Origin of the sequence: Christiangramia sp., assembly GCF_029937855.1 — a bacterium.
GTDB lineage: Bacteria > Bacteroidota > Bacteroidia > Flavobacteriales > Flavobacteriaceae > Christiangramia.
Genome location: NZ_JAPYPC010000007.1, coordinates 70,017 through 127,687 on the forward strand (window position 1 = coordinate 70,017; position 57,671 = coordinate 127,687).

General features: G+C 38.1%; 46 protein-coding genes and 1 tRNA gene (1 of these 47 only partly in view). 25 read left to right on the forward strand and 22 right to left on the reverse strand.

Translation table 11 applies throughout. The annotated features are described in order from the left end of the window. Positions 1-380 precede the first annotated feature (380 nt). The 4 genes from Q1K34_RS05810 to Q1K34_RS05825 all read right to left on the reverse strand — a co-directional run bounded on the left by Q1K34_RS05810 (position 381) and on the right by Q1K34_RS05825 (position 6,767). Positions 381-1,355 carry an acyl transferase gene (locus Q1K34_RS05810; protein ID WP_300435727.1) on the reverse strand — a complete coding sequence of 325 codons (975 nt, stop codon included), beginning with the start codon at positions 1,353-1,355 and terminating at the stop codon, positions 381-383. 83 nt (positions 1,356-1,438) lie between these two features. Further along, positions 1,439-1,777 (reverse strand): T9SS type A sorting domain-containing protein, encoded by a 339-nt coding sequence (locus tag Q1K34_RS05815; RefSeq protein ID WP_300435730.1) that lies wholly within the window; start codon positions 1,775-1,777, stop codon positions 1,439-1,441. Between the two features lie 162 nt (positions 1,778-1,939). After that, the gene (locus Q1K34_RS05820; RefSeq protein WP_300435733.1) at positions 1,940-3,922 is read right to left on the reverse strand and encodes a hypothetical protein; all 1,983 of its coding nucleotides are present in this window, start codon (positions 3,920-3,922) and stop codon (positions 1,940-1,942) included. A 43-nt stretch (positions 3,923-3,965) separates the two neighbouring features. Next, on the reverse strand, positions 3,966-6,767 hold the full coding sequence (locus tag Q1K34_RS05825; RefSeq protein WP_300435736.1) for a TonB-dependent receptor: 2,802 nt from the start codon (positions 6,765-6,767) through the stop codon (positions 3,966-3,968). Between the two features lie 177 nt (positions 6,768-6,944). Between Q1K34_RS05825 and Q1K34_RS05830 the strand changes: the two genes are divergently transcribed. Next, positions 6,945-7,628: a response regulator transcription factor gene (locus Q1K34_RS05830; RefSeq protein WP_300435739.1), complete on the forward strand. Its 684-nt coding sequence runs from the start codon at positions 6,945-6,947 to the stop codon at positions 7,626-7,628. Further along, positions 7,628-8,707, forward strand: coding sequence for an ATP-binding protein (locus Q1K34_RS05835; RefSeq protein ID WP_300435742.1), 1,080 nt, complete (start codon positions 7,628-7,630; stop codon positions 8,705-8,707). The genes Q1K34_RS05830 and Q1K34_RS05835 overlap by 1 nt, the downstream gene beginning before the upstream one ends. On the opposite strand, the gene Q1K34_RS05840 is transcribed toward Q1K34_RS05835, so the two are convergent. Further along, positions 8,645-9,706 carry a glycosyltransferase gene (locus Q1K34_RS05840; RefSeq protein WP_300435745.1) on the reverse strand — a complete coding sequence of 354 codons (1,062 nt, stop codon included), beginning with the start codon at positions 9,704-9,706 and terminating at the stop codon, positions 8,645-8,647. The genes Q1K34_RS05835 and Q1K34_RS05840 overlap by 63 nt on opposite strands. Before the next feature lie 66 nt (positions 9,707-9,772). Between Q1K34_RS05840 and trmB the strand changes: the two genes are divergently transcribed. The 7 genes from trmB (at position 9,773) to Q1K34_RS05875 (ending at position 14,425) form a co-directional block, all read left to right on the forward strand. Beyond that, positions 9,773-10,447: a tRNA (guanosine(46)-N7)-methyltransferase TrmB gene (trmB, locus tag Q1K34_RS05845; protein WP_300435747.1), complete on the forward strand. Its 675-nt coding sequence runs from the start codon at positions 9,773-9,775 to the stop codon at positions 10,445-10,447. 6 nt (positions 10,448-10,453) lie between these two features. Further along, positions 10,454-11,080, forward strand: coding sequence for a LysE family transporter (locus Q1K34_RS05850; RefSeq protein ID WP_300435750.1), 627 nt, complete (start codon positions 10,454-10,456; stop codon positions 11,078-11,080). 5 nt (positions 11,081-11,085) lie between these two features. Beyond that, entirely contained in the window at positions 11,086-11,418 is a 333-nt protein-coding gene (locus Q1K34_RS05855; protein WP_300435752.1) for an MGMT family protein, read from the forward strand. A 148-nt stretch (positions 11,419-11,566) separates the two neighbouring features. Continuing rightward, positions 11,567-12,703 (forward strand): Mrp/NBP35 family ATP-binding protein, encoded by a 1,137-nt coding sequence (locus Q1K34_RS05860; RefSeq protein ID WP_300435755.1) that lies wholly within the window; start codon positions 11,567-11,569, stop codon positions 12,701-12,703. Continuing rightward, positions 12,704-12,946: a NifU family protein gene (locus tag Q1K34_RS05865; RefSeq protein ID WP_229341851.1), complete on the forward strand. Its 243-nt coding sequence runs from the start codon at positions 12,704-12,706 to the stop codon at positions 12,944-12,946. It begins immediately after the preceding gene. A 27-nt stretch (positions 12,947-12,973) separates the two neighbouring features. Then, complete coding sequence (locus tag Q1K34_RS05870; RefSeq protein ID WP_300435762.1) at positions 12,974-14,035, forward strand: NAD(P)/FAD-dependent oxidoreductase; 1,062 nt, start codon at positions 12,974-12,976, stop codon at positions 14,033-14,035. 54 nt (positions 14,036-14,089) lie between these two features. Beyond that, positions 14,090-14,425 carry a 2Fe-2S iron-sulfur cluster-binding protein gene (locus Q1K34_RS05875; RefSeq protein WP_300435765.1) on the forward strand — a complete coding sequence of 112 codons (336 nt, stop codon included), beginning with the start codon at positions 14,090-14,092 and terminating at the stop codon, positions 14,423-14,425. A gap of 216 nt (positions 14,426-14,641) precedes the next feature. On the opposite strand, the gene Q1K34_RS05880 is transcribed toward Q1K34_RS05875, so the two are convergent. The 7 genes from Q1K34_RS05880 to rplM all read right to left on the reverse strand — a co-directional run bounded on the left by Q1K34_RS05880 (position 14,642) and on the right by rplM (position 21,418). Continuing rightward, on the reverse strand, positions 14,642-15,427 hold the full coding sequence (locus Q1K34_RS05880; RefSeq protein WP_300435768.1) for a DUF3050 domain-containing protein: 786 nt from the start codon (positions 15,425-15,427) through the stop codon (positions 14,642-14,644). Between the two features lie 361 nt (positions 15,428-15,788). Beyond that, positions 15,789-16,964: an acyl-CoA dehydrogenase family protein gene (locus tag Q1K34_RS05885; protein ID WP_300435771.1), complete on the reverse strand. Its 1,176-nt coding sequence runs from the start codon at positions 16,962-16,964 to the stop codon at positions 15,789-15,791. A 496-nt stretch (positions 16,965-17,460) separates the two neighbouring features. After that, the gene (locus Q1K34_RS05890) at positions 17,461-18,183 is read right to left on the reverse strand and encodes a methyltransferase (RefSeq protein WP_300435774.1); all 723 of its coding nucleotides are present in this window, start codon (positions 18,181-18,183) and stop codon (positions 17,461-17,463) included. Between the two features lie 412 nt (positions 18,184-18,595). Further along, the gene (gene tsf / locus Q1K34_RS05895) at positions 18,596-19,420 is read right to left on the reverse strand and encodes a translation elongation factor Ts (RefSeq protein WP_300435777.1); all 825 of its coding nucleotides are present in this window, start codon (positions 19,418-19,420) and stop codon (positions 18,596-18,598) included. A 90-nt stretch (positions 19,421-19,510) separates the two neighbouring features. Continuing rightward, positions 19,511-20,410, reverse strand: a complete 900-nt coding sequence (rpsB, locus tag Q1K34_RS05900; RefSeq protein WP_300435780.1) for a 30S ribosomal protein S2 — start codon at positions 20,408-20,410, stop codon at positions 19,511-19,513. 166 nt (positions 20,411-20,576) lie between these two features. Next, positions 20,577-20,963, reverse strand: coding sequence for a 30S ribosomal protein S9 (gene rpsI / locus Q1K34_RS05905; RefSeq protein WP_011708062.1), 387 nt, complete (start codon positions 20,961-20,963; stop codon positions 20,577-20,579). Next, positions 20,963-21,418, reverse strand: a complete 456-nt coding sequence (gene rplM, locus Q1K34_RS05910) for a 50S ribosomal protein L13 (RefSeq protein WP_300435790.1) — start codon at positions 21,416-21,418, stop codon at positions 20,963-20,965. Before rplM ends, rpsI begins: the two co-directional genes overlap by 1 nt. Before the next feature lie 351 nt (positions 21,419-21,769). Here rplM and Q1K34_RS05915 point away from each other — a divergent pair, with 351 nt between their 5' ends. Then, on the forward strand, positions 21,770-22,345 hold the full coding sequence (locus Q1K34_RS05915; RefSeq protein ID WP_300435792.1) for a DUF5004 domain-containing protein: 576 nt from the start codon (positions 21,770-21,772) through the stop codon (positions 22,343-22,345). Positions 22,346-22,499: 154 nt separating this feature from the next. After that, positions 22,500-25,139 (forward strand): DUF5916 domain-containing protein, encoded by a 2,640-nt coding sequence (locus Q1K34_RS05920; RefSeq protein ID WP_300435795.1) that lies wholly within the window; start codon positions 22,500-22,502, stop codon positions 25,137-25,139. 299 nt (positions 25,140-25,438) lie between these two features. Here the strand turns inward: Q1K34_RS05920 and polA are convergent, their stop codons facing one another. From polA to Q1K34_RS05935, 3 genes are all read right to left on the reverse strand, one after another. Continuing rightward, positions 25,439-28,267 (reverse strand): DNA polymerase I, encoded by a 2,829-nt coding sequence (gene polA, locus Q1K34_RS05925; RefSeq protein WP_300435797.1) that lies wholly within the window; start codon positions 28,265-28,267, stop codon positions 25,439-25,441. A gap of 129 nt (positions 28,268-28,396) precedes the next feature. After that, the gene (locus Q1K34_RS05930; protein ID WP_300435800.1) at positions 28,397-28,942 is read right to left on the reverse strand and encodes a hypothetical protein; all 546 of its coding nucleotides are present in this window, start codon (positions 28,940-28,942) and stop codon (positions 28,397-28,399) included. A gap of 89 nt (positions 28,943-29,031) precedes the next feature. Continuing rightward, positions 29,032-30,009 (reverse strand): N(4)-(beta-N-acetylglucosaminyl)-L-asparaginase, encoded by a 978-nt coding sequence (locus Q1K34_RS05935; protein WP_300435802.1) that lies wholly within the window; start codon positions 30,007-30,009, stop codon positions 29,032-29,034. Positions 30,010-30,164: 155 nt separating this feature from the next. Between Q1K34_RS05935 and Q1K34_RS05940 the strand changes: the two genes are divergently transcribed. Beyond that, a complete protein-coding gene (locus tag Q1K34_RS05940; protein WP_300435805.1) occupies positions 30,165-31,391 on the forward strand; it encodes a metallophosphoesterase in 1,227 nt (408 codons plus the stop codon). Between the two features lie 74 nt (positions 31,392-31,465). Continuing rightward, positions 31,466-31,762, forward strand: coding sequence for a thioredoxin family protein (locus Q1K34_RS05945; protein WP_300435807.1), 297 nt, complete (start codon positions 31,466-31,468; stop codon positions 31,760-31,762). On the opposite strand, the gene Q1K34_RS05950 is transcribed toward Q1K34_RS05945, so the two are convergent. Further along, complete coding sequence (locus tag Q1K34_RS05950; protein ID WP_300435809.1) at positions 31,746-32,444, reverse strand: polysaccharide deacetylase family protein; 699 nt, start codon at positions 32,442-32,444, stop codon at positions 31,746-31,748. The genes Q1K34_RS05945 and Q1K34_RS05950 overlap by 17 nt on opposite strands. A gap of 237 nt (positions 32,445-32,681) precedes the next feature. Beyond that, on the reverse strand, positions 32,682-35,990 hold the full coding sequence (locus Q1K34_RS05955; protein ID WP_300435811.1) for a DUF2723 domain-containing protein: 3,309 nt from the start codon (positions 35,988-35,990) through the stop codon (positions 32,682-32,684). Between the two features lie 281 nt (positions 35,991-36,271). Here Q1K34_RS05955 and Q1K34_RS05960 point away from each other — a divergent pair. The 4 genes from Q1K34_RS05960 to Q1K34_RS05975 all read left to right on the forward strand — a co-directional run bounded on the left by Q1K34_RS05960 (position 36,272) and on the right by Q1K34_RS05975 (position 40,938). After that, a tRNA-Gln gene (locus Q1K34_RS05960) sits at positions 36,272-36,344 on the forward strand. 369 nt (positions 36,345-36,713) lie between these two features. Next, on the forward strand, positions 36,714-37,727 hold the full coding sequence (locus Q1K34_RS05965) for an NAD-dependent epimerase/dehydratase family protein (protein ID WP_300435813.1): 1,014 nt from the start codon (positions 36,714-36,716) through the stop codon (positions 37,725-37,727). A gap of 476 nt (positions 37,728-38,203) precedes the next feature. Then, positions 38,204-40,555, forward strand: a complete 2,352-nt coding sequence (locus tag Q1K34_RS05970; RefSeq protein WP_300435817.1) for a PAS domain S-box protein — start codon at positions 38,204-38,206, stop codon at positions 40,553-40,555. Beyond that, positions 40,552-40,938: a response regulator gene (locus Q1K34_RS05975; RefSeq protein WP_300435819.1), complete on the forward strand. Its 387-nt coding sequence runs from the start codon at positions 40,552-40,554 to the stop codon at positions 40,936-40,938. The genes Q1K34_RS05970 and Q1K34_RS05975 overlap by 4 nt, the downstream gene beginning before the upstream one ends. A gap of 56 nt (positions 40,939-40,994) precedes the next feature. On the opposite strand, the gene Q1K34_RS05980 is transcribed toward Q1K34_RS05975, so the two are convergent. The 3 genes from Q1K34_RS05980 to Q1K34_RS05990 form a co-directional block, all read right to left on the reverse strand. Beyond that, entirely contained in the window at positions 40,995-41,324 is a 330-nt protein-coding gene (locus tag Q1K34_RS05980; RefSeq protein WP_300435822.1) for a hypothetical protein, read from the reverse strand. A 133-nt stretch (positions 41,325-41,457) separates the two neighbouring features. Next, complete coding sequence (locus Q1K34_RS05985) at positions 41,458-42,075, reverse strand: metallophosphatase domain-containing protein (RefSeq protein ID WP_300435825.1); 618 nt, start codon at positions 42,073-42,075, stop codon at positions 41,458-41,460. Positions 42,076-42,395: 320 nt separating this feature from the next. Further along, a complete protein-coding gene (locus tag Q1K34_RS05990) occupies positions 42,396-42,608 on the reverse strand; it encodes a hypothetical protein (protein WP_300435827.1) in 213 nt (70 codons plus the stop codon). 183 nt (positions 42,609-42,791) lie between these two features. On the opposite strand from Q1K34_RS05990, the gene Q1K34_RS05995 reads away from it, so the two are divergent. After that, on the forward strand, positions 42,792-44,315 hold the full coding sequence (locus tag Q1K34_RS05995; protein ID WP_300435830.1) for a hypothetical protein: 1,524 nt from the start codon (positions 42,792-42,794) through the stop codon (positions 44,313-44,315). Here Q1K34_RS05995 and Q1K34_RS06000 read toward each other — a convergent pair. After that, on the reverse strand, positions 44,312-45,139 hold the full coding sequence (locus tag Q1K34_RS06000; protein ID WP_300435832.1) for a universal stress protein: 828 nt from the start codon (positions 45,137-45,139) through the stop codon (positions 44,312-44,314). The genes Q1K34_RS05995 and Q1K34_RS06000 overlap by 4 nt on opposite strands. A 236-nt stretch (positions 45,140-45,375) precedes the next feature. Here Q1K34_RS06000 and rimP point away from each other — a divergent pair, with 236 nt between their 5' ends. Genes rimP through infB form a run of 3 tightly spaced genes read left to right on the forward strand, consistent with a single transcriptional unit; the run spans position 45,376 to position 49,902 of the window. Next, positions 45,376-45,837 (forward strand): ribosome assembly cofactor RimP, encoded by a 462-nt coding sequence (gene rimP / locus Q1K34_RS06005; protein WP_300435835.1) that lies wholly within the window; start codon positions 45,376-45,378, stop codon positions 45,835-45,837. Positions 45,838-45,849: 12 nt separating this feature from the next. Next, the gene (nusA, locus tag Q1K34_RS06010) at positions 45,850-47,082 is read left to right on the forward strand and encodes a transcription termination factor NusA (RefSeq protein ID WP_300435838.1); all 1,233 of its coding nucleotides are present in this window, start codon (positions 45,850-45,852) and stop codon (positions 47,080-47,082) included. A gap of 51 nt (positions 47,083-47,133) precedes the next feature. Beyond that, the gene (infB, locus tag Q1K34_RS06015; RefSeq protein ID WP_300435841.1) at positions 47,134-49,902 is read left to right on the forward strand and encodes a translation initiation factor IF-2; all 2,769 of its coding nucleotides are present in this window, start codon (positions 47,134-47,136) and stop codon (positions 49,900-49,902) included. Positions 49,903-50,200: 298 nt separating this feature from the next. Here the strand turns inward: infB and Q1K34_RS06020 are convergent, their stop codons facing one another. Further along, the gene (locus Q1K34_RS06020; protein WP_300435843.1) at positions 50,201-50,590 is read right to left on the reverse strand and encodes an SPOR domain-containing protein; all 390 of its coding nucleotides are present in this window, start codon (positions 50,588-50,590) and stop codon (positions 50,201-50,203) included. Between the two features lie 225 nt (positions 50,591-50,815). Between Q1K34_RS06020 and Q1K34_RS06025 the strand changes: the two genes are divergently transcribed. The 4 genes in view from Q1K34_RS06025 to Q1K34_RS06040 are tightly spaced (at most 48 nt apart) and all read left to right on the forward strand, a layout consistent with a single transcriptional unit that may run on beyond the window. Beyond that, positions 50,816-52,177, forward strand: coding sequence for a c-type cytochrome (locus tag Q1K34_RS06025; protein WP_300435845.1), 1,362 nt, complete (start codon positions 50,816-50,818; stop codon positions 52,175-52,177). Positions 52,178-52,225: 48 nt separating this feature from the next. After that, a complete protein-coding gene (locus Q1K34_RS06030) occupies positions 52,226-55,303 on the forward strand; it encodes a TAT-variant-translocated molybdopterin oxidoreductase (RefSeq protein WP_300435848.1) in 3,078 nt (1,025 codons plus the stop codon). A gap of 36 nt (positions 55,304-55,339) precedes the next feature. Beyond that, positions 55,340-57,154 (forward strand): NrfD/PsrC family molybdoenzyme membrane anchor subunit, encoded by a 1,815-nt coding sequence (gene nrfD, locus Q1K34_RS06035; RefSeq protein ID WP_300435850.1) that lies wholly within the window; start codon positions 55,340-55,342, stop codon positions 57,152-57,154. Between the two features lie 5 nt (positions 57,155-57,159). Further along, positions 57,160-57,671, forward strand: partial view of a DUF3341 domain-containing protein gene (locus Q1K34_RS06040; RefSeq protein WP_300435852.1) — the 5' portion only. 10 nt of this gene lie beyond the right edge of the window; 512 of the gene's 522 nt are visible here — the first part of the coding sequence; the start codon lies at positions 57,160-57,162; the stop codon falls past the right edge of the window.

Genomic DNA, 57,671 nt, shown 5'->3' on the forward strand with positions numbered 1-57,671 from the left:
CTTTTAGATATGAGAAATTAGACCTGGACTTAACTAACTGATAAACAAAGTAAATTTAAAATTGTGTTTTCAAAGAATGCCACAATTTAAAAATATTTATAAGCAGGGGAGGGTATATAAATAATAGTAAAAAGTTTTGAACTATTAAAGATAGTGGGCTTAGGTTCGTTCTTAAAATCGTTACCAGACACCACTGATAATTTAATAAATAAATAAAACGAAAGCCTTCAGAAATTATCTGAAGGCTTCGCAACTAACTAACCAATCTAATATGAAAAATTTCACTTAGCCTGCAGAAATCCAATGATTTAGTGTCATTTGCATCCTGCACTAAGTGTGTCGTAAAACTTTCTAAAACTTTACAGGTAAAAAATAAATTTTTATAATAAAAGTAAGTTGCAGCCTCTTACATCACTGTTATCAAACCTTCCCAAAATTTCAACTTTATTATTTTTTACTCTCCCCAGATCCTGAGTGGCAATAAAAGAGCATGAATTTAAATTGGCAAGGTCAATTACATTAATTCCACCCGTTTTACCTTCAGGTAATAAGGATAGTGCATCTTCAGGATCGCGGATTAATATTCTCATCCATGCCGGACAATCAAAAATACCTTCCCCTTTTGAATAAGCCTGGGAAAGTAATTCGGTCATTCCATATTCGCTATGAATTTTTCTAACTCCAAATCCAGTTTTTAGATGCTGGTGCAGTTCTTCCCTGATCATTTCTTTGCGCCTGCCTTTCATTCCACCAGTTTCCATTACAATTGTATTTTTCAAATTGAAATGTTTTTTTTCTATGAGGTCAAGAAGTGCGAAAGAAACGCCTATTAGAAACACCTTTTTTCCTGCGGTGTCCAGATTTATCAATTTTTCAGACAGTTCCTCCATGTTATTCAGGTAAAATCCACTTTCTTTATTTCCTGATCTTTTAATGAGATGATCTGCCATATAGATTAATGATGATCCTTTTCTTTCCAGATAAGAAGGTAACAAAGCGAGAAAAATATAATCTGAAGGGTTCCCGTAAAATTCAGTAAAAGTTTTTAAGAAACTTTCTTCATAAATAGCCAGGTTGGTTACATGGTGTTTACTAGTGGTAGTTCCGGTGGTGCCACTGCTGGTAAAAGTAATTTCCGGAGTTATCGTATCACTGACTATATCTTTTGTTTTAAAGAATTCTATAGGAAGAAAGGGAATCTCTTTTATAGTATTTACAAGCTTTGGAGTTTTTTTTAGAAACTTACAAAACTCTCTGTAGACTTTATTATTGCTGAATTGATGTTGAAAAACCTCCAATGCAACAACCTCAAATTCATCTTTATTTGAGATTTCAAAAATTCTTTTGTGGAGCATACAGACTGGATGAGTTTTCTCAAAATTAAGGAATAAAAAAAGCCTCTGAAACAGAAGCCGTCTAATTTATTCTAAGAAAGATATTATTTCACTACCAGTTTTCTGGTTGCTTTAGCTTTACCTTCCTGGATTTTTAAGATATAAATTCCGGGCGTTAAAGAAGAAACATCCATTTCACGACCTCTAAGCCGGGTCTTTTGAACCGGTTTTCCCAAAACGTTATAAATTTCAATCATTTTCTCCTGATTTTTGGTAGAAGAGATATAGACTTTTCCTCCTGTTACCGGATTGGGATAAATGGAAAGACCATCAATAGGTATTTCAGTTCGCTGAGGAGCACGATCAGATTCCTGAGCGATTGCTGGAGTGGCAACTATCAGGAAACAAAAAAGAGAAAAGATAAATAAGTACTTTTGCTTCATTCTTTTGATCTGGATTTAAACAAACTTACAAATAAAATTTCAAAAACCCTGCCATTAAAAATAACTAAATCTAAAATTTTAAAATAAAAAAAGGGACTGCACGTTGCAATCCCTTTCTTTTGGCTAATAATTGATATTCAAATTATTACAGACGTAACGTTTTTAGTCTACCCAGTCAAACATTGCGACATCTACAGTTGCTTCAGCATCATATGCAGCAGTTAAATCTACTACAACACCATCTACAGTTATACCAGTTAGATCTGTTCTGTTATCGTCGGTAATGTCTATGATAGTTTCATAACCACTTAAGGAAAGTCCTTCGATTACCGCTCCTGAAGTAGCTTTGAACTGCAGTGCAGTTCCACCGGTAGTAGATACCGCTGTAAAGTTAATTACCTTCGGGTTGGCGTTTCTCTTGTCGGCTTCAATAGCTGTAGAAAAATTGTTTATAGTATGGTTCACGTAGGTATTTTCAATAGTACCGTTCCAACCTTCTGTCCAGTCCACGGCATCATCTTCATTGTTTTCAAGGTAAATGTTCTTTATAGAAACCGTTCCGCCAAAAAATTCAACTCCATCATCAGCTCCATTAAGGATTGCGATATTTTCAATGCTAGTTCCAGATCCCACTGCATAAAGTGATAGCCCGTTATATTGAGATTCAGAATTTATAGAAGCTCCCGCATCTTTCAGGACCAGATATTCAATAGAACCAGAATTATCATTGTCTTCATCGCCACCATAGATGATTCCTCCTACTTCTGCAGTAGCATTTGCACCGGCATCTGTAGAGGCGTTACCAGCGATCACAAGACCACCCCAGCTCCCGGCCTCGCCAGAAGTGGAAGACATTACCACAGGATTATTTTCAGTTCCCTGGATATCGATCATCCCACCTCTTTGAACTACAATATAAATACTTGTAGCTGAAGTCTCGCTATCACTTCTCGCAGTAATTTGAGTACCTGCCGGGATTGTAAGCTTTGCACCATCTTCCACAGAAACTATACTGCTTATTACATATTCGTTATTTGCGTCCAGGCTTAGGTTTCCTTCAATAGTGGATGGTAAAACAGACACCTGTCCTCTGTTGGAAATCCAGTCAAACATGGAAGCATCAACAGTTGGGTCTCCGGAATAATCTGCATTAAGATCTGCAGTAGCACCGTTTAAAATGATGCTGGAAAGATCTGTCCTGTTATCATCCGTGATGTCTATTGCTGTATCATATCCTGAAAGTGAAAGGCCGGTGATAGTCGCACCAGAAACAGATTTAAACTGCAATGCAGTGCCACCAGTGGTAGAAACAGCGGTAAAATTATTGATTATAGGGTTTCCGTTCTCTTTATCTGCTTCAATAGCCGTGGAAAAATTTTCAATAGTGTGAAGAACATATACGTTTTCAAGAGATCCATTCCATCTTTCGGTCCAGTCTACTGCATCGTCTTCATTATTTTCCAGATAAAGATTAGTAATAGCTACAGAACCTCCGAAGAACTCAACTCCGTCGTCAGCTCCATTGATCAAGGCCACATTCTGAATAGATGTTTCTGAACCTACTGCATAAAGCGATAATCCATTGAATTGAGACTCAGAGTTGATAGAGGCTCCAGCATCAGAAAGAACCAGATAATTAATAGATCCTGAATCATCTGAAGCATCTTCGCCGCCATATACTATACCGCCAACTTCTGCGGTAGCATTTGTACCTGCAGCAGTTGGAGCGTTACCTGCGATGATTAAACCACCCCATGTGCCGGCCTGGCCGTTCGCAGAACGCATAATTACGGGAGAAGAAGCCGATCCCTGAATATCAATTTGTCCTCCTTTTTGAACTACGATGTATACATTGGTCGCATCACTTTGATCTGTATCTGTATCTGCAATAATCTCTGTTCCCGCAGGTATTGTTAAGGTAGCGCCAGATTCTACAGATAGGATTCCGGTCAAACTATAAGTTTCGGCAGCATCAAGGGTTCTGTCTTCTTCTACAGAACCATTAAGTTCCAGATTTCCAGATGGTATTTGTCCGCTATCATCTGTAGGGTCAATTGGCTCAATGTTGTTGTCACTGCTGCAGGAAGTGGCAAATAATCCAACGGCAACAGCAGACATTAGCAATAATTTTTTCAGTTTTTTCATAATCTTAGGTTTAATAAAGGTTTTGGTTAACAGGTTATTATGTTTAAAAGTTATAGTTTACCCCCAAGCTAATTACAGCTCCACGATCGTAGGATCTCACTGTTTGATTAGACTCCTCTACATTTCCGGAAATTGGCCTTATCGCCTGATATCTTTCAATTTCAGGATTAAGCAGGTTTTGTCCTCTAAACTGTAGCTGCCAGTGATCATTTAATTCTTTGGTCATGATAAGGTCCAGAGTTACAAAGCCTTTTTCAATGATCTCATCGTTATACTGAATGTCTATTTGATCCAGCCTCTGACTTTCGGGATTTCCAAGCGCAAATATTTTATCTGATGCATAAGCTCCTACCAGTGTTGCGCTAAATGGATTTTCAGTTTCGGTAGAGATGTTTGCAGAAGCATTAAATATCCAGTCGGAAGCTCCCTGAAGGCCAATTTCATTCTTTCCATTATATCTGAAAGTCCTAATGAACTTTCCGTCCTCATCATATACATCTTTAAGATCCTGAGAATGCCACATTCTGGTTACATTTCCAGAGACTGTGAGGTCAAGACCAGCTTCGTTTTCATTTTCAATAACGTCCATTCTTGCTTCCAACTCCAAGCCGTAGATATTGGCTTCTTCACCAGCATTGAAATAAGAGAATACGGGAGCAGAGCCTCTTTCCCTTGCTTTGTTGATAGGGTCCTTTATTTTCTTATAAAATCCGGTAAGGGAAATAAGTTCCCCTGAACTTGGGAAGATCTCATATTTCAAATCTATATTGGTGTTTCTGGAGGCTTCCAGGTTTGGATTACCTCTGGTGACTAACCCGGTTTGGGAAACATATTCAAATGGCGCGATCTCCTTGAATTCTGGTAATGTAATCGTTCTACTCGCGGCCAATCTAATGTTAGAGTCTTCGTTAGGCGAGAACCTGAAATTTATACTGGGATATATATTATCGTAAGATTTATTCACGAAATTTGGAAGGTTCTGCGGATAGTTATTTACGTCAAATATCACATCAAGCTCATCTTTTTGAAACCTGGCTCCAATATTAAGGTTCCATTTAGCGTTCCCGTAATTAAATACTCCGAATCCTGAGATAGATTCCAGTGTACCTTCATAGATATCGGGATTAAGTACGTTAAATATGAGGGATCTGTTATTGAAGTTCTCAGTAGTGAATATCCCGTCGAAATTATCTATTGATGTAGGATTTACAGTATTGAAGTCCCTTTCCTCTGCTCCGAAGAACCTGGAGTAGAAATCTCTTTGTTTATTTCTATAATTTCCTCCAAATTTTGCAAAAACCTTTGTTTCATTTTCATCATCCTGAATGAAGTTATATTGATCCTGGATAAAAGCATTAAATTCAATATCATCTATCTGTTGTACAGATTTTCTTTGCTGGTAGGCGTTGGTTTCTCCAAGCAAAATTGGTTCTGTGGGGTGAATGTTTACTTCATTCCTAATACGGTTTGGCTCATCTGCATCTACCATATTGTATCCTGCAGCCCATTCCAACTCATTTTTGTTCTCCCACATATCGTGGTAACCATGAAGCTGGTTTACCCACAGCCTGGTTTGTTTGGTATTCTGGTCGCGTACAAATTGATTAAATCCATCTCCGCGATCACTTTCTTCAAAAACGACCCCTTCACCATTTCTACCACCTTCAAAAACTTCATCGGTCACTTTGTTAATGAATAAACTGGTAGCTTTTAGTCTGTTGTTTTCATTGAACTCATAACCAAGATCGAGTAATGCGGTATTATTATCGGTTTTCTTATAATTTGTGGCATCTGTAAAGCCGTCTTCAAAATCGTTATTACGATAATTGGCAAAAGTGCCCTGGTTGTATTCAAAATCAACAGAATTAGAGGCAGTAAGTAGCACTCTAAGATCACCAAATTCCTTTCCGGCAGTAAGCGCATATCTTCTATTAATTGGAAGAACGGCCGTTCCGGGATCCCAACCCTGATTGTTCAAAGAAAACCGTGTTGGAATCGCCTGGTCGTAAAATCCAAAATAAACATCCTCCTGATTTGGAGAAACTTTAAAGTCACTAAATTGTCCTACGGCATTAGTATTTGCACCAATTCTAATTCCTAAATCCAATTCGCTTTTTCCCCTAAGCTCCCTGGAGGTAATATCGATACTTCCAGAAGCCTGATCTGCGGAATTTTCTGAAGAATAATTTTTACTAATAGAAATATTCTGGATAACTCTTGTAGGAAAGAGTCCAAGGTCAATGTTCTTTCTTTCCACATCGTCAGAAGGAATTGGAAGTCCGTTCATTGTGGTATATAAATAACGATCACCCAGTCCTCTTACAAAAATATCTCCCGAAGCTTCACTGCTTGTTACTCCGGAAATTTTGGTGGTAGCCGTCGCAGCATCGGAGACTCCTAATTTGGCTAATTCCTGGGCTCCGATGCTTTCCTTTATGTCGACTGAATTTTTTTGCTCTATTAGCAAGGCTACCTGGGAATCCCTTCTGGAAACGGTGGTGATCACCACTTCATCCAATGCTGCTGCACTGGAGCCAAGGTCTGTATTTACCTCGGTTACTTTTCCTGCTTCTACTATTACATTTGGAACTTCTAATGTTTCATATCCTATGAAACTAAATACTACCGTATATGTTCCTGGTTGCAATTTTTCCAGTAGGTATAGACCGTCATAATCTGATGTTGTTCCTTTAGAAGTACCTTTTATAAAAACATTGGCAAAAGGTAAAGGTTCACCGGCCATTTCACGATCGCTAAGTTTGCCGCCAATAGAACCCGTGGTTGGCTCCTGGGCCTGCATGGCACTTATAACTAATAAGAAAGTAAATAATACTAATTTTTTCATGTTGTTTTTTGCTATAAAATCTCGCTGCAAATTAACGGTGAAGAGAGGAGGCTAATGTTATCTAAGAATTAATCCTTTGTCATTAAAGGGTTAGTTTAATGTTACTAATAGGTTAATCCCTCTATAGTTCAAATTATTGGTTAATTTTATGAGCTCTTAATCATATCTTAATTCATTATGAAGAAAAAAGACATTCAGATTTTATTAGTAGATGACGAGCCGGATATCCTGGAGATTGTAGGATATAATCTTTCTTCTGAAGGCTATAGCGTTATGACAGCAGATAATGGCGCAGATGCGGTAAAGCTTGCTAAGAAGAACAATCCACATCTTATTATCTTAGATGTAATGATGCCTGAAATGGATGGAATAGAAGCCTGTGAGCAGATCAGAAAAATACCAGATATGAAAGATACTATTATTACTTTTCTAACCGCTCGCGGAGAAGACTATTCACAAATGGCTGGTTTTGATGCGGGAGCTGATGACTATATAACAAAACCTATAAAACCAAAGGTGCTGGTAAGTAAAGTAAAAGCTTTATTAAGAAGATATCGGGAAGAAGAGAAATCTTCCAGTATTGTAAAACTGGGTGATATAACCATTAACAGAGAGGAATATAAGATCATCCAGGATGGGAATGAGATGAACTTACCCAGGAAAGAATTTGAGTTATTATCTCTGCTGGCTTCTAAACCTGGCAAAGTTTTTAAAAGAGAAGATATACTGGATAATGTTTGGGGAAATGATATTGTGGTAGGAGGGAGAACCATTGATGTTCATATTAGAAAACTACGCGAAAAGATTGGTGATGACAAGATCAAAACTATTAAAGGCGTGGGATATAAGTTTATTGTTTAATGTCACAAAAATTTAAACGCTCCTATCGTTTTGCTTTAAGGACTGCACTTTATATATGTGTATTTCTTACAGCTGTACTGAGTTTATTTATTTTTTTTGATATTAAATCTGTCTGGGTCTCCATTCTCGTTTTTGCCATACTTTGTTATTTTTTCTCCTTCCTAATAATTCAGTATAGAGTAGAGCGCTTTATTTACCGGCGGATAAAAAAAGTCTATGATAATGTGTCTTTACTGGATTCAAAAACTTTAAGTCCGAACCAGATTACCACAGATATGTCTACTCTCACCCGGGAGGTGAAGAAGTTTGCCGAAGACAAAAAGCTGGAGATCGAAACTTTAAAAGTAAGGGAAGGGTATAGAAAGGAATTTATGGGTAATGTATCCCATGAATTAAAAACACCCCTTTTTACGGTGCAGGGTTACATTTTAACCTTACTGGATGGCGCTCATAAAGATAAAGCGATCAGGAAAAAATATCTTGCGAGAGCCAATAAAGGAGTAGAAAGGCTTATTTATATCGTGAAAGATCTGGATATGATCACTAAGCTGGAAACAGGCGACCTTCATCTACGTTATGAAACTTTTAATATTGTAGAATTAATCCAGGCTTCCTTTGATCTTTTGGAAATGAAAGCCGCAAAAAAGGAAATTACCCTCACTTTTGATATTATTTATGAAGAACCAATTTATGTAAGGGCAGACAGGGAGCGAATCCAGCAGGTTCTTACAAATTTAATCGTGAACTCGATAAAATACGGTAAGAAAGGCGGCACTACAGAAATTAGTATTGAGAACCTTATTAAAAATAAAGTGATCATTAGGTGTACAGATAACGGGGAAGGGATTGAGAATGAAAATATCCCCCGTTTATTTGAACGCTTCTATCGCGTAGATAAAAGTGGTTCTCGAAAAGAAGGAGGTTCGGGTCTTGGTCTTTCTATTGTTAAGCATATTCTGGAGGCACATAATGAAAAAATTTATGTGGAAAGTGTTTTTGGGGTGGGAAGTGAATTTTCATTCACTCTCGAAAAAAGAAAAAAGATCCCTGAAGACAACGTGATTCCCGAAATCACTTAATCCTTTATATTCTTCAATTTTCTGTAATTGAGATAGATCGAATGCTTCCTGTTTACAAAACGGCGAAATCCTAAGCTTTTCAAGTCTTTTAGCTAAATATTCCTGCTCAGTTTGGCCAGGGGTGGGGATAAAAAAAGCCTTCTTTTCTAATTTGGCTAAGTCCATTAAGTTGGTATAGCCCGGCCTGGAAATAATATATTTACTACAGTTTATGGCTTCCTGAAGTGATTTTCCGTAAAGATAATTCTTAATTTGTATGTTAGTATTTGGAGAATTTAGAGATTCATCAGAGATAATGCCTCTAACAAAAAGTATTCGCACTTCAGCTGTTTCAAGCTCCTTTAGTAATATAGATTCAAGGATGCTTCGTTGAGGTTCAGGCCCGCTGAGTAAAACTAAATAGTGATAAACTTCCGGGATTTGCCGTTTTTCCAGTCGACTAATTGGGCCAATATAAGTGACATTTTCAGGTTTTTCTCTTAGGTGACCCAATACTCCACTAAGATTTTTTTCTCCTTGCGCATCAGGCACCCAACATTGCTCAAATTTGTTGATATATTGCTGATGTAAATAACTGCTTAAGTAGGTAGTGTTTCCGCTTAGCACATTAAGTTGATGGGTGATAAATACATTTTTCTTCAGTTTTTTACTTCTAACTCCTAATCGGCTGTCTGAAATAATTCCCTGAATATTATAGCTTTCAATAATCTTTTTAGTGATTATTTTTTCTTTTTGTATGGCTCTTACAATTCGAGGACTATCTAAAATCATCTTCCATTTAAGATATTTTCCCTTTTTAGAATATTGAACGCTATAAGAGGGAAGTTCCAAATGAGTTGAATGCGGGAATTCTTTTTTTAAAAGATCCAGTGCCTGCCCATCTGAAGCTATAACTGGTTCAAAACCATTTAAATGAAGTGCATTGATAATTGGAATGCAACGTGTGGCATGTCCTAAACCCCAATTAAGAGCAGCGACCAATATTTTCTTCTTTTGCATTTTACAAATGTATTCTCATAGACAGGTGGACGATTTTCTTTAATTTTACCAAAATATTAATTTTTAGTGGGAAGCAAGAATAAACTTAAACGCTTTAAGGAAAACGAAAAATTTGAAAATGTTATCCAGCCTTCCAGGGAAGAGCTAACCGATAATTTATTTGAATTAAAAGGAAAATGGAGCGAAAAGTTCTTTAAGAATGATCATCCTATTGTTTTGGAGCTCGGCTGTGGGAAAGGGGAATACACCGTAGAACTGGCCCGACAAAATCCCGAAAAGAATTTTATAGGAATAGATATCAAAGGCGCAAGGTTTTGGCGTGGAGCAAAAACGGCTCAGGAAGAAGATTTGTCAAACGTAGCCTTCGTAAGAACCCAGATTGAACTTATTGAATATGTTTTTTCGATAAATGAAGTTAGTGAGATCTGGATTACTTTTCCTGATCCCCAAATTAAATATAAAAGAACCAAGCATAGGCTTACCAATACTGAATTCCTTCAGCGATATAAAAATATCCTAAAAGAAGAAGGGCTCATGCATCTTAAAACCGACTCTGAATTTATGCATGGCTATACTTTAGGGCTCCTCCATGGTGAAGGTCACGAGGTTTTATATGCGCATCATGATATTTATAAAAATGAGTATTCGCCAAAAGAGGTAACTGGGATTCAAACTTTCTATGAAAAACAGTACCTTGAAAAAGGAAAACCAATTACATATATTCAGTTTAAGATTAAATAGGGGATATTGGAAGAAACAAAACTTTTCCTCATAACTTACTTTGCCGCATTTATTGGGGTGGTTCCACCAGGCTTGGTGAATATGACCGTTGCCAAAACCTGTGTGGAAAAAGGGAAGAAAAATGGCTTTTACGTTGCAGTGGGTGCCGGGATGGTGATCTTAATCCAGGCCTTTATTGCCGTATTATTAGCAAAGTATATATTTGATAATCCCTTTATTCGCAGGGTAATTTTAAGGGCAGGTTTAGTGGTTTTTTGCATCTTGGCCGTTTATTTCTTTATCCAGGCGAGACAAAAAAAAAGGATTGAACACACCCGTCATAAAGCAGATGCCAATAGTGTTTTCAAAGGAATGCTTATAGCTGCATTAAATGTTTTTCCAATTCCTTATTTCGTTGCAATTGCCGGAGCCATGAACCTTGGAGGTGGAGACCTGGATTATGATTGGTCCCTTATTATTTCATTTGCGTTTGCAGCTTGTTTAGGTAGTTTTACCTCACTTTATTTATATGTGGTGCTGTTTGATAAAATTGAAAGAAAAGCTAAATCTTTTGCCAGATACTCAAATTACTTTATGGCTGGTTTAATGCTAGTACTTATTGTAGTGGCACTGATACGAATCTTTAATTCCTGAAAAAATTGAGTGATAAGCAAGGATTTTTTGAGAAGGTTTATGAGGTATGCAGAAAAATTCCTGAAGGCCGGGTGACTTCTTATGGAGCTATTGCGAAATTTCTGGGAGCTGCCAAAAGTGCCAGAATGGTTGGCTGGGCAATGAATTCTTCAAAAAATCTGGAAGATGTTCCGGCACACCGGGTCGTTAATCGGAACGGAATGCTTACAGGAAAAAGCCATTTTGGAGGGAGTAACGCCATGCAACAGTTGCTCGAGGAAGAGGGTATCACAGTGAAAGAGCTTCAGATTACCGATTTTAAGAGCGTTTTCTGGGATCCAGGGAAGGAGCTTTCTTAAAGGAGAGAACCAGTTTTTTTTTCTATAATTTCCGACTATTACTGCATAAATCTAATATTGCTAAATTCTTCGTATTCTTAGCTTTTCAACCTATATTTGCGTTTAGAATCAGTCTATATAAGCTAAGGAATCTGATTAAAATTCACGTATGAAATTAGATAGAAAAGAGATTTTAAAAGCACTGGAAACCATCTCTGTAGCAGGGGAAGGAAATAATATGGTAGAAAGCGGTGCCGTTCAAAATGTTATGACTTTTGGCGATGAAGTGGTGGTGGATCTTGTGCTAAGCACTCCGGCACTTCATATAAAGAAGCGGGCAGAAGTGGATGTGATGAAAGCTATTCATGAAAAAGTTTATGAAAAGGCTAAAGTCAAAGTAAATATTAAAATTGAAGCTCAGGAAAAGGAAAAGCCTGAGATCAAGGGAAAAGCGATTCCTGGAATTAAGAATATTATTGCGGTGGCTTCAGGTAAAGGAGGAGTAGGTAAATCTACGGTTACTTCAAACCTTGCGGTAACTCTTTCAAAAATGGGCTTTAAAGTAGGGATACTGGATGCTGATATCTATGGTCCTTCCACGCCTATGATGTTCGATGTGGAAGCCGAAAGACCACTTTCAGTAAAAGTGGATGGGAAATCTAAAATGAAACCCATCGAAAATTATGGTGTAAAAATCCTTTCTATTGGTTTCTTTACTAAGCCAAATCAGGCTGTAGTTTGGAGAGGGCCTATGGCTGCAAAAGCGCTTAACCAGATGATCTTTGATGCAGACTGGGGTGAATTGGATTTCATGCTGATAGATCTTCCCCCGGGAACGGGTGATATACATCTTTCTATCATGCAGTCACTACCCATTACCGGTTCTGTGATTGTAAGTACTCCGCAAAATGTAGCCCTTGCTGATGCTAAAAAAGGAGTGGCTATGTTTCAGCAGGAAAGCATTAACGTTCCTGTATTAGGTATCATCGAAAATATGGCCTACTTTACTCCTCAAGAATTGCCAGATAATAAATATTATATTTTTGGGCAGGAAGGAGCCAGAAATCTAGCGGAAGATCTCAAAGTACCTTTTCTTGGTGAGATTCCTTTAGTACAAAGCTTGAGGGAATCGGGAGATATTGGTCGACCTGCAGCACTTCAAACTGCAACTCCGTTAGAAGCTGCTTTTGAAGATATTACCAGGAATATGGTTCAGGAAACCGTTAATAGAAACAAAGATCTGCCTCCAACAGAAGCCATTAAGATTACTACTATGGCTGGTTGCAGTGCTGTTAATAAGAAATAAATGACAAGCGAAGAAGTTAAAATTAATGTTGAAAAGGCCTTGGCCGAGATTCGACCATTCTTAGAAAGTGATGGGGGTAATATCTCTTTGGTTTCCATTGAAGATGATCGTCTGGTAAAAGTTCAGCTGGAAGGTGCATGTGTTGGTTGCACGGTGAATCAAATGACTTTGAAGAGTGGAGTGGAAATGACTATTAAAAAATATGTGCCCCAAATTGAGAAGGTGGTAAATATTGAGAGATAGAACGCCAGCCTTTAATTGAATTGAAACATGATTAAAACCGATATACTTATCATTGGCGCTGGGCCAACCGGTCTTTTCGCCGTTTTTGAAGCAGGATTATTAAAGTTAAAATGTCATCTCATTGATGCACTTCCTCAACCCGGAGGCCAGTGTTCCGAGATCTATCCTAAAAAGCCTATTTATGATATTCCAGGATTCCCGGAAGTTCTTGCTGGTGACCTGGTGGATAATTTAATGGAACAAATAAAACCTTTTGAACCGGGATTCACACTTGGGGAAAGAGCAGAAACTATTGAAAAACAGGAGGACGATAGTTTTATCGTAACCACAAGTAAAGGAACAAAACATCTGGCTCCTGTGGTAGTGATCGCAGGAGGACTTGGTAGCTTTGAGCCAAGAAAACCGCCTATTCCTTCAATAAAGAATTATGAAGATAAAGGTGTTGCGTATATTATCCGTGATCCTGAAGTTTATAGAAATAAGAAAGTAGTGATCGCCGGGGGTGGAGATTCAGCTTTAGACTGGAGTATTTTCCTCGCTGATGTGGCTTCAGAAGTTTCTCTGGTTCACAGAAGAAAAGATTTTCGGGGAGCTTTGGATTCTGTAGAAAAAGTGGAAGAACTTTCTAAAATTGGAAAGATCAATTTAATAACAGATGCAGAGGTGGTAGATATTAAAGGAGAAGATGAACTCGAAGCTGTATTGATACGCCATAAAGATGAAGCCCGGGGAGAAGAATTAAAAAAAACAGATCATTTTATCCCGTTATTCGGGCTTTCACCTAAACTAGGGCCTATTGCTAACTGGGGTCTGGAAATCGAAAAAAATGCCATTAAGGTTAATAATTCTTACGATTACCAAACCAATATACCGGGTATTTATGCCATTGGCGATGTAAATACCTATAAGGGTAAACTCAAATTGATTCTTTGTGGCTTCCATGAAGCGGCGATTATGTGCCAGAGTGCATATCAACGTATAAATCCAGATAAGAAATATGTGATGAAATATACAACGGTAAGTGGTGTAAGCGGTTTCGACGGAAGTAAGAAAGAGGCTAAAAAAGAAGTAGTAAAAAGTATTAATTAGTATTCCAGAGACCTGCAGGGTTTTTAAAACCTTGCAGGTATATTTATTGAAAATATGTCTGACGTTAAAATAACAATTATAGACCGCGAAGGAGAAGCTCATACTATTGACGCTCCAACAGATATGAACATGAACCTGATGGAAGTGATCCGTTCTTATGAACTGGCTCCCGAAGGGACTATAGGTATTTGTGGGGGTATGGCCATGTGCGCTTCGTGCCAGTGTTATATGCTAAATTATGAACATATGCTTCCTGAAATGAGCATAGAAGAAGAGGATATGCTGGATCAGGCATTTTTAGTGGAAGAAAATAGCAGGTTAAGCTGCCAGATTCCAATTACTGAAGGCCTCGACGGACTGGAAGTAAGGATCGCTCCTGCTTCTGAATAAATTTTATTCCAGATTCCAGATTGAGGGTCTAAGATTTTATATAGGTTTATTTCCCTGTCATTTCGCAGGAGCACAGCCACTAGGAATAAACCTGGTAAAGATTTTTCTCTGGTCGAGATGACAAAAAATTAAATCAAGAACTCAATAACAAAAAAACCTGAACGCAAGTTCAGGTTTTTTTATCTAGTCACTGCGAGCGTAGTGAAGCAGTTTCATTTACGAAAACTGAAGTTGCATTTTCGCTTCAATTTCAGACTCTATTCCATCCCATAATTCCAACCTGCTTTCTAAAGATTTTTCAGCAGTGAGCTTTACATCTTCCCATTTTCTTTCGTTATTTTCACAAAGATCTTCCACCATTTTAAATGCCATAGGACCATGTTCATCCCCATCTAATTCAATATGGCGATCAAAGTAATATTTGAACTGGCTTAGGTCATCTTCAGGAAAATTTTTCTGCACTTTTTCAATAATAGAAGAAAACATAGCGGGGATAAGTCCTTCGCGACCAAACGTAAATGCTGAAGCTATTTTGTGTGGTTCCCGGCTGTAGACAACTTCAAAAGTATGTTTAAGAAATTGCTTAATACTGATGGGTAATTTGCTGGTTGCAATGATTAGAAATATATCGGTCCCATGAGAAACCTGCATCAAGAAATCTTCAATTTTTCCCTTATTAGCTCCAGCAGCTTCCATGGCATCCAGATACATCTCAAAATGGCTCTGTCTTTCGCCATATATGTTGATGTCTGTTTCTTCAGCCAGAACGATCTCATTTATTAGATACCGGGTTTCTGGATCTCCAACGGGTAGCCATGGATTTGTAGTTTTAGTGAGGATTTCCTGTAAAGCAGTTAAAAGGGACATGAAATCCCAAACCGCAAAAACATGGTGCTCCATGAAAATTTGAAGTTGTTCCGGAGTATTTATTTTTTGGTATAAAGAATGATTTATTAACTGACTGGTTAGAGGTTCTAAACTTGCGTTTATCTCTTTTATCATAATTTGCACTTTTTTGCAAAGGTAAAATGTGAAGTAGGATTTAGAAAATCTTTGAAGCTTTTTATAGCTTGTTTAACGCAGGAAACCAGTGTTTTGAGGTAAATTATAATTATGGCCGGTCATATTATAAATGTAATAGTATTCTATTCAAATAAATCTAAAGATTATTTAAGGGTAGAAGGCGTTTATGCCAAAAAGCCTAAGCCTTTAAAAAAAGAATGTTGTGAAAAATATAAAAAGGGCAAACGCTGTAAACGTTGCCCCTGTTTTGATCTTCTTTAAATGTCACTGCGAATGAGTGATAAAGCGACCGACGCAGTCTTTTCTTGAGATTACTTCGCTTTGCTCGTAATGACTTTAATTAAAATGCTGCGTGTCCTGTAATATCCATTCCTGTTATCAATAAGTGAATATCATGAGTTCCTTCATAAGTAATCACACTTTCCAGGTTCATCATATGCCTCATAATGCTGTATTCGCCGGTGATTCCCATTCCGCCCAGAACCTGTCTCGCCTCCCTGGCAATTTTTATAGCCATTTCTACATTATTTCTCTTTGCCATTGAAATTTGTGCTGAAGTCGCTTTGCCTTCATTTCTTAAAGTTCCCAATCTCCAGGCCATTAGTTGAGCCTTGGTGATTTCGGTGATCATCTCGGCCAGCTTCTTTTGCTGAAGCTGTTTAGAGCCGATTGGTACTCCAAACTGTTCTCTTTCCTTGGCATACCTTAAAGCGATATCATAGCAGTCCATAGCGGCTCCAATAGCTCCCCAGGCAATTCCGTAACGAGCTGAATCCAGACAGCCAAGGGGTGCGCCTAAACCAGATTTGTTAGGCATAAGATTCTCTTTGGGAACTTTTACATTATCGAAGATCAACTCTCCGGTAGCACTTGCACGAAGTGACCATTTGTTATGAGTTTCGGGAGTGGTAAAACCTTCCATTCCTCTTTCCGCGATCAAGCCATGAATTCGTCCTTCCTCATTTTTTGCCCATACGATGGCAATATCAGCGAATGGAGAATTGGAAATCCACATTTTTGCGCCATTAAGAAGATAATGATCTCCCTTATCTTTGAAATTTGTGGTCATTCCACCCGGATTCGAACCGTGATCAGGCTCTGTCAATCCAAAACAACCGATCATTTCTCCTGAAGCTAGTTTTGGAAGGAATTTCTTTTTTTGCTCTTCAGTTCCGTATTTAAAAATAGGATACATCACCAGGGAAGATTGCACAGAGGCGGTAGATCTAATTCCGCTATCACCGCGTTCAATTTCCTGCATGATCAAACCATAAGAAATCTGGTCTAACCCTGCACCGCCATATTCTTCAGGGATATAAGGTCCAAAAGCACCAATTTCGGCAAGACCATTTATAAGTTGCTTCGGAAATTCAGCTTTTTGAGCCGAATCTTCTATAATAGGTGATACCTCGCGCTTAACAAACTCGCGTGTCGCGTCACGAACCATTTTATGTTCATCTGTCAAAAGCTCGTCAATATTATAATAATCAGGTGCCTGAAAAAGATCTGGTTTCATTTTGTGTAGTGTTTCTAACAAATGTAACCAAGTCTTTGCTGGGAAGCAATCTTTTATGCTTTCGATTAAAACGTCATGCTGAACTTGATTCAGCATCTTATTTTAATCAAAATTTATATTTCTATTGAGAACCTGAAACAAGTTTGACATAATTTCTGAAATTAGCAATCGTAAATAAGATACTTAATTTTAAGAGCTCCCATTTCCCCGGCCTATCGAAAATTTATCGTAAAGTTTGAAGGGTAAGCATCGAGAAATTTAAGGCTGTTTGAGCTAAATAAATTTTCTATAAAACCTGATCTCAATGGCGAGTTCCTACAATTTAGGTGCTGAACGAAAAATTTAAATAGAGTTTCGTAAGCTTAGATTTTTTTGGTTCGTTTTTTAAGCAATGGAAAAAACGAAAAAGTATCCTAATAAAATATGTCAATTCCTACGTTAGATAATTTTGATCATGGGTCTCAGGGTGACGAATATGAAGAATTTTGATTTTCATTTATAACTTTAAATAAAAATCTTTAACCAAATCTTTAAATTCAGGGGTATATTTGTGTCTTGAAATTTCTAATACAAGTTCATCAATTTCAGGGTCTTGATTTTTGAAATTAAAGCTAAGAAGGCTTCTTTTAATTGCTGAAGTTTCAGTTCCCTTGACTCTGGTTATTTTTCGAAGAAATAAATTATGGCTTATAGCTATTTCAATAGCTTGCTTTTCTTCTGAAAATGGGATGATTAGATCAAAATGTCCACTTTTTGAAAGAAGGAGGGAAGCACCTTCGATTAATTCTGAGAAAGGAAGTGCATCTGCAAATCGAGCCTGATCCCTGTCTTCATCTCCTGTTTTATAATCTTCAGAATAAAATGGCGGATTGGAAATTATTAGATCATATTTCTCTTCATCCTGCATCTCTTCTACAAATTCATCAAAGGCTGCGTGGTAACAGAAAAGTCTATCGCCCCAATCACTATTTTCGAAGTTCTCTACAGATTGCTCATAGGCATTTACTTCGATTTCAAGGGCATCGATAAGGCCTGCATTAGAACGTTGAGCCAGCATTAATGCGATCAATCCGGTTCCGGTGCCAATATCCAGGATACTGTCAGGATGGTGATCAAGTGAAGACCATGCGCCAAGAAGTACTCCGTCTGTACCTATTTTCATGGCACAACGATCCTGATCTATGCTGAATTGTTTGAATTTAAAAGCTTGGTTTGACATAATATGTTCTAATTACGATTAAATTGTCATTACGAACGCAGTGAAGTAATCTCATGAGACTGCTTCGCTTTACTCGCAGAGACCTTTTTTGAGATTTCTCACTTCGCTGCGCTGCGTTTCGAAATGACATCACTAACATTATTTTTTATTGTCATCTCGACCAAAGGGAAAGATCTCTTATTTAGTTCTGAATTATTAAGAGATTTCTCACTTCGCTGCGCTGCGTTTCGAAATGACATCATTCACTTTTGTCATCTCGACCAAAGGGAGAGATCTCTATGAATTCAGGTTAATCTTCTTAGGGATTTCTCAGTCGTTACACTTCTTCGAAATGACAGAAAAACATGAGATAAAACAAAAAAAGAGGTTTTAAATAAATAAAACCTCTTTTCTGAATTTATATAATAGTAGCTTATCCTAAAGCTACTCTTTCAAAACCTACAACTTCTAGGTCACTATCTACAGATTTTACGTAGTCTGCAACGCTTTGCTTGTTGTCTTTGATATACGCCTGGTGTACCAGAGTGTTGTCTTTAAAGAAACGCTGAAGTTTTCCCTGAGCGATCTTGTCCAGCATGTTTTCTGGCTTTCCTTCTTCTCTCAAAGTGTCTTTAGCGATCTCGATCTCTTTATCGATAGTTGCCTGATCCACACCTTCTTCATTAAGAGCCACCGGATTCATTGCCGCAGCCTGCATAGAAACGTTTTTCGCAGCTTCTTCAGCTCCGTCTACATTTTTAGAAAGTCCAGTTAAAACGGCAATTTTGTTACCAGCGTGGATATAAGATCCTACGAATGGAGCTTCCAAAGTTTTGAATGCACCGATTTCGATCTTTTCCCCAATTACACCAGTCTGCTCAGTTAGTTTTTCTTCTACTGTAATTCCTTTATAATCAGCTTTTAAGAATTCCTCTTTAGAAGAATAGTTAAGAGCCATTTCAGCGAAATCGTTAGCCATTTTGATGAAATCATCATTTTTAGCAACAAAGTCAGTTTCGCAGTTCAATGAAATAATTACACCTTTTGTGTTCTCTCCATTTACCTGTGCAATTGCAGCTCCTTCAGAAGAATCTCTGTCTGCTCTCTTTGCAGCTACTTTCTGACCTTTCTTACGTAACAATTCAATTGCTCCGTCAAAATCACCTTCAGCTTCTACTAATGCCTTCTTGCAGTCCATCATTCCTGCACCAGTAGCTTTTCTTAATTTATTTACTTCAGCGGCGGTTATCTTAGCCATAATTTTGTTTTTTTATTTAAAAAAAGTCGTTTAGAAACTCACTGTAAAGAAAGATACCAAACGACTTTTAGATTTTATTAAAACCTTATTTTATTCTTCTTCGTTAGATGCTTTGGCCTTGTCTAAAGTTTCACTTTTAGATTCAAGTTTCACATCTTTCTTAGCTTCTTTCATTGCCTTTTTATCTTCGGCATCTTTAGAAGGAACTTCAGCTTTTTTCTCCTTTTTTTCTTTCGGAGCTTTATCTGATTTCTCTTCTTTAGAAGCTTTTTCTTCTTTCTTCTTGGTAGTCTTTTCAGACTTTCTTTCAGAAAGACCTTCTACGATAGAATCTGCAACATAAGAAACAACTTTGCTAATAGATTTAGAAGCATCGTCGTTAGATGGAATTAGATAATCAACCTCACGTGGATCTGAGTTGGTATCTACCATCGCAAAAATTGGAATGTTTAGTTTGTGTGCTTCTTTGATCGCAATGTGCTCACGTGTAGTATCTACAACGAAAAGCGCAGCTGGAAGTCTTGACATGTCTGAAATTGAACCTAAGTTCTTTTCTAGCTTAGCTCTAAGACGATCTACCTGCAAACGCTCTTTTTTAGAAAGAGAGTTAAAAGTTCCGTCTTTCTTCATTCTATCGATAGAAGCCATTTTCTTAACAGCTTTACGAATAGTAACGAAGTTTGTAAGCATACCACCAGGCCAGCGCTCAGTGATATAAGGCATGTTCGCCTTTTCAGCCTGTTCAGCAACGATCTCTTTCGCCTGTTTTTTTGTAGCTACGAAAAGGATCTTTCTTCCGCTTGCTGCGATCTTTGCAAGGGCATCACCTGCCTCCTGCATTTTAGCAGCACTTTTATATAAGTTGATGATGTGGATTCCATTACGCTCCATATAAATATATGGGGCCATGTTTGGATTCCAACGTCTGGTTAAGTGTCCAAAATGAACACCAGCATCAAGTAATTCTTTTACTTCTACTTTGTTTGCCATTTTTGTAATAGTTTACGTTCTGTTGAGATAGCAACAATCAGGTGGCTACTTTTAAGTACGGCCCTGACCGTTTAGATGCTAAACTAACTTCTGCCCGGCATGAACAGAATAACAACAAAAAATTAATTTTTTAATGAACTCTCCGGAATATATCCCGGTAATATTATTAACGTTTAGAGAACTGGAATTTCTTACGGGCTTTCTTCTGACCGTATTTCTTACGTTCTACCATACGTGGGTCTCTTGTAAGAAGACCTTCTGGCTTAAGAGCACCATGATTTTCTTCGTCTAGCGCTACCATAGCTCTGGAAAGTGCAAGACGGATCGCTTCAGCCTGTCCAGTGATACCACCACCGTATACGTTAATTTTAACGTCGAAGTTGCCTTCGTTTTCGGTAAGCATCATTGGCTGGTTAACTTTATATAAAAGTGTACCAGTTGTGAAGTAATCTTTAAGGTCTTTCTTGTTTACGGTAATGTTTCCTTTTCCTTCTGAAACATATACACGGGCCACAGCTGTTTTTCTACGGCCAATTTTGTGAATTACCTCCATTACTTAACGTCGTTTAAGTTAATAGTTTTAGGTTTTTGAGCTTCGTGATCATGTTTAGATCCAACATAAACCTTTAAATTTCTGAATAAGTCTGCTCCAAGTTTGTTTTTTGGAAGCATTCCTTTAATTGCCTTTTCGACAAGTCTCTCCGGACTTTTCTCGAATAATTCGGCAGCTGTTAGACTTTTTTGTCCACCTGGAAAACCTGTGTGACGGATGTATTCTTTCGCGTCCCATTTTTTTCCTGTCAAGTTGATTCCCTGCGCATTCAATACAATAACATTGTCTCCGCAATCAACATGTGGGGTGAAGTTAGGCTTGTGCTTTCCTCTAAGCAGGTATGCTACTCTAGAAGCAAGACGACCTAAATTTTGTCCTTCAGCATCTACCACAACCCATTCTTTGGTTCTGGTGGCTTTATTAGCCGATACTGTTTTGTAACTTAATGTGTCCACACCAATTGATTTTACTAATTATTAAACATTCCAATCCCGTTTACCCGAATCTCAATCGGGAAAACAGGGGTGCAAATGTACAATTATAAATTCTAATAGCAAATAGCGAAAAGATTATTTTATTTGCTTTGAAGCACTTGATTTTCAGGCTTATCTAATATTACTATTCTTTATAATAATTAGTATGCTCATTATAATAATACATTGTAGAAAATTTCCTCATTACACAGAGGTTACAGGGCATTAGTAACGATGAAATACGTTAAAAACCGATTAACGTCAATATTAGTGTTAAAAAAGTCATAAAATAACTCCTTTATTATTTATGTTTGTATCCGAATTAAATGCCCTATGAAAATGATTAACCTATTTAAAATTAAAAACTTAGCAGGTCTCTTTATTTTTGCTATTGTTTTTACCAGTTGCAGTAAAGAAGAAATGTCATCAGAATCTCAGTTAAAAGTGAGCAATGCAACCGCAGTAACAACAAACGATATGATTGGTTACTGGAAGCTTTCTGGAATGATAGCAGATACCGCTATAAATTTAAATGCAGATGAAGTTTATGATAAAAATCTATTAAATGAAACGGATTGTTTTAACACAATGGATATAACATTTGACCAGGATGGAACGTTTGTAACTAATAACTCCCAGATGACCTTTGAGGCCGGAGCGGCAAAAGATGAATTTTCCTGTTTGACAGATCGAATCGATACCGGGGATTGGGAAGTGAGGAATGATAGTTTGATTTTAATCATGGTCATAGATTCTACAACTTATACTCATAAGAAATTTATTAATTTTGAGACTAATACTTTTTCTTTGGAGGTTACAAAAATAGAATCTAATGAATATGTGAATGATCCAGGAAATACCCAGGCTTCACCTATAAGAATTTTAGAAGTTGAGTATACTAAATCGTAGTATAACCTTCTGATTGTAGTTTTAGTGTTAGTTTGAAAAACCTCGCGGGAATTTAAATCGTGAGGTTTTTTAATTTATAAAATATATAGCCTTTGGAATATGTAACATTCTAAATAAAATGGCGTCTTTTGCATAAACAGGATTATATTAAACCATGAGGCGTAACCGCATTTTGATAATTTTATCTTTTTTCCTATTTCAAATGCTTAATGGTCAGGAGGATTTGAATGAAAATCAAAACCCTGACATTCAAAAAAGAAGCTACATCACTCAAAGATTACTTCCACAACATGAGATAGCGATAGACGGCATTTTTCAGGAGGAAGCCTGGAATCAGGTCAATTGGTCTTCAGATTTTAAAGAATGGCGCCCGGATAATGCTTCTGCTCCCACCGAACAAACTCAAATAAAGATATTATATGATGATAGTAATCTCTATGTAGCAATAAGAAATTTTCAGGAAGATCCTCAAACTATTGAAAACCGACTGGGAAGGAGAGATGATGCCCCGGGTGACTGGGTAAGTTTTCATTTAGATACCTACAATGATGATAGAACGGCTTTCGCTTTTACTGTTTCCGCAAGCGGAGTTAAAAGTGACGAATCTATTTCTAATAATGATAATTTTGACGATAGCTGGAATCCAATATGGTATGTAAAAACCAATATAGACGCAGAGGGATGGACTACAGAAATGAGAATTCCCCTCAGCCAACTTCGTTTTGGTAATAATGAAGATCAGGTTTGGGGATTACAGGTAGTGAGAAAATATTTTAGGAATGATGAGCGTTCCACCTGGCAACCTATACCGGCAAATCCGCCGGGATGGGTTAGCGAATTTGGAATATTAAAAGGAATTTCAGGTTTAGCTCCACAAAAACAGTTGGAAATTCAGCCATATGGCCTTGCACGATTGGATACTTATGAGGAAGAATCTGGGAACCCTTTTCGCGACGGAAGCGATACGCAACTAACCACAGGTCTTGATGCAAAGATCGGCGTAACTAACGATCTCACGTTAGATGTAACTATAAATCCAGATTTTGGGCAGGTGGATGCTGATCCTGGTGCCGTATCACTGGATGCTTTTGAAATATTCTTTCAGGAACGACGGCCTTTTTTCGTGGAGAATAAGAATATTTTTGATTTTCGTTTTGCTAATAACCAGGATAATCTATTTTTCTCCAGGAGGATAGGTCGAAATCCGCAGGGATCAGCAGTGGGGCCTAATGTGTTATATATTGACCAGCCGGAAAATACTACTATTCTTGGTGCAGCAAAGTTTAGCGGGAAAACCAAAGATGGCTGGACAGTTGGTGTCCTCGAAAGTGTAACTTCTAAAGAATTTGCAGACATAATTACAGAAAGTGGGGAGGAGAAGGAAGTGCTTGTTGAACCTTTGACCAACTATTTTGTAGGGAGAATTCAAAAAGATTTTAATAATCGTAATAGCTTTATAGGCGGGATTTTCACGGCAACCCACCGCAATATTGAAGATCGTTTGGATTTTCTTCATACCCAGGCATATTCAGGAGGACTGGATTTTTTGCATAACTGGAAGGATAGAAATTATTATTTGGAAGGGAATACGGTTTTTAGCCAGGTGAACGGCAGTAAAGAGGCGATTACTCAGACACAGCGATCTATTGTTCATCTTTTTCAACGCGAAGGTGCTAGCCATGTAGAGGTAGACCCTAATAGAACCAGCTTAACAGGGACCGGCGGTAAACTGGAAATAGGTAAAGGCGGCGGGGGAAACTGGCGTTACAATCTTGGTGGTACCTGGCGTTCGCCTGAGCTGGAGCTAAATGATATTGGTTTTTTAAGAGAAACTGATGAAATTCGTCAATATCTTGAGGTAACTCGCTTGTTTAATGAGCCTACAAGCTGGTTTAGAAGAGCCAATATTGAATTCGAGCAATTCAGCTCTTTTGACTTTGAAGGAAATTATAACCGTATTCAATATGAGGTTGAATTTTTCACTAATTATCAAAATAACTGGTGGACTAATATAGGAGGGGCTCATAAACCCAGGATATTTATCAACTCTTATTTACGTGGTGGTCCTCGCTGGAGGTTTAATGAAGAGAATTTCTTTTACGCATTTGTTGGTACTGATAACCGGAAGAGGGTCAGCTTCAGAGGGGGCTATATACATTCCCAGGCCACACAGGGTAATTTTGGGCTACGTAGATATGAAGCGGGAATTAGATACCAGCCACTAGACGCCTTAAATTTAACACTGGATGTGGAATATTCTGAGAACCCGAATAAAACTCAATATGTAAACGCTAAAAATTTCCAGGGAATGGAAAGGTATATTTTGGGAGGTATAGAACAAAAAACCTTAAGTACCACTTTAAGGATTAATTATAGTATTAATCCTAACTTAAGCATCCAGTATTATGGACAACCTTTTATTTTTAAAGCAGATTATTCCAATTTTAATTATGTTACAAACTCTGTAGCTGAAGATATCAATGATAGGGTAACCTGGTATAGCGATAACCAAATTTCTTTGGAAGATGGGGTATATAGAGTGGATGAAAACAGAGATACGGAAACCGATTATAGCTTTAGCAACCCAGATTTCGCTTTCGTGCAATTTCGTTCCAATCTTGTAGTGAGATGGGAATATATTCCGGGTTCAGAAATTTTTCTGGTATGGTCCCAGGGTATAAACGGGCTTGGTGATGTAGATAATGATTTTCAGGCCATTATAGATAATCAATTACTGCGACAACAACCGCGCAATACATTCCTTATTAAAGCGACCTATAGATTTATATTGTAGGGGATAGATTTTAGAAGTACATATTGCGATCAGAAAAAATAAATTTCTAATTTCATTTCGTTCTTCTAAATCTTAACCTTACAAAATTCCCGACGCCTCTGCCTCGGGGTTTACGCTTCACCTCTACCGTGGAATAGTTGGAAACCTCTTTTTTGCAGTTCCGGATGAGGAGAAAAAAATCTGGTTTTTGGCTTCGAAGGCGAAAATAAAACCGACGAAATACTCCTGCAGTTTGCCTTAGAGATAATCGGTTGCAGGAAATTCTTGTTATTTGTTTAATGCGGAAAATTGCCTACTGACTAGTGTGCTTCCAGCCAGTTTTCGCCAATTCCAAGGTCCACATCTAAAGGAACTTCCAGTGTGTAGGCATTCTCCATTTCAGATTTTATCATTTTCTGAACTTTTTCAAGTTCATCTTTGTGTGCGTCAAAAACCAGTTCATCATGAACCTGAAGAAGCATTTTGGTCTTGTAGTTTTCCTCCTTCAGTTTCTTATGGATATTGATCATGGCAAGTTTAATGATATCTGCTGCACTTCCCTGGATTGGGGCATTTACAGCGTTTCTTTCCGCGGCACCACGAACAACCTGATTTCGGGAATTAATATCCTTGAGATATCTTCTGCGGCCTAAAATGGTAGACACATATCCATGTTCCCGTGCAAATTCCACCTGGTCTGCAATGAAATTGCTAAGTTTTGGATAGGTCTTATAATAGGTGTCGATCAATTCTTTGGATTCACTCCTGGATAAAGAAGTTTGATTGCTTAATCCGAAAGCGGAAACCCCATAGATAATCCCGAAATTAACTGTTTTTGCGTTGCTTCTTTGTTCACGGGTCACTTCTTCTAAAGCGACATTAAAAACTTTCGCAGCGGTGGAAGCGTGAATGTCCTCACCGTCCTGGAAAGCTTTGATCATATTTTCCTCTTTGCTCAAGGCAGCGATAATACGCAGTTCTATCTGGGAATAATCAGCAGCAAGCAATACGTAATTCTCATCCCTTGGAACAAAGGCTTTTCTAACCTGTCGCCCCCGTTGGGTCCTGATGGGGATGTTTTGAAGATTTGGATTGTTGGAGCTCAACCTTCCTGTAGCTGCGGTAGTCTGTACATAATCTGTGTGCACCCTACCGGTCGTTTTTTCCACCTGGTTAGGCAAAGCATCCACGTATGTATTTTGAAGTTTTACGAGGCCACGATAATCTAGCACATGGCGCACTATATTATGCTCATCTGCAAGCACCGAAAGCACATCTTCGCTTGTAGAATATTGCCCGGTTTTAGTTTTCTTTGGTTTTTTGGATAATTCTAATTTTTCAAATAAAATGATTCCCAATTGTTTTGGAGAACTAATCAAAAATTCTTCTCCGGCAGCTTGGTATATTTTTGTCTCAAGATCTTTGATGTCGGAAGCCAGTGCTTCAGATAATGATTTTAAGTATTCTTCATCCAGGTTAATTCCTTCCAGTTCCATATCGGCCAGCACTTTTACCAGCGGAATTTCAATTTCGTTGAAAAGCTTTCTGGTTTCAGCATCATCCAGTTCCTTTTCAAAAAAGTTCTTTAGCTGAAACGTGATATCGGCATCTTCTGCAGCATATTCGGTTTGTTTGTCAAGGTCTACATCTCTCATGTTCCCCTGATTTTTTCCTTTTTTGCCAATTAATTCTGAAATGGGCTGCGGCGTATAATTTAAATAAGTTTCAGCCAGAACATCCATGTTATGACGCATATCTGGATTGATAAGATAATGCGCGATCATGGTATCGAATAATGGCCCTTTTACCTCAACATTATATTTATCTAAAACCTCGATATCATATTTTAGGTTCTGCCCGATCTTTTCAATTTTGTCATTCTCAAAGAATTCCCTTAGTTCTTCAATAAGTTTTTGAGCTTCTTCTTTATCCTCTGGGAATGGAATATAAAATCCTTTTCCGGCTTCCCAGGAAAATGCAATACCAACCAATTGAGCCTCCAGCGGATTAAGACTGGTGGTTTCGGTATCAAAACAAACGCTTTTTTGTTTTAACAGCCTTTCAATAAAGATCTTTCTGGCCATTTCAGTCTCCACACACTGATAAAAATGTGGAGTATCCTCCAAATTTGTTCTGGATGAAGTTCTCTCAATTTCCTCACCATCCCCACCAAATAAAGAGAACTGGCCTGCTCCGGCAGTAGCCTGCGCATTCTTTTTAGCAGAAGGTGAATTAGTGACCTGGGTTTGCTGAGTTTCTTCTTCTCCACTAAATAACTTAATGAATTGATCTTTTAATCGTCTAAACTCCAGTTCTTCGAAAATCTCCTGAACTTTATCACCATCAGGCCTGGAAAGCTCATAATCTTCTGCATGAAATTTCACATCACAATCAGTGAAAATTCTTGCAAGTTCTTTAGAAAGTCGGCCTAATTCAGCATTTTCGATCACCTTCTCTTTCATTTTGCCTTTAAGATCATCTGTATTCTCCAAAAGACCTTCCATGCTGCCATATTTCTTGAGGAATTTTTTGGCGGTTTTTTCTCCAACCCCCGGTAGTCCCGGGATATTATCTACAGAATCTCCCATCATTCCCAGAAAATCGATTACCTGTTCTGGTCTTTCTACTTCAAATTTTTTCTGAACTTCAGGGATTCCCCAGATCTCAATGCCATTACCCATTCGGGCGGGACGATACATAAAGATATTTTCAGAAACCAGTTGCGCAAAATCCTTATCTGGAGTAACCATATACACCTTATAATTCTCCTTTTCGGCCTGCTTCGCCAGGGTGCCTATGATATCATCAGCTTCCATTCCGGCACATTCCACCACTGGGATATGCATTGCTTTCAAAATATCCTGAATAATAGGAATCGCCTCTCGAATAGGTTCAGGAGTTTCATCTCTGTTGGCTTTATATTCGGCAAACATTTCAGTCCTGGCTTCACTACCATCTTTATCAAAGCATACTGCGAGATGATCTGGTTTTTCCCTTCTAATAACATCGAAAAGGGAATTGGTAAACCCCATGATCGCAGAGGTATTAAATCCCTTGGAATTGATCCTGGGATTTTTAATAAAAGCGTAATATCCACGAAAAATTAAAGCGTATGCGTCAAGTAAAAAAAGGCGTTTTTGCTCGGCCATCTGAAAAGTTTAAATATAAATATGAGAATATTTCAAAACTACAAAGATAAAGTCAGTCTTCCTTATAGTGGTATGTTTTTATTAGTGGAACATAAAACCTGCAAGGTCTTAAAGACCTTGCAGGTTTCGTTATTCTAGCTTGAATTTTTCCTCCAGCACTAAATTCTGTTGCTCATGGGTCTTTTTAAAATTTTGAAAACTGTCAAATACGGCAATAACTTCTTCGCAATTTATAATCGTATGTTTTCCCAGCAGAATTGATTGATAGGATGAAAAACTATATTTCCTGTAGTCAATACCAAAATGCGTTTGAGGATTAAAATGGATATATAATATTAAATCCTTAAGATACTTCTCACTATCGATACTTATCCTTCTAAAATTTTTCTCAAATAGGCTCCCGGTTCTATTTTGGGATTTATTGATCGCTTTGGCGTATGCATTAAAAAAGTTTGAAAATGATTGAGTAACCACCTTACTTTCTTTATCTACTCGAATTGCGATATGAAAATGGTTGTTAAGAAGACAATAGGCAAAGCTTGTAACGGAAAGGGAAAGGTGTTTGTTATACAATCTTAAAAAGTAATGCCGGTTTTCCTCATTTTTAAAGATGTTCTCACTGTTAATACCTCTGTTGAAGATATGGTAATATTTGCCTATTTCTAAAAGTTCCATTTCTAAATATATATAAAATAAACCTGCAAGGTCTTAAAGACCTTGCAGGTTTGAATTAAATTTAAAAGTTAGAACAAAATTGAAAGAAATTATTCATCCAAATAAGATGCACTCAAATTATCAGTGCTTTCTCCGCGGTAAAATTTAGCATAACTAAATCCTTTATGAATGCAATAGGAACCAATCTCTCCTTCTTTGTTTAGGGCTACGTACGCCACCTGAAAATCCTTATAATTTGGGGCTGCTTTCACGGTTCTCATCACTGCTTCTTCACAGGCTTCCTGGGGTGATTTTCCCTGCCTCATCAGTTCAACTATTAGAAAGCTGCCTACACTTTTCATGATGGCTTCTCCCATTCCGGTACCTACCGCGCCACCAATTTCATTGTCCAGAAAAAGTCCGGCACCAATAATTGGTGAATCTCCAACGCGGCCATTTATCTTATAAGATAGTCCGGAAGTGGTACAGGCCCCGGAAATATCACCATTATCATCAAGGCATAACATGCCGATGGTGTCGTGATTTTCAATATTGATAATAGGTTTGTATTCTTTATGTTCTAACCATTCCTGCCAGGCTTTTTCAGACTCTTCTGTGAGTAGATTTTTCTTTTTGAATCCCTGCTGAATGGCAAATTGTAAAGCTCCTTCCCCGGCCAGCATGACATGCGGGGTTTCTTCCATTACTTTTCTCGCTACAGAGACCGGATGGGCAATTTCCTTGAGATATACCACCGAGCCTGCATTTCCGTCTGGAGACATAATGCATGCATCAAGCGTTACATTTCCATCCCTGTCTGGTGCTCCGCCATCACCAACGGTAATGTTTTTTAAATTTGCTTCTTCCACCATAACGCCTTTTTCTACAGAATCAAGTGCCGTTGCACCTTTTTCCAGCATACTGCCGGCCATTTTTGTAGCATTCTGAAAATTCCATGTGGCTACAGCGACCGGATATTTGTAATTCATATGTAACTCTTTTAAAATCGGTTTTGAGGAAATTGAAGGAGTAGCGCTTAAGGCAGCTCCAGTTATTCCCGTCTTTATTATAAAATTTCTACGTTTCATCTATGTAAAATGATGTTATAAATATAAGGTTTTGAGGAAGCTTAAACCAAATTCAAAAGTATTATTGATAAAGGCTTAGAAACGATCAGATTAAATTATCGTTAATACCATACTGCAATTATAGTTAAGGACTATCTTCGCGAAAAATTATCTAAATGCGTTGGTTTATACTAATTGCGATCTTTTTGTTGGTAGATATTTATGCTTACCAGGCCCTGAGGGTTTTCTCCAGGAATATCTGGGTCACCACAATATATTTTATAATTTCTGCTTTTGTAATTGGTAACCTGGTTTATCAATTTAACCAGGCCTCTCCAAATGATGGCTTTGGTGGGGGAAGAGGTTATGCCATAGGAATTTTTCTGGCATTTTTCGTCGGAAAGATTGTGCTATCGGTAGTGATGTTGGGAGAAGATGTTGTTCGTATTCCGGTGGCTGGAATTCAGAAATTTTTTGGTTCTTCTGAAAATTTTGAATTGCCTTCCCGAAGAAAATTCATTAGCACCATTGCTCTTGGATTGGCGGCGATTCCTTTTGCCGGTTTACTCTACGGAATGTATAAAGGCCGATATAATTTCAGGGTTTTAAGATATACGCTTTATTTTGAAGATCTGCCAGATGCGTTCGACGGCTACAGAATTAGTCAGATTAGCGATGTACATAGCGGTAGCTTCGATAATAAAGAAAAAATTCAATATGGCGTTGATCTATTGAAGGAGCAGGGTAGTGACCTGGTGGTTTTTACCGGGGATCTCGTGAATAACAAAGCTTCAGAAATGGAAGATTGGAAATCTCTTTTTTCCGAAGTAAAAGCACCGGATGGCGTTTTTTCTATTTTAGGAAACCACGATTATGGCGATTATCATAACTGGGAAAGCGCCACTGCAAAAAAGGAGAATCTTGATCTGCTGAAGCAAACCCACGCCGAAATGGGCTGGAATTTAATGCTGAATGAAAGCAGGTTTATTGAAAAGAATGGTGAGCGAATAGCTTTAGTTGGAGTTGAAAACTGGGGTGTTGGCGGATTTAAAAAAGCGGGTGATCTGGAAAAAGCAGGACAGGGCGTAGATGAGAAAGATTTTAAGATCCTTTTGAGTCATGATCCTTCGCATTGGGAAGAAGAGGTTAAGAAGCATCCCAAGAAATACCATTTAACCATGAGCGGGCATACCCACGGAATGCAATTTGGTATAGAAATCCCCGGATGGTTTAAATGGAGCCCGGTGCAGTATCGTTATAAACACTGGGCTGGAATATATGAAGAAGCCGGGAGGTATATCAATGTAAACCGCGGATTCGGATTTTTGGCTTACCCTGGAAGAGTGGGGATTTGGCCTGAAATTAGTGTGATAGAACTGAAAAAAGGTTCGAAACCCGCATAATAACAAGAATTTCCTATATTTGATTGTTGCAGGCATGCATATGATCAATAAGAGCTGAAAATAAATCCTGAATTATGTCAAAATTTGGAGAATTAGTAGACCTGAAAATCCCTGTTCTTTTGGATTTTTATACCGAATGGAATGATGCCTCAGTAGCGATGCACCCGGTGCTTAGAGATGTCGCTGCGGCTATGGGAGATAAGGCAAAGGTCATAAAAATAGATGTGGATAAGAATTCACAATTGGCTGAAGCACTCCGGGTTAAAGGACTTCCAACACTAATGATCTATAAAGCCGGTGAGATGAAATGGAGGCACAGCGGGGAGCAGGATGCGAATACATTGATAGGCCTGCTTAAAGAATATCTTTAAGGCCCCTGAATTCCAAAGCTTTTTCTTTGTAAAATCTCAATAACTGCGGAAGGATAATTTTCAGATTAGCGAATGCCTTTTCGCTGTCGTGTAGGACAATGAGGCTTCCGGCTGAGGCATTCTGAGTCACATTCTTTAAACATTTCTCTGCGGAAAATTCCTGGTCATAATCTCCGCTTATCACATCCCACATTACGATCTTAAAACCTTTTTGCTTCAGGATTTTCGCCTGGGAATTTTTGATCCTTCCGTAAGGAGGGCGGAAGAGTTTGTAGTTAGGAGTTTGTTGTTCAGAGTTGGTGGTGTGTAGTTCGTGGCGTGTATGATTTTTTTCTTTCGTCATTCCGGTCATCATCAATTCAGCATTAAGAACATTCTCAATATAAATCGAATTTGAGGTTTTCCAGCCATTGAGGTGATTAAAAGAGTGGTTACCAATACAATGCCCCTCACTAATTATTCTTCGGAATATTTTAGAATGTTTTTCCACATTATCGCCAATACAAAAAAAGCTGGCTTTGGCATTGTATTCCTGCAGTAAATCTAAAACCCACGGAGTCACTTTTGGAACAGGGCCATCATCGAAGGTGAGATAAATTGCGTTAGAATTATCGATCTTTAAAATTCTCTCCGGATATAAAGTTCTTAAAATGGAAGGATATTTAGGAAGAAATAATTTCATAAATAAAATTCTAAGAATAGATTGCTTCGCCTGGCTCGCAGTGACCAGATCATTAAGTTTTTAACCTGAATTAAGATCGGAGTTAAATCTTTCATGCTGAAGTTATTTCAGCATCTATTAAAAACCTCGTACTTATCTAATTGTGTCATCTCGAGGGAGAGATCTCATTTTAATTTATCTTGTAAGTGAGATTTCTCCTCCGCTATGCTCCGTCGAAATGACAGCTACACTTTTAGCCTATTCTTCAACCGAATCCAATGTCATTGAATCAACAGAAGATTCCACGGGAACTGCGCCATCTATAGCCTCCATAAGTTCTTCCTGCGGTGATTTAACCTCCGCATCTATTTCTTCATCTTCTCTATAGAAATGCCTGAATAATCTAAGGTAGTTATTAAACTCTTCGGCTTTTTCCCGGGCGGTTTCCCGATCTTCATAAACCATCATAATATCTACAAGTCCGCGGTATCGCTCCATGTCAGTGATGATCTCATCAGCATACATGTATTGTTTTTCCACATCCCAGTTACTATAAAAAGTAAGATTTTCCTGATATTTGTCAGTGACTTTCTCCCAAATATCTCGAGCTTTCTCAGGTCTGTTCACTTCATAATAGCCTGTTATAAATGGCTCCAGCAGCGTATAATACTCATAATGCTCAACCGGCATATGCTTCATTCCCAGATCCAGGATCTCTTCCGCATGAATAGTGTCCCCTTCGTTTAAAAGGTTTTCTGTTAATCTCGCGAGATTACTTCTATAAGTAATGGAATTTTTACGGGTTTCAGGATCATGATAGATATCATCTGATCCCATATTGCCCCAATCCCAATTCTTAACAATATTGTACATCTTTTCTGTATTCACCCTTCCCATATCAAACGGGTTTCGAGGGTCAAGCGGAGTACGTATTGGAACCAGTTTATAGGTGACACCTTCTAGCTGCAGATAATCTTTCATCCACAGGTAATCTTCATCGCCAAAGCTTCCACCGGTAAAATAAATAGGCCTTTCCCAATTGTTATTGGCCAGGATATCCAGCATTAATATTCGGTTTTTGTAAAGCACCTGATCTCCAATTGCAATGTCTATATGATCTACGATTTGATCGGCTTCAGATTCGTCTACGATGTTATTTTCTAAAACTGTTTGTTTATCTACCGGAATCCTTACATATCTGGATGGGAATGTATTGATCATGGTTCCGCTTTGAAGTTCCGCCTGAGTCCGCGGATCGTCATTTTCAATATAATTCATCCATGTTTTAATAGGAATGGTGTCCTGGGTAACCTCCCGAAGGAAAATGGCATCATTTTTACCATTATAGAATTCATTTTCAAGCTGTGACGGAATGGCATCGCTTTCAAAAGCTTTTCGCTTCATTTGATCGATATACCAGTCGGTAGCAAGAAGACTTGTATTTATAATTCTAACGTCGGTTCTATATTTTTCTACCTGCTGCACATACCACAGGGCAAAGGTGTCGTTATCACCAATGGTGAATAATATCCCGTTTTCATCTACCGAATCCAGGTACATCCGGGCCATGGTAAGCGCGGTGTCTCTTCCCGAACGATCATGGTCATCCCAGTTTTCGGAAGCAAGAAGCGTGGGAACACATAGAAGGCTTACCACCACGACCACAGGTGCGAGAATTTTAGGACTGATGGATTTCCGAAGTTTATCAAAAATAGCATACACCCCGAATCCTATCCAGATCGCAAAAACGTAAAAAGAACCTACCAGGGCATAATCTCTTTCGCGAGGTTCAAAAGGACGTTCGTTTAGGTATATTTTCAAAGCGATCCCTGTAAACAGGAAAAATACCATTAATACCCAGAAATTTTTTTTATCTCTTTTTAGATGAAAAACAAGTCCTATTAAACCAAGTATTAGCGGAAGGAAGAAATAAGTATTTCTGGCTTTATTATTTTTAACATCGGAAGGTAGCTCGTCCTGGGTGCCAATATGCATTTCATCAATAAAGTCAATTCCGCTTATCCAGTTACCGTGGAGATCATTGTATTTTCCCTGAATATCATCCTGACGCCCTGTGAAATTCCACATAAAATAGCGCCAGTACATATAACCTATCTGATATTCCAGAAGGTAGCCAATATTTTCTGCGAACGAGGGTTTTTCCACATCCAGGTATTCACTCATCTGCCTTAAGAAGCTGTGATAATCTTCCATATCGCGTTCGCCGCGGGAAAACTGCGTTTTAAACTCATTAACAGCCTGAAGTAGTCTCTCTTCTCCCTGATATTCAGCTTTGATCTTGAAATCCAGCGGTCCGGTAAACTCCATATAATTTACGGCATGCTCGGTGCTCCACATTCTTGGAAGCACGGCTTTATGGTCATCATCCAGGTTTTGCCTGGCATTCTTATAATCATTGACAATTACATATTTGCCAAGTTCCTCATCCTTTTCGTATTTGGGTTTTGCATCATCATAAGGGTCATCAGCATCTAATCCCGAATACATTTCAGACCATTGCGGGCCATAAAAAAGATGCGTTTCCCCGTATTGTTCCCTATTGTAGTAAGCGAGCAACTCCCGGGCATTATCGGGACTGTTTTCATTGATCACCGTTGGCGCATTACTTCTAATAGGGAGCATCACCCAGCTGGAAAATCCTATCAGTACAAAAAGGATGCAAAGTAGCAGGGTGTTGTATTTATAGAGATTTTTCTTTCTGGTATAATTTATTCCGAAGTAGAAGGCAGCGATAATTACCAGTAATGCTATGATAGTACCGGTGTTAAAAGGCATACCCAAACTATTGGTGAAGAATAATTCTGAAGCTGAGAAAAATGTAAGTGTGTATGGTAAAAGCAGTTTAAAGATGAACATCAACACGGCAACCACGACAATATTTGCAATGATAAAATTCTTAACTGTAACTGTCTTGTAATTTTTAAAGAAGTAGAGAAATCCTATGGCAGGAAGCGTTAATAAGCCCATAAAATGGACACCGAAAGAAAGTCCTATGACTAGTGATATCAAGATGATCCAGCGATTTCCACGTGGGGTAAACATATCTCTTTCCCATAAAAGTCCAAGGTAGAACATGACCGACATAAAGCAGGCGGCCATGGCGTAGACTTCGGCTTCTACTGCATTAAACCAGAAACTATCAGTAAAAGTAAAGGCCAATGATCCCACCAAAGAACTTCCCAGAACCGCTATTTTCTTAGGGGTAGTCAATTTATTAACAGGACCCGCAATTTTTAATACAAGGATACTTATAGACCAGAACATAAACATGATGGCAATCGCGCTGGCAAAGCCCGACATGAAATTAACCATGAGGGCCACCTTTGTATTATCTGCTGCGAAAGTAGAAAAGAAGGCGCCCATCATTTGATAAAATGGGGCTCCCGGTGGATGTCCGACTTCAAGATTTGCCGAAGTTGCAATATATTCACCGGCATCCCAGAAACTAGCCGTAGGTTCTAAAGTAAGTGTGTAGGTGGTTAAAGCTATTACAAATACCAGCCAGCCCAGAATTTTGTTCCACTTACCAAAGTTAAAATCAGTCATAAATACTCGTGTAGTTGTACTAAAGTGGCGAATTTAATAATAAATTGCTGAATGCTCTCAAAACGAAAGATAAAAGCATTTATTTTGGAAACGATTGATAATGAACTATAAAAACCTGAAGCTTCATTTTTTCAGGAAAATTTCAATAAAAAGTTTGTGTAGAATAAACTTTGTTTTAAATTTGCATCCGCATTTAAGCATTGGCCTATGTTGTTTCCCGATAGCTATGGAGATGGTCACAAAAGAAACAGTTAGTTTTTCTGTAAAAAAATCAAATTTATTGGCCTATGGTGTAACTGGCAACACGTCTGGTTTTGGTCCAGAAGAGTCTAGGTTCGAGCCCTAGTAGGCCAACAAAGGGAAAACCTGAACGAAAGTTCGGGTTTTTTTTTGCTTTCTTTCTAAGAAAAACTGTTTTCCAGATTGAATACCTTATTTAGGTTAATTCAATAATTCAGAATTAGGTATTTTAAAATGAATTAATAAGGAGGGGGACAATGTATTCATCAAACAATCCATCGTTCTTAATTTCAATAAAAGAGCATCCTTCTGAATAAACTTAGTTCATGGTGGTTTTTATAACCATTCTTTTCATAGCTTTTGCAATTGTAAATGTCATTGTTAAGTCAGGAAGAATAAATCCGGTATTTTTGTCTGGTAATTGAGATTTCTCCAGGTTTAAAGAGTATATCTCATAATTTTTAAGTAATAGTAAATCAATTTATGAAGATACTCGTAACGGGAGCTGCAGGTTTTATTGGTTTTCATTTATGTGAAAAGTTAGTTAAGCAAAATCATGAAGTCATAGGACTTGATAATATCAATGATTATTATAGTCAGGAATTAAAACTGGACAGGTTAAAAGAAGTTGGGATCGAAAGTGAAGATATGATCGATTTTAATAAAAAATATAATAGTTCTCTGTATTGTAATTTCTCATTTTTCAGGTTGAATATAGAGGATCGAAAAAATCTACCGGAATTATTTAAAATCGAAAAATTCGATATCGTTTGTAATCTCGCCGCCCAGGCGGGAGTTAGATATAGCCTGGAAAACCCTGAAGCTTATATTGATAGTAACCTGGTTGGTTTTGCGAACATTTTGGAGTGCTGCAAAAATTATGAGGTCAAACATTTGATATATGCCAGCAGTTCCAGTGTCTACGGACAAAATAAAAAAGTTCCTTTTTCTACCGAAGATAGGGTGGATCAACCCATTAGTCTCTATGCAGCCACCAAAAGGAGTAATGAGATCATGGCTTATACCTACAGTCATTTATATGATCTTCCTGTTACCGGTTTAAGGTTTTTTACGGTGTATGGTCCGTGGGGTAGGCCAGATATGGCTATGTTCCTGTTTGCAAATGCTATAAAAAACGCTAAACCTTTAAAGGTCTTTAATGAAGGTAAACTTGAGCGGGATTTTACCTTTATAGATGATATCGTAAATGGAATTTTGGCAGTTGTAAATAAGTTGCCTGCTAGCGAAGTTGCAAAATATCGCCTTTATAATATTGGAAAAAGTAAACCGATAAACCTTTTAAATTTTATTGAAGAGATCGAAGATCAACTGGGGGTGAAAGCAAAAAGACAGATGATGGCGATGCAACCCGGGGATGTAGAGCAAACCTGGGCAGATTCAGCACCTTTAATGGCAGATTACGATTACCAGCCAATGGTTGAAGTAAAAGAAGGAGTTGCAAAATATTTAGCCTGGTATAAGTCATATTATGACTGAAAATTCACGTAGACTAGTCAAACTTGAGTATAACTAATCATTACGAAGATTATCCTTAGGAAAAAAAGGAATAAGAATTGGTAAGAATCCTATCATTGAACATCATGTCAGGACATATCCATTTATATTTTACCTACGAGATGATCCTGGAGCTAAGGTGAAATTTCATAAATATCTTTTCTACTAAAATGGCTATAGATTTATCAAATCCCTATCATAATATGCAGATTTCGATAGGTTGAGATTTCTCAAAAATATCTTCAAACTGAGTTACGTTTTTAAGCCTCTCAAAGTCATTTTAAACAAAAAGTCCTCTATCTAATATTACAAGGCCCGGATAAAATTCATCCGGGTTTTTTATTTTAAAGCAAAGTTTGAATTTTACCAGGTAAAATTTTTAACAAATATTTAGCTATATTTGGCTGCCGAAAAATTCCAAATTCCCCCGAAAATTATTAGCCCGGTAACTTAAGTTAATGGCCCTACGTACAGAAAATTCTTTCAATTCCAGAGTTAAGAGGAAACCTTTATTCATTGGTTTCTGTACTTTTATTTTACTTTTTTTAGTCGGTTCTTTTATACTTTGGCAACGATATCAAATCTTGTTGGATGATCGCCAGAGCGAAATGGAGGCAATCATAGATGTTGCCGAACAAAATATAGATCAATCTTTAAAATATAGTTATTCCGCAGCACTTTCCTTAGCGCTTCAAATAAATGAAAAAGGGAAGATTGAGAATTTTGATGAGCTGGCGCCGCAGTTAGTAGACAAGAATCCGAATATAGATGCGGTACAAATAGTTCCTGATGGGATCATTACTAAAGTGTATCCCTTTGAAGAGAATAAAGAGGCGATAAATTATAATATTTTAGAGGATAGCACAAGAAATGAAGAGGCTTTTAAAGCAATACAACGAAAACGTATGTTTTTTGCCGGACCGCTGGAGTTGAAACAGGGAGGCCTGGCTATCATAGGAAGGCTTCCGGTATTTAAAAAAAACCAATTCTGGGGGTTTGTTGCAGTACTTATAGATTTTGATAATCTTATAGATCAAACCGGCCTTCGAGACCTGGCAGGAGATCAATATAAATTTCAGTTTTCTAAAATAAATCCTGTAACAAACAGGGAAGAATTCTTTTTAAATGGAACACAGGAGCCTGATGAATCTTATTCAGAAAAATTAATCTTGCCAGATGGAGATTGGAAAATATATATAATTCCTGTTGATCCTTATAAACCATTTTATACGATTATTCCCGTGGCAATTATGATCCTGGTAATTTCAGGGGCTATTAGCTGGATCGTATTTAATAGTTTAAAGCAACCCGCTAAACTCCAGGAACTGGTAAGGGAGCAGGCTGGGGAGTTGGCAAAAAGTGAACTGCATTTCAGGACTATTTTCAATCAGGCAGCGATTGGCATGGTACGGGTTGATTCCAAATCTGGGATGATCCTGGAACCTAACAAAAAATTTCAGGATATCCTGGAATATTCTGAAGAAGAATTAAAGCTAAAGGATTATAAGGTTATCTCCCATCCAGACGATCTTTCAGAAAATACGGCTTTAATGCAAAAGCTTAGTCGCGACGAAATTCGTGAATACAGCCTGGAGAAAAGGCTAAAAAAGAAGGATGGTAGTTTAATTTGGGTGCGAATAAATGTTTCACCATTATGGGAAGTAGGCGAAGAGGTATCCTCACACATTGCCCTGGTAGAAGATATCTCGGCGAGGGTAATGGCTAAACAAAAGCTCATTGATAATGAAAACCGTTTTAGGTCGCTGGTTGAAAATTCTAATGAAATAATCTTAATAGTCGATGATAAAAATAAAGTCAATTATTATTCACCTTCCCTTTCGAAAATTTCAAAATATGAAGAGATAGATTTTGCCGCTAATGGCGTTTTGCATTATATCCATCCAGATGATCAGCAGATTTTAAGATCTAAAGTAGAGGATGCTTATGTGCAGCCTAATGTTCCCCTTTCAGATATCATCTTGAGGGTAAAGGATGCTGAGGATAATTGGTTCTGGGCAAATGTCACTCTAACCAACATGCTTAATGTAAATAATGTAAAGGGGTTTGTGGTTAATTTAAGGGATATTACTGGTAAAAAAGAAGCTGAAATGAATTTGGTGAAGTCTTATGAACTGGTGATGGAACAGAATAAGAGATTGCTGAACTTTGCTTATATAGTTTCTCATAATCTCAGGTCTCATTCGAGTAATCTGTCTTCTGTCCTTGAATTGTATGAAGCAGAAGATTCTGAGGAGGAGAAAAATTCCTATGTGCAGCTGTTAAATAAGATTTCAAAAAACCTTGATCAATCCCTGCACGATTTAAATGAGGTTGTTTCTATCAATACCAATATAGATATTAAAACGGAATCTTTAAATGTTTCAAATTTCCTGAACCAGGCGCTAGAAATCCTCAGTTTACAGATTAAATCCAGCTATGCGAAGATTATAAATGAAGTTCCTCATGAGATGGAAGTATTATTCAATGCGGCTTATCTGGAAAGTGTTTTATTGAATTTCCTTACAAATGCCCTACGATATAGCGATCCTGTAAGAAGTCCGGTGATCAAGTTATCCGGGTATAAGGAAGATGGGCATTGGGTCCTGGAAGTAAAGGATAATGGTATAGGGATTGATCTGGATAAACACGGATCGAAAATTTTTGGTCTTTATAAAACCTTTTCCGAACGAAAAGATTCCCGGGGTGTAGGATTATTTATTACTAAGAATCAGATTAATGCGATGGGCGGAACGGTTAAGATAGAAAGTGAACCTGGAATTGGCACCACATTTAAAGTTACATTTAAATGAGAAAATCTATTTGTGTGATAGATGATGATGTGATCTATCAAAAAATTATAAAAAAATTAATTGATCAGTCAACAGTTTTTGGAAAGGCTTATTTTTATACACGTGCAAAAGAAGCCTTAAGCGACCTTGCTGAAATTCAAACAGAATTTCCCTCTGTTATTTTACTGGATATAAATATGCCTATCATGGATGGTTGGCAATGCCTCGATTATCTGGAGACTTTATTTCCTGAGCTTTATGAAATAGCAGATGTTTATATTGTAAGCTCCTCAATAGCCTTTTCAGATAAAGAGAAAATAAAAGAATATCCCGGCGTATCAGGATTTTTATCCAAACCTATGAAAGTTGAAATGTTAAAGAGGATAGGTAAAAGGCTAAAGTAAAAAAGTCCGGCGAAGGAGCCGAACTAAATTATATTTACTAAATGCTAATAATTTGATTATGCAGCAGTAGTGATATTATAATGGCTTAAAATATTCTGATAAAAAAATAGGCTTTTATCATCTTTCTTAAGGCAGGATTTCAAGAACCTTTCTAGATCCTGGCATTCGAAAGTAATATTAGTATATTTTTTTTGGCCTACTGGTAACTTTAAATCTATGGTTTGACTATCATAGTTAATGGTCACATGCTTAGCATCAAAATATTTTTTGATGATTGCGCGATGCATAAGTTGGAAATTTGAATCCTCTTCATTTTTATTACTGATGCTATAAGAAATTAAATTCTTGACCTCATCAAGAATTTCCGGGGTAGTAATTCTATTCATAATTTTAATTTCAACATTTTCATTCATGGCTAAATTACTATTAGACAGGATAAAAGCTGTTAAAAAAAATGTAATAATTTCCCTGTTAATAGTTTTTTAACTTAGTGATAGAATCCTTAAGATATTTTTTAGATTAAAGATCAATTATGCGGGGTGAGTGCATCAGGCGCTGTCTTTCATCTAATATGGACAGATTAAAAAAACGTGTAGAAGACCTTTTAATGGAGCCTGCAGCATAATGAATGTGTCCAAACAGATGATATTTGGGTTTTATAGTATTTAATATTTGCTTTAATTCTTCGCATCCCAATTTTACCCCACTACTTATTTCATCCAAAATTCCGTAGGGTGGGGTATGGGTGATTAAAAAATCTGTTTTTTTCGGGATTAGGTTCCAGTGGTTTCTAATGGGCATACCTCTTTCCCTGTTAAACGCCCAGTTTCCTGAACCGGGAGTCATAGGTGATCCCCAAAATTCTAATCCTTCTATAGTTAAGCCTTTATCAATTAGCAGATGGATATTATCTGGAATCTTTTTTAAATACGCTGCTTTTTCAAAATAAAAATCATGATTTCCCGGAACCAGGATTTTATATTTATGAGGTTGGCCGGAAAACCATCTTAAAAAATCTTCAGTTTCATTTCGCGTTCCGCCGTCTGTACAATCACCCGCATGTATTAAAATATCACCGGTAGGAATCGCGATATCATGATGAAAATTATGGGTGTCTGCCAGGCATATAAGCCTCATAAATTGTGATTGTGGTGAGTATCAAAATTAAATAAAAAAATTCGCTGAGGTTGTCAACGAATTTTATCTTTTAGTATAAAAATACACTGCTGTCCTATAAAGATTTTAAAGAACGAACCTGAACTAAGTATTTTAAATAGCTCAAATTTTTTACTACTATCTATACCCTGCTTTCAAAAATTTTTGAATTGTCTATTCTTTGAAAAACAATTTTAAATGTACGTTCTTTATCAGTTATTTAAGTCCAGGTCTAATTTCTTATATCTAAAAGCGAAGCGGTCGAGGTTTTTTAACCGCAGACATGCGTAATAAAACACAGATTACTCCTCGTTCTCTGAGTCAAGGTTTACCAGTGCGTTATCTGTAGGTAAAATTTTATTGATGGTTTTTAGTACCGCAAAAGCAATAATTCCCGCAGTAAATACGAAAAATAAAAACTTGATCAGAAGACTTTCGGTGATTACTAAACTATAGAACCCAAGGAAGATCTCCATCACAATAAACAAAACTTTTACACCTACTTTTAAAAACATTTTTTCTTTTTATTCAGCTCAAATATAATACTCAATTAGTATACCGAAGAAGGAAAAGAACAAGTTTGACTTAAATTTAACTTTGGCAACTTCTGGGTTACAATCTTTTAAGTTAAAAAATCTTAAACCCTGCTTTTGAAGCTCTTTGAATTGTAAATTGGTTTTTCTAAAACGAACGATAATTTGAGAAGAACTACAAAATTTGCTACAGGAATTTTGGTTGCAATTGGTTTGCTGGCGTTGGGCCTATTGTTCCTTAATAATTTCCTGGAGAAGAAAATTAAAACTGGAATAGAGAAAGGTCTGGAAGAATCCCATACTACATATAATAAGGTTGATGTAAAGCTACTCAACAGGACGGCAGAAGTACTTAAGCCTTCCGTTAATTTAAAAGGAAAATCTCTTCAGGTGGATGCCCTTAAACTGAATGATATTCATCTGTGGGAATATATCGTCAATAAAAATATAATTATAGGTGAACTGAAAATCACCAATCCCGTGGTAAAAATTTTTAATCTTCAGGATCAGGAAAAAGATTCAGTGAGAAAAAAGAAAACATCCAGGTTTGAAAATAATATTGAAATAAAAAATGTAATAGTTAGCGGTGGTAGCTTTCAAATATTTGAAAAGGATAGCACCCAGCATAGGTTATTTACCACGATTAGGGATGTAAAGATGGAGCAGGTAAAGATCAATGCCAAAACCCTGAAAGAAACAGTCCCATTTAATTATGACCTTATCCTTTTAAATGCCGACAGTATTTTTTATGACCTTGACAAACAGCATGAGTTAGTTGCCGGGAATTTTAAAATTGATAATAATCAGGTCCTCGTCAAGAATCTCAAAATTGTACCAAAATTTTCAAAGACAGAGCATCAAAAAACAACTCCGGTTGAAAAAGACCGCTATGATCTTGAAATAGATTCAGTCTCCATGAAAAATTTCAACTGGTCTTTGCAAAATGATTCTTTAAAAATCCAAAATTCCTTTACTGAAATAACGGGGGTTGATTTTGAGATTTACAGGGATAAACTGCAACCGGACGATACCAGTTTCAAGCCATTATATAGTAAAATGATCAGGGAGCTTCCCATATTACTGAATTTAGATAGTATTCAGGTGAATAAAGCCTATATAAGATATGAAGAAAAAATCCATGGGGACAGGGAGCCGGGAGTGGTGGAATTTTCAAATTTGAATGGTGTTATTAAAAATATCACCAATATTGGAATGGATAGCAAAAACTTTCCAAAAACCTTTGTAGATGTAAATGCTAATTTTATGAAAACTGCCCCCTTAAAGGTGGAATGGGAATTTGATATAAGCAATAAAAATGATCAATTCCAATTTTCAGGGCAAATGGGGAGGCTTGCCGCAGATCAGATCAATAATTTTTTGAAACCGGCTATGAATGTGCAGGCTTCAGGGAAAATTCTGGATATGTATTTTAATTTTTACGGAAATGATACAAAAGGGAGTGGCGATATGAGATTGGAATATGATAGTTTTAAAGTAGAAGTTCTAAGAAAAGATGCACAAAAAAAGAACAAAATAATATCTGCCCTGGCGAATCTTATTGTGCAAAATGAAGCTCTTAATGAGGAGGCGAATTATAAAGAAATCAGTTTTACGAGGGATAAGACCAAATCCTTTTGGAACTATGTATGGAATTTAGTGAAGAACGGGGCGCTAAAATCCTTTCTTTAGATCTTAAAAGTAACTACGGGCCTGTTGGCATGATTTACCAGATCCTCACTAATACTTCCATTAAAAAAATGAGCGATCCCTTTCCTGCCATGGGTTCCAATTCCTAACAGGCCGGCGTCGAGCTTTTTAGCGAAATTCAGAATTCCTTTTTCCACGCTTATATCATTATATATGTGGATCTTATAATTTTCTGAAGTTATTTTTTCGGCAAACTCCCCTATCTTTTCTGATGCTTCTTCACTCGTCATAAAATCATTGGGGGTATTCACAAATAGCAGGTGAAACTTTGCATTCAATTTATCTGCGAAAGTAACGGCTTTATTCAAAATGTGCCTGTGCTGGAGATTGGCATCTGTGGCAAATACAAAATCTTCAATGTCAAAATCAGGGATTTGATTCTTGATCACCAGCACGGGAATTTCTGAATGTCTTACCACTTTTTCAGTATTAGAACCGATAAACATTTCCTGGAATCCGTTTGCTCCGTGGGAGCCCATCACGATCAAATCACAATTTTTCTCTTTGCTTATCTCCATAATACCATCAAAAGCACGGTGGAATTCTACGGTTTCATGAACTTTAATTCCTTTTAAATAAGGTTCTTTCATAATTTTAGAAAATCGCTGGTGGGCAAGTTTCATAAAAAAAAGGGCTTCAGGAATATTTTGGTTGCCTCCGCCAATTGGATCTATTAACTGAAGCGGAAGCTCCAGCATATGCAACAGGAATATCTCACCGTTAAATTTTTTCGCCAACTGTGCGGCTACTTTTAGGGCTTTTTCAGCCTGATCGCTAAAGTCTGTAGGGACAAGAATGTTTTTCATGATTGAAGAGTAAAAGCTTAGAAATAAATGCTCTATTAAATTTACGAAGAAAATTTTAATCCTTAGAATTAATTGTTCTTATGTAGTTTCTATGATAGTTAAGATCTGAAGGGAATTTAAGTTTTAGCCCATTTCATTTATTTCCACGTTTTTATACTTAAAAAATATTGCTATATTTGCAGCGTTGAAACTAAAAAAGTACAGCGAGGGGACAGAAGTCCCCTCTTTTTATAAGCATGCTGAAGGAGAAAGTAGAAAAATTAGCAGCAAAGGTATTCGAAGAAAATAATTCCTTATTTTTAATAAGCCTTGAAGTAAACTCCGCCAATCATATTAAGATAGTATTGGACGGGGACCAGGGCGTTTCGGTTAATGACTGTATAATGGTGAGCCGTGCTATTGAGCATAACCTGGATAGGGAAGAGGAAGATTTTTCACTGGAAGTTACCTCGGCAGGAGTCTCAGAACCTCTTTCAATGCCGAGACAATACAAAAAGAATATTGGTCGCAGGTTAAAGGTGAAGACAGAGAATGAAAAATTCGAAGCTGATCTTGTATCTGCAGATGACGATGAAATAAAGCTTTCATGGAAAGCGAGAGAGCCTAAGCCGGTTGGCAAGGGAAAAGTCACAGTACAGAAAGAGGCCGTTTTGCCTTATACTGATATTGTGGAAGCAAAAGTTAAAATAACATTTTAATCACAAATTGATATGGAAAATATCGCGTTGATTGAGTCATTCTCAGAGTTTAAAGACGATAAACTTATAGATCGTGTTACGCTGATGGCGATCTTAGAGGATGTTTTTAGAAATGCTTTGAAGAAAAAGTATGGAGAAGACGATAATTTTGATATTATTGTAAACCCTGATAAAGGGGATCTTGAGATTTGGAGAAACCGAATTGTGGTAGCAGATGGTGAAGTAGAAGATTCAAACAGGGAAATCTCCCTTACGCAGGCGAGAAAGATCGAGCCCGATTTTGAAGTGGGCGAAGATGTTTCTGAAGAAGTAAAGCTGGTAGATCTTGGTAGAAGGGCAATTTTAGCACTTCGGCAAAATTTGATCTCTAAGATCCACGAGCATGATAATACAAATATTTATAAGCAGTTTAAAGATCTTGAAGGAGAGATTTATACTGCAGAAGTTCATCATATTAGGCACAGGGCGATCATTCTTTTAGATGATGAAGGAAATGAGATTGTGCTTCCAAAAGACCGCCAGATCCCGTCAGATTTTTTCAGAAAAGGAGAAAATGTAAGGGGAATTATTGAGAGCGTCGAATTAAAAGGTAATAAGCCTACGATCATAATGTCCAGAACTGCTCCCGGTTTCCTTGAGAAATTATTCGAACAGGAAATTCCGGAAGTATTTGACGGTTTAATTACTATCAAGAAAGTAGTTCGGGTTCCTGGAGAAAAGGCAAAGGTAGCGGTAGATTCTTATGATGATAGAATCGACCCTGTTGGAGCCTGTGTGGGAATGAAAGGATCCAGGATTCATAGCATTGTACGTGAATTGGGGAACGAGAATATAGATGTGATCAATTTCACCAATAATGAGCAGTTATTTATCACCAGGGCATTGAGTCCGGCGAAAATAACTTCCATTAAGATGAATGAAGAAGCCAGGACTGCTGAGGTAATGCTGAAGCCAGAAGAAGTTTCCAAAGCTATTGGTCGAGGTGGGCACAATATTAGATTAGCCGGACAGTTAACCGGCTATGAAATAGATGTGTACCGTGAAGGTGTTGAGGAGGATGTGGAGTTAAAAGAGTTTACAGATGAAATTGAAGATTGGGTGATTGCTGAATTTTCAAAAATTGGTCTGGATACTGCAAAGGCTGTATTGGAGCAGGATATTAATGATCTTGTTCGCCGTACAGACCTTGAGGAGGAAACCATTAAAGATGTGATGGCTGTTCTCCGTTCAGAATTTGAAGAATAATATTTTTTTAATATAGATTACATTAAAAGAGGTTAATTTAGAGGGCAATTTATGGCAGAAGCGAAAACAACGCGATTAAATAAAGTTCTACGTGAGTTCAATATCTCGTTAGACAGGGCTGTGGAATATCTTACTTCCAAAGGCTACGAGATAGACGCACGTCCAACTACAAAAATCTCGGGAGAAATCTACGAGGTGCTTTCTGATGAATTCCAAACCGACAAGACTAAAAAGGTTGCTTCTAAAGAAGTTGGAGAGGAGAGAAAGAAAGAGAAGGAAGAGCTGCGTAAAGAGATTGAAGAGAAACGTAAGGCAGAGGAAGAGAAGAAAGAGGAGGAAGCTGTAGCATCCAGAACGAAACTTGAAGGCCCAAAAACTGTTGGGAAAATAGATCTGGATAAAAAGCCAGGTGAAAAGCCTAAAGAGAAAAAAGCCGAAGCCCCTAAAGAGGAAGCAAAAGAAACTCCAGCAGAAGAACCTGTCAAAGAAGCTGAAGAAACTAAGCAGCCTGAAAAACCTGCCGCGAAAGAAGAAGAGAAAGAGGAGAAGCCAGAAGAGGAGAAAAAAGAAGATACTGAAAAAGAAGCTCCTAAAAAAGAGGATTCTAAGAAAGAAGAGGCTGCTCCCGCTGAAGAAGAAGCGAAGGAAGATGAGAACAGTACCATAGAAACAAAGTATACCAAGCTTAGTGGTCCTAATTTTACCGGTAAGAAGATCGATCTTTCACAATTCAAAAAGCCTGTTAAGAAAAAGGAAGAGAAGAAAGACGATAAAAAAGACGATAAGGATAAGCGTAAAAAACGCCGTCGCCGCATTAGTAAAGATGTAAAAGGTGGTGGTGGAAATCAGCGTGGCGGAGCCAATAAAGGAGGTAGAAAAAGAAGTAAACCTATTACCAAGGAAGAGCCTACCGAAGAAGAAGTGCAAAAACAAGTGCGTGAAACACTTGAAAAGCTTCAGGGAAAATCTTCTAAAGGTAAAGGTGCTAAATATAGAAGAGAGAAAAGGGATCAGCACCGTCAAAGATCTGAACAGGATCTTGCACAGCAGGAATCAGATGAAAAGATCTTAAAGGTAACCGAGTTTGTTACTGTGAGTGAGGTGGCAACCATGATGGATGTATCGGTGACTAAGGTAATCTCGGCATGTATGTCTCTTGGAATGATGGTTACGATGAATCAGCGTCTTGATGCTGAAACTCTGAGTATTGTTGCTGAAGAGTTTGGGTACGAGGTTGAATTTACCACCGCAGATGTTGAAGAGACTGTTGAAGAAGTTGAAGAAAATCCGGAAGATCTCGAAACAAGAGCTCCAATTGTAACAGTAATGGGTCACGTAGACCACGGTAAAACATCTTTATTGGATTATGTTCGTAAAGAGAATGTAATTGCCGGGGAAAGTGGTGGAATTACACAGCACATTGGTGCTTACGGGGTTAAACTTGAAGGCGGACAAAAAATTGCCTTCCTGGATACTCCCGGTCACGAAGCCTTTACGGCGATGCGTGCTCGTGGTGCTCAGGTAACCGATATTGCAATTATTGTAATTGCAGCAGATGATGATGTGATGCCTCAAACAAAAGAAGCGATCTCTCACGCTCAGGCTGCGGGAGTTCCAATCATTTTTGCGATCAACAAATCTGATTTGCCAACGGCGAATCCTGAAAAGATTAAAGAAAAACTTGCTGCCATGGATCTTCTTGTGGAAGATTGGGGTGGTAAGATTCAATCGCATGATATTTCTGCAAAAACTGGTGCTGGTGTAAAAGAATTACTGGAAAAAGTACTTCTCGAAGCCGAAATCCTGGAATTGCAGGCGAACCCTAATAAATTAGCCAAAGGTACTGTGGTGGAAGCTTTCCTTGATAGGGGACGTGGTTATATAGCCACTATTCTTGTACAGGCTGGTACGCTTAAAGTAGGGGATTATGTGCTTGCTGGTAGGCATAGTGGTAAAGTAAAAGCTATGCATGATGAGCGCGGACATGAGGTGAAAGAGGCAGGGCCTTCTACACCGGTGTCTATTCTTGGTCTTGATGGTGCGCCGCAGGCAGGTGATACGTTCAAGGTGATGGAAGACGAGCGTGAAGCTAAAGATATCGCTGCAAGACGTACTCAGTTACAACGTGAGCAGAATGTTAGGACTCAGCGTCATATTACCCTGGATGAAATTGGAAGACGTATTGCGCTTGGAGACTTTAAAGAATTGAATATTATCCTTAAAGGTGATGTGGATGGTTCTGTGGAAGCACTTACAGATAGTTTCCAGAAACTTTCTACGGAAGAGATCCAGGTTAATATCATCCATAAAGGAGTAGGTGCGATTACTGAAAGTGATGTGTTACTTGCTTCGGCATCTGATGCGGTAATTATTGGATTCAACGTTCGTCCTGCTGGAAATGCAAGACAGGTAGCCGATAAAGAAGAAATCGATATCAGAACGTACTCGATCATCTATGATGCAATAAACGATCTTAAAGATGCGATGGAAGGTATGCTTTCTCCTGAATTGAAGGAAGAAATTACCGGTACTGCTGAAATTAGAGAGACCTTTAAAATCTCTAAAATTGGTACGATCGCTGGTTGTATGGTAACTTCAGGGACTATTTATAGGAGTGCCGGAGTTAGATTGATACGTGATGGAGTGGTTGTTTACACCGGAGAACTTGCTTCTTTAAAACGCTTTAAAGACGATGTAAAAGAAGTGAAGAAAGGTTACGACTGTGGTATGCAGGTGAAGAATTATAACGATATTAGAGAGGGAGATGTGATCGAAGCCTTTAGAGAAGTGGAGGTGAAGAAAACCCTTAAATCGAAATAAATTAGATATAATAGAATAAAAAAAGCGACTCATTTTTGAGTCGCTTTTTTTATGAAACTCAGTGGTGTCCGATCAAGATTTTAAAGAACGAACCTGAACCCAGTATTTTGAATGGTTCAACACTTTTTCTACTATCTATACCCTGCCTTTAAAAAATTTTGAATTGTGCCATTCTTTGAAAAACAGCATATTAAATTTACTGTATTTATCACTTAGTTAAGTCCAAGTCTAATTTCTTATATCTAAAAGCGAAGCGGTCTAGTTTCTTTAACCACACATGAGTAAATTATAATTACAGTTATTTTCTCTGTGGCTTCGGAATAAATGCCGAAGGGAAAGTTTCTTTAACTGCTAAAAGAGCTCTGTCGGCTTCCAGCCTGCTTCTGAAATTCCCTACCCACACTTTGTAATTTGGAGCTTCATAGGTGATTTGGGAGGGGTAGGTGTATACATTCCTATATTTTTGGATTACTTCATTAGCTTCGCCATTATCTCCATAGAATAACTGGATAACATACCGGTCACCTATCTTATTGTTTTCATTCAACTGGGCTTTAACCTCCATTAGTTTTTCAATCTTTTGGTTTTGTTGAATGTTAACGTTTCCTTGTTGTGCCTGAATTTTTCCAGTGGAAAGAAATAGAAAAGCGGCAAGGCATAAAAGAAATAACGGTGTTGATTTTCTCATGATATATTGGCATTTTGACAAATGTAAAATTAAATAACTTAAACAGCTTATAATTATTATTTAGAACTAATATAAATTACCTATTAACACTTATCTAACATTCCTAAAATCGTCTATAAGTATTACTTTTGTGCCTGAATTTAAAGGTACCTTTTTAGGTTTTTAGCCCTAAAATACTGAGTGTAAAAACCGTACCAAAGTTTAGACGTTAATCGAACTTATAATATGAAAAAGGTGATTTTCCGCCATTCAACTCCGCGACAACTACTATTAAGCGTAGCATTTTTATTTATAATTAGCCTGTCTGGTTTTTCCCAGGCTCAGGCGGTGCAGGACACCACCGCGCAGGAGCAGGCTAACCAGGAAGGGGCTTCTTCTGGTGGTGCCACGGCTTCCAGTTTAGGAGACGCGGCGGCGGGTAAAGAATTATTTAATTCTTTATGTGCTGCATGTCATAAACCCTATTCCAATTCTATTGGTCCTGCCTTAAATGGAGTGACAGATAGGCGTGAGATGGATTGGATCCATGAATGGGTTAAGAATTCTGCTGCTATGATAGCGAGTGGGGATTCAGAGGCTAATGAGATTTATAACGAGTGGAACCAAACGGCGATGCCGGCTTTTCCCCAGTTGTCTAACTCTGATATAGATAATATCCTTGCTTATGTTGAGCAGCCTAAGCCGGAGCCCCAGGCGGCGACGGGAGCTGCTGCAGGTGAAGCGGGAGCTGCTGGAGGAACTGGGGGAGTTTCCACAGATGTGATCTTAGGGATTTTAGTATTCGTTCTGGCGATCCTTCTTTTGGTGCTATTCCTGGTGAATAAAACGCTGAGAAATTTTGCAGACGCTTCCGGTATCGTGATTCCGGAAAAGCCAAAGAGAAAACCAATCTATAAGTCCTTTGTGGAGAACCAGTTCTTGGTGCTGGTTAGTGCGATATTTGTTCTTTTGGCAGTAGGTTATTTCGCTTATGGGTTTTTAATGCAGGTTGGGGTGGATAAAGGATATCAGCCAATTCAACCAATTCATTATTCTCATAGGATTCATGCGGGTGATAATGAGATCGAATGTAAATATTGTCACTCTTCTGCAAGAACCTCGAAGCATTCAGGAATTCCTGCTCTTAATGTTTGTATGAACTGTCATAAAGCAATTGCAGAGGTTGCTCCTGAAACAGCTACTGAAGAATATTCAAAAGAATTTTACGATAAGGAGATCCAGAAGTTATATGCTGCGGCCGGATGGGACCCTGCTTCCAGAACTTATTCCGGGGAGGAAAAACCTGTGAAATGGGTACGTATCCATAATCTTCCGGATTTCGCATACTTTAACCATTCTCAGCACGTAAGTGTTGCCGGGATAGAATGTCAGAAATGTCATGGTCCTATTCAGGAAATGGAAATTGTATATCAGGACGCTCCATTAACCATGGGATGGTGTATTAACTGTCACCGTGAAACTAATATCAGGATCGAGGGTAATGAATATTACGAGAAGATCCATGAGGAATTATCTAAAAAATATGGTGTAGAAGAGCTTACTGCTGCCCAGATGGGTGGATTAGAATGTGGTAAGTGTCACTATTAAAATCCTGAAATTCAGGTGTAATTTAAGAAGCTAATATCTAGATATAATATGTCATCAAACAAGAAATACTGGAAAAGTGTTGAAGAGCTAAATGAAAATAGCTCTATTGTTGAGACGCTCCAACAAAAGGAATTTGCTGAGGATATTCCTGTAGAGGATTTCCTTGGGGATAAAGAGAATCTTGGGGATTCTAAAACTTCCAGAAGGGATTTCCTTAAGTATGTTGGGTTCAGTACAGCAGCGGCGTCACTGGCTGCCTGCGAAGGCCCTGTGACCAAGTCTATTCCTTACGTGGTGCAACCTGATAGGATTGTGCCTGGAATTGCAAATTATTACGCGTCTACCATTGCTGATGGTTTCGACTTTGCAAGCGTACTGGTTAAAACCCGTGAGGGTAGGCCTATTAAAATTGAAAATAACGAAATGTCCAGGTTTAAAGGCGGTGCGAATGCCCGTGTTCATGCTTCGGTACTTTCTTTATATGATACAAAAAGGGTAAAACGCCCTATGATTGAAGGCAGGAATGTTTCCTGGGAAGAATTTGACCGTGAGGTGTCCTCTGCATTGGATAATACAAGTGGGGATATAGTTCTTCTTACGCAAACATTTGCGAGCCCTTCAACCTCAAAACTTATTCAGGAGTTTTCTTCAAAATATGGAAATGTTCGTCACGTAGTCTACGATACGGTTTCTGAAGATGCTGCTTTAAATGCATTTCAGTCTAAATTTGGAAAACGTGCCTTGCCTAACTATGATTTCACTAAAGTGAAAACGGTAGTGGGTGTAGGGGCGGATTTTCTGGGAGACTGGCATGGAGGTGGTTTTGATGCTGCCTATGCGAAAACCAGGATTCCTGATACTTCGTCAGGCTCAGGAGGTAAAATGTCCCGTCATATTCAGTTTGAATCTAATATGTCACTAACAGGGGCAAATGCAGATAAGCGTGTTCCGTTAAAGCCATCTCAGCAAAAGGCAGTGCTTTCTGCTTTGAGAGGATATATAGCCGGAGGTTCCTCAACGAGTGATCTTCCTGCAACTATTGATGATGCTGTGGTGAAAGCTGCGAGGCAGCTAAGACAGGCTGGTAGCGGAGCTGTAGTTGTTTCTGGTATTCCAGATGAAGAAGCGCAAACCTGGGTGTTGGAAATAAATGAGGCGCTTGGTAGTCAGGTGATGGATACTTCAAATGCAAGAATGATCCGTCAGGGGAACGCTTCTGAAGTTGCCCAGTTGGTGGAAGATATGAATAATGGTAGTGTGGGCGCTCTTTTAATCGCCGGACTAAATCCGGTTCATACACTTCCAAACGGAAAGGAATTTGCTGAAGCTCTAAAAGAGGTTGAAACTGTAGTAGATTTTACTACCAGAACCGATGAGACTTCAAAATTAAGTAAATATGTTGCTGCTACTCCGCATTATTTGGAGAGCTGGGGAGATATCCAGTTTTCTGAAAGATCTTTCAGTCTAATGCAGCCAACCATAAGACCCTTATTTGATACAAGACAATTTCAGGATACAATTTTGAAATGGTCTGGTAATAATTCGTCTTATTACGAATATATTAAAGAGACCTGGTCTGGTGGATTGGGTGATAGAAATTGGAGTGAAGTACTTCATGATGGAGTATTTGAAGCTTCTTCGCCTGTTTCAATACCTGCTTCAGAAAATACAGGTTCTTCTTCAGTTTCATTCAATTTGGATGAAATGGAGGGTGAAGGTTTTGAATTATCGCTTTATACCAGTACTGCGATAGGTGACGGCCAGCAGGCTAACAATCCATGGTTGCAGGAGATGCCTGATCCTCTTTCGAGAGCGAGCTGGGATAATTATCTAACTATTTCCAAAGCTGATGCTGAAGAACTTGGTTTAGAAAATGAACATGTTGCTAATGGAGGTCTTAACGGAAGTTATGTAAACCTTAGTGTTGGTGATGCTGTGGTGCAGAATGTACCGGTTTACATCATGCCTGGTCAGGCCAAAGGATCTGTTGGTCTTGCGCTTGGTTATGGTAGAAAAGCAGGTGTTCAGGAAGAAATGCAAACGGGTGTAAACGCGTATCCTTTATATAAAAATTTCAGTTCTATTCAGAAGGTAAAGATTGAAAAGGCTGCAGGAGTGCATGAATTTGCATGTGTTCAGCTTCATAATACCTTAATGGGTAGAGGGGATATCATTAAGGAAACAACTCTTGAGATATTCAATACTAAAGATGCTCATGTTTGGAATGAAGTTCCTGAGGTTTCTCTGGATCACCAGGAGACTCCGGTAACTTCTCCCGAGGTTGATATTTGGGAAAGTTTTGACAGGTCTACAGGGCCGCACTTTAACTTAAGTATAGATTTAAATGCCTGTACGGGTTGTGGTGCCTGTGTGATCGCATGTCACTCAGAGAATAATGTTCCTGTGGTAGGTAAAGAGGAAGTTAGAAAGTCGAGAGATATGCACTGGTTGCGTATAGATCGTTATTTCTCTTCTGAAGATACCTTTACCAACGATCTTGAGAAAAAAGAAAATATTGGAGGCCTGGGAAGTTCACTTTCAGAATTTGGAGAACTTGAGCAGCCGGCAGATAATCCTCAGGTGGTTTTCCAGCCGGTAATGTGTCAGCACTGTAACCATGCTCCTTGTGAAACTGTTTGTCCGGTAGCGGCAACTTCTCACGGTAGACAGGGTCAGAACCAAATGATCTATAACAGATGTGTGGGTACAAGATACTGTGCAAACAACTGTCCTTATAAAGTGCGTCGTTTCAACTGGTTCACCTATGCACAGAACGATGAATTTGATTATCACATGAACAATGACCTTGGTAGAATGGTGCTTAACCCGGATGTCACGGTACGTTCCAGAGGGGTAATGGAAAAATGTTCTATGTGTATTCAGAAAACCCAAAAAACTATCCTTGATGCCAAGCGGGAAGGAAGAACAATTAAGGATGGTGAATTCCAGACGGCTTGTTCTGCAGCTTGTGATAAAGGTGCTATAGTTTTTGGTGATGTGAATAACGAGGGCACTAAAATTCTTGAAAAGAAAAATGATGACAGGATGTATCATCTGCTAGAGTATGTAGGTACAAAACCAAATGTGATGTATCAAACGAAAGTTAGAAATACAACCGAAGCTTAATAATAACGAATAACTAAGAATCAATCAGATAAGGATATGTCTCATTACGAAGCACCTATACGAAAGCCTCTAGTTACCGGGAACAAAACCTATCACGATGTGACAGTGGATGTTGCTGCTCCGGTGGAAGGAAGGGCTAATAAAACCTGGTGGATAGTTTTTGCTATCTCCCTTGTTGCCTTTCTTTGGGGTGTTGGATGTATAGTTTACACAATTTCTACGGGTATAGGTACCTGGGGATTAAACAAAACAGTAGGTTGGGCCTGGGATATTACCAACTTTGTATGGTGGGTAGGTATTGGTCATGCCGGTACACTGATATCGGCCGTATTATTGCTGTTCCGTCAAAAATGGAGAATGGCCATCAACAGGTCTGCAGAGGCGATGACTATTTTCTCGGTAATGCAGGCAGGTCTATTCCCTTTAATACATATGGGGCGTCCATGGCTGGCATACTGGGTACTTCCAATTCCTAACCAGTTTGGATCGCTTTGGGTGAACTTTAACTCACCGCTTCTTTGGGATGTATTTGCAATCTCAACCTATCTTTCGGTTTCCCTGGTATTCTGGTGGACTGGATTGCTACCTGATTTTGCAATGATTCGTGACCGGGCGATTACTCCTTTTACAAAAAGAGTTTATGGAATATTATCCTTTGGATGGAGTGGTCGTGCCAAAGACTGGCAACGTTTTGAAGAAGTTTCTTTGGTACTTGCAGGACTTGCAACACCACTGGTACTTTCTGTACATACCATTGTATCTTTTGACTTCGCAACTTCGGTAATACCGGGATGGCATACCACCATTTTCCCTCCTTACTTTGTTGCGGGTGCGATATTCTCTGGATTCGCCATGGTAAATACCTTGCTTATTATCATGAGAAAGGTTTCCAATCTTGAAGATTATATTACTATTCAGCATATAGAATTGATGAACATTGTAATTATGATCACAGGTTCTATCGTTGGTACTGCCTATATTACCGAGTTGGTTATTGCGTGGTATTCCGGAGTTGAATACGAACAATATGCGTTTCTTAACAGAGCCACCGGGCCTTACTGGTGGGCATACTGGAGTATGATGACCTGCAACGTGTTCTCTCCTCAGTTCATGTGGTTCAAGAAATTACGTACAAGTATCATGTTCTCGTTTTTTATTTCTATTGTGGTGAATATCGGGATGTGGTTTGAGCGTTTTGTGATTATCGTTACATCGCTTCACCGTGATTACCTTCCATCTTCATGGACGATGTTCTCTCCAACTTTTGTAGATATTGGGATTTTTATCGGTACTATTGGATTCTTCTTTGTGTTGTTCCTTCTTTATGCTCGTTCCTTCCCTGTGATCGCTCAGGCAGAGGTGAAGACTATTTTGAAGGCTTCCGGAGAAAAATATAAAAAATTAAGAGCTGAACATGGAGATAATGTACTTCATTATAATCCAGAAACTGTAGGTAGAAATCCTGTTCGAAATGAAGAGGAAGGTATACATCATAAAATTGAAGATACTGAACATACCAAGTTAAAAGAAGAAGACCATCGTCATGAGGATACTGTAAATGTAGATGGATTGGTTGTTTCTGAAGTTACAAAAGATCGTATTGACGAAATGCTTTCGAGAATAGGAACCTATGATCCAAAAATTCAGGATGCAGATGATCTTACAAAATTAAAGAACGTAGGGCCGTTGCTTCAGCAACATTTCCACCAGGTAGGTATCTATCTCTTTGATCAGATAAGTAAATTAACGGAACAGGATTTTGAATTGCTTGATGAAGTAATTGAAAACTTCCCTATAGAGGAAAATAGAGAAGGATGGATAGATCAGGCAAACAAACTAAAAAATAAATAATCAGGATGGCATCTAAAGTTTTACACGCTATTTACAGAGATGACGATCTACTTTTACAGGCAGTAAAGCAGATTCGTGAAGCACGCTATCATATAGGAGAGATCTATTGCCCATTTCCCGTACACGGTCTTGATAAAGCAATGGGGCTCGCTCCTACCAGATTGGCCATCACCTCTTTCATGTATGGATTGGTTGGTTTATCTGTAGCTGTTGCTATGATGAACTTTATCATGATAGAAGACTGGCCTCAGGATATTGGCGGGAAACCAAGTTTCAGTTTTATTCAGAATATGCCGGCATTTGTGCCAATTATGTTTGAATTAACAGTATTCTTTGCGGCTCACCTTATGGTTATTACTTTTTATATGAGAAGTAAATTGTGGCCGTTCAAAAAAGCAGAGAATCCTGATGTGAGGACTACAGATGATGTATTTCTGATGGAAGTGGATGCTGCCAATCATAATATAGATGACCTAACCGACTTTTTATATAATACCGGAGCATCTGAAATTAAATT

Coding starts and splice junctions, on each gene's coding strand:
- Q1K34_RS05830 (WP_300435739.1), top strand. CDS start 6,945: ATGAAGAAAAAAGACATTCAGATTTTATTAGTAGATGACGAGCCGGAT.
- tsf (WP_300435777.1), bottom strand. CDS start 19,420: ATGGCTAAGATAACCGCCGCTGAAGTAAATAAATTAAGAAAAGCTACT.
- rpsI (WP_011708062.1), bottom strand. CDS start 20,963: ATGGAGGTAATTCACAAAATTGGCCGTAGAAAAACAGCTGTGGCCCGT.
- nusA (WP_300435838.1), top strand. CDS start 45,850: ATGGAAAATATCGCGTTGATTGAGTCATTCTCAGAGTTTAAAGACGAT.
- Q1K34_RS05980 (WP_300435822.1), bottom strand. CDS start 41,324: ATGAATAGAATTACTACCCCGGAAATTCTTGATGAGGTCAAGAATTTA.
- Q1K34_RS05915 (WP_300435792.1), top strand. CDS start 21,770: ATGAAAATGATTAACCTATTTAAAATTAAAAACTTAGCAGGTCTCTTT.
- Q1K34_RS05950 (WP_300435809.1), bottom strand. CDS start 32,444: ATGAAATTATTTCTTCCTAAATATCCTTCCATTTTAAGAACTTTATAT.
- Q1K34_RS05985 (WP_300435825.1), bottom strand. CDS start 42,075: ATGAGGCTTATATGCCTGGCAGACACCCATAATTTTCATCATGATATC.
- Q1K34_RS05945 (WP_300435807.1), top strand. CDS start 31,466: ATGTCAAAATTTGGAGAATTAGTAGACCTGAAAATCCCTGTTCTTTTG.
- Q1K34_RS05820 (WP_300435733.1), bottom strand. CDS start 3,922: ATGAAAAAACTGAAAAAATTATTGCTAATGTCTGCTGTTGCCGTTGGA.
- rimP (WP_300435835.1), top strand. CDS start 45,376: ATGCTGAAGGAGAAAGTAGAAAAATTAGCAGCAAAGGTATTCGAAGAA.
- infB (WP_300435841.1), top strand. CDS start 47,134: ATGGCAGAAGCGAAAACAACGCGATTAAATAAAGTTCTACGTGAGTTC.
- Q1K34_RS05930 (WP_300435800.1), bottom strand. CDS start 28,942: ATGGAACTTTTAGAAATAGGCAAATATTACCATATCTTCAACAGAGGT.
- Q1K34_RS05955 (WP_300435811.1), bottom strand. CDS start 35,990: ATGACTGATTTTAACTTTGGTAAGTGGAACAAAATTCTGGGCTGGCTG.
- Q1K34_RS05860 (WP_300435755.1), top strand. CDS start 11,567: ATGAAATTAGATAGAAAAGAGATTTTAAAAGCACTGGAAACCATCTCT.
- Q1K34_RS05865 (WP_229341851.1), top strand. CDS start 12,704: ATGACAAGCGAAGAAGTTAAAATTAATGTTGAAAAGGCCTTGGCCGAG.
- Q1K34_RS05810 (WP_300435727.1), bottom strand. CDS start 1,355: ATGCTCCACAAAAGAATTTTTGAAATCTCAAATAAAGATGAATTTGAG.
- Q1K34_RS05835 (WP_300435742.1), top strand. CDS start 7,628: ATGTCACAAAAATTTAAACGCTCCTATCGTTTTGCTTTAAGGACTGCA.
- Q1K34_RS06020 (WP_300435843.1), bottom strand. CDS start 50,590: ATGAGAAAATCAACACCGTTATTTCTTTTATGCCTTGCCGCTTTTCTA.
- rpsB (WP_300435780.1), bottom strand. CDS start 20,410: ATGGCAAACAAAGTAGAAGTAAAAGAATTACTTGATGCTGGTGTTCAT.
- Q1K34_RS05940 (WP_300435805.1), top strand. CDS start 30,165: ATGCGTTGGTTTATACTAATTGCGATCTTTTTGTTGGTAGATATTTAT.
- polA (WP_300435797.1), bottom strand. CDS start 28,267: ATGGCCGAGCAAAAACGCCTTTTTTTACTTGACGCATACGCTTTAATT.
- Q1K34_RS05870 (WP_300435762.1), top strand. CDS start 12,974: ATGATTAAAACCGATATACTTATCATTGGCGCTGGGCCAACCGGTCTT.
- Q1K34_RS05885 (WP_300435771.1), bottom strand. CDS start 16,964: ATGAAACCAGATCTTTTTCAGGCACCTGATTATTATAATATTGACGAG.
- Q1K34_RS06025 (WP_300435845.1), top strand. CDS start 50,816: ATGAAAAAGGTGATTTTCCGCCATTCAACTCCGCGACAACTACTATTA.
- Q1K34_RS05970 (WP_300435817.1), top strand. CDS start 38,204: ATGGCCCTACGTACAGAAAATTCTTTCAATTCCAGAGTTAAGAGGAAA.
- Q1K34_RS05965 (WP_300435813.1), top strand. CDS start 36,714: ATGAAGATACTCGTAACGGGAGCTGCAGGTTTTATTGGTTTTCATTTA.
- Q1K34_RS05975 (WP_300435819.1), top strand. CDS start 40,552: ATGAGAAAATCTATTTGTGTGATAGATGATGATGTGATCTATCAAAAA.
- Q1K34_RS05935 (WP_300435802.1), bottom strand. CDS start 30,009: ATGAAACGTAGAAATTTTATAATAAAGACGGGAATAACTGGAGCTGCC.
- Q1K34_RS05880 (WP_300435768.1), bottom strand. CDS start 15,427: ATGATAAAAGAGATAAACGCAAGTTTAGAACCTCTAACCAGTCAGTTA.
- Q1K34_RS05875 (WP_300435765.1), top strand. CDS start 14,090: ATGTCTGACGTTAAAATAACAATTATAGACCGCGAAGGAGAAGCTCAT.
- Q1K34_RS05825 (WP_300435736.1), bottom strand. CDS start 6,767: ATGAAAAAATTAGTATTATTTACTTTCTTATTAGTTATAAGTGCCATG.
- Q1K34_RS05890 (WP_300435774.1), bottom strand. CDS start 18,183: ATGTCAAACCAAGCTTTTAAATTCAAACAATTCAGCATAGATCAGGAT.
- Q1K34_RS05920 (WP_300435795.1), top strand. CDS start 22,500: ATGAGGCGTAACCGCATTTTGATAATTTTATCTTTTTTCCTATTTCAA.
- Q1K34_RS05815 (WP_300435730.1), bottom strand. CDS start 1,777: ATGAAGCAAAAGTACTTATTTATCTTTTCTCTTTTTTGTTTCCTGATA.
- Q1K34_RS05840 (WP_300435745.1), bottom strand. CDS start 9,706: ATGCAAAAGAAGAAAATATTGGTCGCTGCTCTTAATTGGGGTTTAGGA.
- Q1K34_RS05990 (WP_300435827.1), bottom strand. CDS start 42,608: ATGTTTTTAAAAGTAGGTGTAAAAGTTTTGTTTATTGTGATGGAGATC.
- Q1K34_RS06030 (WP_300435848.1), top strand. CDS start 52,226: ATGTCATCAAACAAGAAATACTGGAAAAGTGTTGAAGAGCTAAATGAA.
- nrfD (WP_300435850.1), top strand. CDS start 55,340: ATGTCTCATTACGAAGCACCTATACGAAAGCCTCTAGTTACCGGGAAC.
- Q1K34_RS06000 (WP_300435832.1), bottom strand. CDS start 45,139: ATGAAAAACATTCTTGTCCCTACAGACTTTAGCGATCAGGCTGAAAAA.